Source organism: Bradyrhizobium sp. 61 (assembly GCF_023073075.1).
In the GTDB taxonomy this organism is placed as follows: Bacteria; Pseudomonadota; Alphaproteobacteria; order Rhizobiales; family Xanthobacteraceae; genus Bradyrhizobium; species Bradyrhizobium barranii.
The window spans coordinates 170,289-227,339 of the sequence record NZ_JADPIU010000011.1; the positions used below are offsets into that span (position 1 = coordinate 170,289).

The 57,051-nt window shown below is 62.5% G+C and carries 53 protein-coding genes and 5 pseudogenes (2 of these 58 running past the window's edge); 37 read left to right on the plus strand and 21 right to left on the minus strand.

Features of this window, described 5'->3' with window-relative positions; genetic code table 11:
- From IVB46_RS05705 to IVB46_RS05715, 3 genes and pseudogenes are all read left to right on the plus strand, one after another.
- Positions 1-4, plus strand: partial view of a substrate-binding domain-containing protein gene (locus IVB46_RS05705; protein ID WP_247302998.1) — the 3' end only. 1,031 nt of this gene lie to the left of the window's left edge; only the last 4 of its 1,035 coding nucleotides appear in the window; its start codon lies beyond the left edge, outside the window; its stop codon occupies positions 2-4.
- A 29-nt stretch (positions 5-33) separates the two neighbouring features.
- Entirely contained in the window at positions 34-1,071 is a 1,038-nt protein-coding gene (locus IVB46_RS05710; RefSeq protein WP_247303000.1) for a substrate-binding domain-containing protein, read from the plus strand.
- Between the two features lie 355 nt (positions 1,072-1,426).
- Positions 1,427-2,942, plus strand: a pseudogene (locus IVB46_RS05715) (ABC-F family ATP-binding cassette domain-containing protein).
- A 75-nt stretch (positions 2,943-3,017) separates the two neighbouring features.
- On the opposite strand, the gene IVB46_RS05720 reads toward IVB46_RS05715, so the two are convergent.
- Genes IVB46_RS05720 through IVB46_RS05735 form a run of 4 tightly spaced genes read right to left on the minus strand, consistent with a single transcriptional unit; the run spans position 3,018 to position 7,908 of the window.
- Entirely contained in the window at positions 3,018-5,390 is a 2,373-nt protein-coding gene (locus tag IVB46_RS05720) for a DUF3604 domain-containing protein (RefSeq protein ID WP_247303002.1), read from the minus strand.
- A gap of 30 nt (positions 5,391-5,420) precedes the next feature.
- Positions 5,421-6,170, minus strand: coding sequence for an ABC transporter permease (locus tag IVB46_RS05725; RefSeq protein WP_247303004.1), 750 nt, complete (start codon positions 6,168-6,170; stop codon positions 5,421-5,423).
- 8 nt (positions 6,171-6,178) lie between these two features.
- Positions 6,179-7,180 carry an ABC transporter substrate-binding protein gene (locus tag IVB46_RS05730; RefSeq protein ID WP_247303006.1) on the minus strand — a complete coding sequence of 334 codons (1,002 nt, stop codon included), beginning with the start codon at positions 7,178-7,180 and terminating at the stop codon, positions 6,179-6,181.
- Positions 7,177-7,908, minus strand: coding sequence for an ABC transporter ATP-binding protein (locus IVB46_RS05735; RefSeq protein ID WP_247342264.1), 732 nt, complete (start codon positions 7,906-7,908; stop codon positions 7,177-7,179). Before IVB46_RS05735 ends, IVB46_RS05730 begins: the two co-directional genes overlap by 4 nt.
- 242 nt (positions 7,909-8,150) lie before the next feature.
- On the opposite strand from IVB46_RS05735, the gene IVB46_RS05740 reads away from it, so the two are divergent.
- From IVB46_RS05740 to IVB46_RS05750, 3 genes and pseudogenes are all read left to right on the plus strand, one after another.
- Positions 8,151-8,885: a GntR family transcriptional regulator gene (locus IVB46_RS05740; RefSeq protein ID WP_247303010.1), complete on the plus strand. Its 735-nt coding sequence runs from the start codon at positions 8,151-8,153 to the stop codon at positions 8,883-8,885.
- Positions 8,886-9,099: 214 nt separating this feature from the next.
- Entirely contained in the window at positions 9,100-9,777 is a 678-nt protein-coding gene (locus IVB46_RS05745) for a rhodanese-like domain-containing protein (RefSeq protein WP_247303012.1), read from the plus strand.
- Positions 9,778-9,804: 27 nt separating this feature from the next.
- Positions 9,805-9,993 (plus strand): annotated as a pseudogene (locus IVB46_RS05750) (amidohydrolase); the annotation flags it as partial.
- A 168-nt stretch (positions 9,994-10,161) separates the two neighbouring features.
- Here IVB46_RS05750 and IVB46_RS05755 read toward each other — a convergent pair.
- The 8 genes from IVB46_RS05755 to IVB46_RS05790 form a co-directional block, all read right to left on the minus strand.
- Positions 10,162-11,325 (minus strand): SfnB family sulfur acquisition oxidoreductase, encoded by a 1,164-nt coding sequence (locus IVB46_RS05755; RefSeq protein WP_247342266.1) that lies wholly within the window; start codon positions 11,323-11,325, stop codon positions 10,162-10,164.
- A complete protein-coding gene (locus IVB46_RS05760; RefSeq protein ID WP_247303016.1) occupies positions 11,322-12,269 on the minus strand; it encodes an arginase family protein in 948 nt (315 codons plus the stop codon). The genes IVB46_RS05755 and IVB46_RS05760 overlap by 4 nt, the downstream gene beginning before the upstream one ends.
- Positions 12,266-13,393, minus strand: a complete 1,128-nt coding sequence (locus IVB46_RS05765) for an ABC transporter substrate-binding protein (RefSeq protein ID WP_247303018.1) — start codon at positions 13,391-13,393, stop codon at positions 12,266-12,268. Before IVB46_RS05765 ends, IVB46_RS05760 begins: the two co-directional genes overlap by 4 nt.
- An 11-nt stretch (positions 13,394-13,404) precedes the next feature.
- A complete protein-coding gene (locus IVB46_RS05770) occupies positions 13,405-14,148 on the minus strand; it encodes an ABC transporter permease (RefSeq protein WP_247303020.1) in 744 nt (247 codons plus the stop codon).
- Between the two features lie 83 nt (positions 14,149-14,231).
- Positions 14,232-15,122: an ABC transporter permease gene (locus tag IVB46_RS05775; RefSeq protein WP_247303022.1), complete on the minus strand. Its 891-nt coding sequence runs from the start codon at positions 15,120-15,122 to the stop codon at positions 14,232-14,234.
- Positions 15,119-16,246, minus strand: a complete 1,128-nt coding sequence (locus tag IVB46_RS05780; RefSeq protein ID WP_247303023.1) for an ABC transporter ATP-binding protein — start codon at positions 16,244-16,246, stop codon at positions 15,119-15,121. The genes IVB46_RS05775 and IVB46_RS05780 overlap by 4 nt, the downstream gene beginning before the upstream one ends.
- Positions 16,247-16,497: 251 nt before the next feature.
- On the minus strand, positions 16,498-17,292 hold the full coding sequence (locus IVB46_RS05785) for a YqcI/YcgG family protein (protein WP_247303025.1): 795 nt from the start codon (positions 17,290-17,292) through the stop codon (positions 16,498-16,500).
- A 176-nt stretch (positions 17,293-17,468) separates the two neighbouring features.
- Positions 17,469-18,284 (minus strand): MOSC N-terminal beta barrel domain-containing protein, encoded by an 816-nt coding sequence (locus IVB46_RS05790; RefSeq protein ID WP_346016119.1) that lies wholly within the window; start codon positions 18,282-18,284, stop codon positions 17,469-17,471.
- A gap of 362 nt (positions 18,285-18,646) precedes the next feature.
- Here IVB46_RS05790 and IVB46_RS05795 point away from each other — a divergent pair, with 362 nt between their 5' ends.
- The 3 genes from IVB46_RS05795 to IVB46_RS05805 are packed head-to-tail and all read left to right on the plus strand — an operon-like array spanning position 18,647 to position 22,189.
- On the plus strand, positions 18,647-19,372 hold the full coding sequence (locus IVB46_RS05795; protein WP_247303027.1) for a hypothetical protein: 726 nt from the start codon (positions 18,647-18,649) through the stop codon (positions 19,370-19,372).
- 11 nt (positions 19,373-19,383) lie between these two features.
- Complete coding sequence (locus IVB46_RS05800; protein WP_247303029.1) at positions 19,384-20,643, plus strand: MFS transporter; 1,260 nt, start codon at positions 19,384-19,386, stop codon at positions 20,641-20,643.
- 58 nt (positions 20,644-20,701) lie between these two features.
- Complete coding sequence (locus IVB46_RS05805; RefSeq protein ID WP_247303031.1) at positions 20,702-22,189, plus strand: PLP-dependent aminotransferase family protein; 1,488 nt, start codon at positions 20,702-20,704, stop codon at positions 22,187-22,189.
- A gap of 208 nt (positions 22,190-22,397) precedes the next feature.
- On the opposite strand, the gene IVB46_RS05810 is transcribed toward IVB46_RS05805, so the two are convergent.
- Entirely contained in the window at positions 22,398-23,330 is a 933-nt protein-coding gene (locus tag IVB46_RS05810; protein WP_247303104.1) for a hypothetical protein, read from the minus strand.
- 24 nt (positions 23,331-23,354) lie between these two features.
- Entirely contained in the window at positions 23,355-23,651 is a 297-nt protein-coding gene (locus IVB46_RS05815) for a hypothetical protein (protein WP_247303034.1), read from the minus strand.
- Positions 23,652-23,990: 339 nt separating this feature from the next.
- Between IVB46_RS05815 and IVB46_RS05820 the strand changes: the two genes are divergently transcribed.
- The 15 genes and pseudogenes from IVB46_RS05820 to IVB46_RS05890 all read left to right on the plus strand — a co-directional run bounded on the left by IVB46_RS05820 (position 23,991) and on the right by IVB46_RS05890 (position 39,138).
- Positions 23,991-25,091: an inositol-3-phosphate synthase gene (locus tag IVB46_RS05820; RefSeq protein WP_247342269.1), complete on the plus strand. Its 1,101-nt coding sequence runs from the start codon at positions 23,991-23,993 to the stop codon at positions 25,089-25,091.
- Positions 25,091-25,687 (plus strand): histidine phosphatase family protein, encoded by a 597-nt coding sequence (locus tag IVB46_RS05825; protein ID WP_247303039.1) that lies wholly within the window; start codon positions 25,091-25,093, stop codon positions 25,685-25,687. The genes IVB46_RS05820 and IVB46_RS05825 overlap by 1 nt, the downstream gene beginning before the upstream one ends.
- A complete protein-coding gene (locus tag IVB46_RS05830) occupies positions 25,684-26,787 on the plus strand; it encodes a glycosyltransferase (protein ID WP_247303041.1) in 1,104 nt (367 codons plus the stop codon). Before IVB46_RS05825 ends, IVB46_RS05830 begins: the two co-directional genes overlap by 4 nt.
- Before the next feature lie 3 nt (positions 26,788-26,790).
- Positions 26,791-27,599 (plus strand): annotated as a pseudogene (locus IVB46_RS05835) (sugar phosphate nucleotidyltransferase).
- Positions 27,596-28,360, plus strand: coding sequence for a TIGR04290 family methyltransferase (locus IVB46_RS05840; RefSeq protein WP_247303042.1), 765 nt, complete (start codon positions 27,596-27,598; stop codon positions 28,358-28,360). The pseudogene IVB46_RS05835 and the gene IVB46_RS05840 overlap by 4 nt, the downstream one beginning before the upstream one ends.
- Positions 28,360-29,310: a beta-xylosidase gene (locus IVB46_RS05845; RefSeq protein ID WP_247303044.1), complete on the plus strand. Its 951-nt coding sequence runs from the start codon at positions 28,360-28,362 to the stop codon at positions 29,308-29,310. Before IVB46_RS05840 ends, IVB46_RS05845 begins: the two co-directional genes overlap by 1 nt.
- Positions 29,311-29,571: 261 nt before the next feature.
- A pseudogene (locus tag IVB46_RS45065) lies at positions 29,572-29,964 on the plus strand (hypothetical protein).
- Positions 29,965-30,168: 204 nt separating this feature from the next.
- On the plus strand, positions 30,169-31,281 hold the full coding sequence (locus IVB46_RS05855) for an NAD-dependent epimerase/dehydratase family protein (protein ID WP_247303048.1): 1,113 nt from the start codon (positions 30,169-30,171) through the stop codon (positions 31,279-31,281).
- Positions 31,281-32,339: an NAD-dependent epimerase/dehydratase family protein gene (locus IVB46_RS05860; protein WP_247303049.1), complete on the plus strand. Its 1,059-nt coding sequence runs from the start codon at positions 31,281-31,283 to the stop codon at positions 32,337-32,339. The genes IVB46_RS05855 and IVB46_RS05860 overlap by 1 nt, the downstream gene beginning before the upstream one ends.
- Positions 32,336-33,622: a TIGR04295 family B12-binding domain-containing radical SAM protein gene (locus IVB46_RS05865; protein WP_247342272.1), complete on the plus strand. Its 1,287-nt coding sequence runs from the start codon at positions 32,336-32,338 to the stop codon at positions 33,620-33,622. Before IVB46_RS05860 ends, IVB46_RS05865 begins: the two co-directional genes overlap by 4 nt.
- Positions 33,619-34,731: a glycosyltransferase family 4 protein gene (locus IVB46_RS05870; protein ID WP_247303053.1), complete on the plus strand. Its 1,113-nt coding sequence runs from the start codon at positions 33,619-33,621 to the stop codon at positions 34,729-34,731. Before IVB46_RS05865 ends, IVB46_RS05870 begins: the two co-directional genes overlap by 4 nt.
- On the plus strand, positions 34,728-35,855 hold the full coding sequence (locus IVB46_RS05875; protein WP_247303055.1) for a glycosyltransferase: 1,128 nt from the start codon (positions 34,728-34,730) through the stop codon (positions 35,853-35,855). The genes IVB46_RS05870 and IVB46_RS05875 overlap by 4 nt, the downstream gene beginning before the upstream one ends.
- The gene (locus IVB46_RS05880; protein WP_247303058.1) at positions 35,852-36,940 is read left to right on the plus strand and encodes a glycosyltransferase; all 1,089 of its coding nucleotides are present in this window, start codon (positions 35,852-35,854) and stop codon (positions 36,938-36,940) included. The genes IVB46_RS05875 and IVB46_RS05880 overlap by 4 nt, the downstream gene beginning before the upstream one ends.
- Entirely contained in the window at positions 36,937-38,061 is a 1,125-nt protein-coding gene (locus IVB46_RS05885; protein ID WP_247303060.1) for a glycosyltransferase, read from the plus strand. The genes IVB46_RS05880 and IVB46_RS05885 overlap by 4 nt, the downstream gene beginning before the upstream one ends.
- Positions 38,062-38,073: 12 nt before the next feature.
- A complete protein-coding gene (locus tag IVB46_RS05890) occupies positions 38,074-39,138 on the plus strand; it encodes a UDP-glucuronic acid decarboxylase family protein (RefSeq protein WP_247303061.1) in 1,065 nt (354 codons plus the stop codon).
- 191 nt (positions 39,139-39,329) lie between these two features.
- Here IVB46_RS05890 and IVB46_RS05895 read toward each other — a convergent pair whose 3' ends face one another.
- Together IVB46_RS05895 and IVB46_RS05900 are read right to left on the minus strand one after the other, a co-directional pair.
- A complete protein-coding gene (locus IVB46_RS05895; protein ID WP_247303063.1) occupies positions 39,330-39,794 on the minus strand; it encodes a metallophosphoesterase family protein in 465 nt (154 codons plus the stop codon).
- A gap of 35 nt (positions 39,795-39,829) precedes the next feature.
- Positions 39,830-40,024 (minus strand): hypothetical protein, encoded by a 195-nt coding sequence (locus IVB46_RS05900; protein WP_247303065.1) that lies wholly within the window; start codon positions 40,022-40,024, stop codon positions 39,830-39,832.
- A 188-nt stretch (positions 40,025-40,212) separates the two neighbouring features.
- On the opposite strand from IVB46_RS05900, the gene IVB46_RS44835 reads away from it, so the two are divergent.
- From IVB46_RS44835 to IVB46_RS05955, 12 genes are all read left to right on the plus strand, one after another.
- Positions 40,213-40,335: a hypothetical protein gene (locus IVB46_RS44835; protein ID WP_256468544.1), complete on the plus strand. Its 123-nt coding sequence runs from the start codon at positions 40,213-40,215 to the stop codon at positions 40,333-40,335.
- Positions 40,336-40,498: 163 nt separating this feature from the next.
- The gene (gene coxB, locus IVB46_RS05905; RefSeq protein WP_247303066.1) at positions 40,499-41,416 is read left to right on the plus strand and encodes a cytochrome c oxidase subunit II; all 918 of its coding nucleotides are present in this window, start codon (positions 40,499-40,501) and stop codon (positions 41,414-41,416) included.
- Positions 41,417-41,418: 2 nt separating this feature from the next.
- A complete protein-coding gene (ctaD, locus tag IVB46_RS05910; protein WP_247303106.1) occupies positions 41,419-43,326 on the plus strand; it encodes a cytochrome c oxidase subunit I in 1,908 nt (635 codons plus the stop codon).
- A complete protein-coding gene (locus IVB46_RS05915; RefSeq protein ID WP_247303068.1) occupies positions 43,323-43,922 on the plus strand; it encodes a cytochrome c oxidase subunit 3 in 600 nt (199 codons plus the stop codon). The genes ctaD and IVB46_RS05915 overlap by 4 nt, the downstream gene beginning before the upstream one ends.
- Positions 43,919-44,272, plus strand: coding sequence for a hypothetical protein (locus IVB46_RS05920; protein WP_247303070.1), 354 nt, complete (start codon positions 43,919-43,921; stop codon positions 44,270-44,272). Before IVB46_RS05915 ends, IVB46_RS05920 begins: the two co-directional genes overlap by 4 nt.
- Positions 44,260-45,183 carry a cytochrome c oxidase assembly protein gene (locus IVB46_RS05925; RefSeq protein ID WP_247303072.1) on the plus strand — a complete coding sequence of 308 codons (924 nt, stop codon included), beginning with the start codon at positions 44,260-44,262 and terminating at the stop codon, positions 45,181-45,183. The genes IVB46_RS05920 and IVB46_RS05925 overlap by 13 nt, the downstream gene beginning before the upstream one ends.
- A 75-nt stretch (positions 45,184-45,258) precedes the next feature.
- Entirely contained in the window at positions 45,259-46,050 is a 792-nt protein-coding gene (locus IVB46_RS05930; RefSeq protein ID WP_247303074.1) for a heme-binding protein, read from the plus strand.
- A gap of 103 nt (positions 46,051-46,153) precedes the next feature.
- Positions 46,154-48,001: a methanol/ethanol family PQQ-dependent dehydrogenase gene (locus tag IVB46_RS05935; protein ID WP_256468545.1), complete on the plus strand. Its 1,848-nt coding sequence runs from the start codon at positions 46,154-46,156 to the stop codon at positions 47,999-48,001.
- On the plus strand, positions 47,985-48,821 hold the full coding sequence (locus IVB46_RS05940; RefSeq protein WP_247303076.1) for a substrate-binding domain-containing protein: 837 nt from the start codon (positions 47,985-47,987) through the stop codon (positions 48,819-48,821). Before IVB46_RS05935 ends, IVB46_RS05940 begins: the two co-directional genes overlap by 17 nt.
- Positions 48,821-49,447, plus strand: coding sequence for a cytochrome c (locus tag IVB46_RS05945; RefSeq protein WP_247303078.1), 627 nt, complete (start codon positions 48,821-48,823; stop codon positions 49,445-49,447). Before IVB46_RS05940 ends, IVB46_RS05945 begins: the two co-directional genes overlap by 1 nt.
- Before the next feature lie 19 nt (positions 49,448-49,466).
- Positions 49,467-49,841 carry a c-type cytochrome gene (locus IVB46_RS05950; RefSeq protein ID WP_247303080.1) on the plus strand — a complete coding sequence of 125 codons (375 nt, stop codon included), beginning with the start codon at positions 49,467-49,469 and terminating at the stop codon, positions 49,839-49,841.
- Positions 49,842-49,846: 5 nt separating this feature from the next.
- A complete protein-coding gene (locus IVB46_RS05955; RefSeq protein ID WP_247342276.1) occupies positions 49,847-52,261 on the plus strand; it encodes a glucose/quinate/shikimate family membrane-bound PQQ-dependent dehydrogenase in 2,415 nt (804 codons plus the stop codon).
- A 120-nt stretch (positions 52,262-52,381) separates the two neighbouring features.
- On the opposite strand, the gene IVB46_RS05960 is transcribed toward IVB46_RS05955, so the two are convergent.
- The 3 genes from IVB46_RS05960 to IVB46_RS05970 form a co-directional block, all read right to left on the minus strand.
- Positions 52,382-52,621 carry a hypothetical protein gene (locus IVB46_RS05960; RefSeq protein WP_247303084.1) on the minus strand — a complete coding sequence of 80 codons (240 nt, stop codon included), beginning with the start codon at positions 52,619-52,621 and terminating at the stop codon, positions 52,382-52,384.
- A 158-nt stretch (positions 52,622-52,779) separates the two neighbouring features.
- Positions 52,780-54,558: an SDR family oxidoreductase gene (locus tag IVB46_RS05965; RefSeq protein ID WP_247342279.1), complete on the minus strand. Its 1,779-nt coding sequence runs from the start codon at positions 54,556-54,558 to the stop codon at positions 52,780-52,782.
- 116 nt (positions 54,559-54,674) lie between these two features.
- Positions 54,675-54,884, minus strand: a complete 210-nt coding sequence (locus IVB46_RS05970; protein ID WP_247303086.1) for a hypothetical protein — start codon at positions 54,882-54,884, stop codon at positions 54,675-54,677.
- 243 nt (positions 54,885-55,127) lie between these two features.
- Between IVB46_RS05970 and IVB46_RS05975 the strand changes: the two genes are divergently transcribed.
- Positions 55,128-55,943: a formate/nitrite transporter family protein gene (locus IVB46_RS05975; protein WP_346016117.1), complete on the plus strand. Its 816-nt coding sequence runs from the start codon at positions 55,128-55,130 to the stop codon at positions 55,941-55,943.
- Positions 55,944-56,156: 213 nt separating this feature from the next.
- On the opposite strand, the gene IVB46_RS05980 is transcribed toward IVB46_RS05975, so the two are convergent.
- Together IVB46_RS05980 and IVB46_RS05985 are read right to left on the minus strand one after the other, a co-directional pair.
- Positions 56,157-56,498 (minus strand): response regulator, encoded by a 342-nt coding sequence (locus IVB46_RS05980; RefSeq protein ID WP_247303088.1) that lies wholly within the window; start codon positions 56,496-56,498, stop codon positions 56,157-56,159.
- Positions 56,499-56,819: 321 nt separating this feature from the next.
- Positions 56,820-57,051 (minus strand): annotated as a pseudogene (locus tag IVB46_RS05985) (outer membrane beta-barrel protein) (it continues 516 nt past the right edge of the window).

Genomic DNA, 57,051 nt, shown 5'->3' on the forward strand with positions numbered 1-57,051 from the left:
ATAACTCCCGCAGTCTCTTGAAGGATGCAAACCATGAGCCGACTAAAATCCATTGCTATCACCGGAGCCACAGTGCTGGGCTTGGCGACGGCCGCCCATGCCGCCGGATTGTCGGGGGCACCTGCTCCCTTCGACAAGGGCGACGTGAAGATCGCCGTTGTCAACTTCATCGGCGGCGGCGACTGGCTTCAGGCATTCGAGGCCGGAACCAAGCGGCAGGCCGATGCGCTCAAGGTCGATCTGCGCATCTCGGAAGCGCGCCAGGATCCTGATGCCCAACGGCGGCTGATCGAAGATGCGATCAATCGGAAGGTCGACGGCATCATCATCAACAATGGCAAGCCCGAGGCTCTGAAGGACGTGGCGCAGAAGGCGATCGATGCCGGCATCAAGGTCGTCGCCTATGACGTGAACCTCGACAATCCGAAGATTCCGCAGGTGGAGCAGAGCGATGCCGAAATGGCGCGTCTTGTCCTCGATCAGGCGGTCAAGGAACAAGGTCACGGAATCAAGGGTGGTGTCGTCTATGTCGCCGGCTTCGCGCCGCTCGATCGTCGCTACGCGGTTTGGAAAGACTTCGGCAAGACACACGGCCTCGAGGAACGTGCCGTATGGGGCGTCGTCAACGACTCCGTGCCAGCCTCCGTCGCCGACCAGACCAAGGCGGTGTTGCGTGCGCATCCGGAGATCACCGCCATCTTCACGCCTTGGGACGAGTTCGCACGCGGCGTCAAGCTCGCGATTGACGAGTTAGGCGTCGCCGAGAAGGTGAAAGTCTACGGCGTCGATATCTCGACCTCGGATATCCAGGCGATCATCGAACCGAAAAGCCCGTGGGTGGCGACGGCGGCGACCAACGCCGCCGTGGTCGGCGAAGTCTCGGTGCGTGCGGTCGCGCTGCTGATCGCCGGTCAGGATCCCGGGCACTCCGTGCTGGTCAAGCCGCAACTCGTGACCCGCGCCGACCTCGTCGAGAAGGACGTCAAGACCATCGAAGAGCTGGCAGACAAGATTCCGGCTTTCCGGGCGAGCGAGGCAGCGACGGCGCCGTGGATTCCAGCCGTCAAATAATCGGAAAATGACGCGGGCGACTGAGCGTCCGCGTCATCACAAGCATCGGCACGAACCGAGCGCCACCGACTGCCCGCAGCAACCGCTCCTACGTCTTCCGAGCGCATGTGTTCGCTTCCGCCACAAGCGCTTAGCCCATAGTCTTGCTTGCGCGAGATGGAGTTGATAAGATTCCTTGTCCATAAGTTGAAAGAGAGAGCGAAGCTGGTGCTCCACCATAGCTTCCAGGATCGAACCCGTGGACCTGTGTCCGCCCCGCGCTTTATTCCGCGGGGCTGACGGGACCGCATCGCAGTCTCGTTGTCAGCCTTTTCTGGCGCGCCTAGTTGCGCCCTTCTGACACAATGAGACTGCAATGTCCGTTATCGCCATCCGGGACCTTTCGCTGACCCGTAGCGAGTCGCTTTTCACGGGACTCAGTTTCTCAATCGCCAAGGGAGATCGCCTTGGCCTTGTCGCCGCCAATGGACGCGGCAAGTCTTCCCTCCTGCGCATCATCGCAAATGAGGAAGATGCTACGACGGGAAGTGTGATCCGGGCGCGAGGACTGATCGTCGCGACCGCCCCGCAGGACCCGCCCGAACGGCTCCTCTCCTTGAGGCTTCCATGATGCCGTGCGCGACGCTCTCACTCCCGAGGTCGCCGAAACCGAGAGCTGGCGAGTCGACATCTTGCTTGATGACCTCGCAGTGGACGAGGCGATACGGGATCGTGCCGTTCATAGCTTGTCCGGCGGCTGGCAGCGGACAATGCTTCTCGCGAGGGCTACGGTGGTCGAACCCGATCTGCTGCTGCTCGATGAGCCGACCAATCATCTCGATATCGGTCGGATCGGCGTGCTGGAAAGGTTTCTGAGTGCCATCCCCCGCGACCGCGCCGTAGTCGTTGCAAGCCACGATCGCGCCTTTCTCGGTGACGTGACCAACCGCACCCTGTTCCTGCGCCCGAAGGAAAGTGCGGATTTCTCCTTGCCCTATTCCCGCGCCCTACAGGCGTTGGAAGAACGCGACGCGGCGCGAGACAGGCAGTTCGAGAACGACATGCGTAAGGTCAGAGCGCTGCGGCAGCAGGCCGCGAAGCTCAAAAACATCGGCATCAATTCCGGGTCCGACCTGCTGGTGGTGAAGACCAAGCAACTGTCCGAGCGTGCGGACAAGCTTGAGGAGCAGGCACGGCCCGGACATCGGGAGCGATCGGCGGGGACGATCCGCCTGACCAACAGCGGCACCCACGCCAAAGCGCTGGTAACCATCAAGGATACGGTGGTCACAAGTCCGGACGGACGGCTGTTGTTTCGTACCGGGCGGTGCTGGATCGAGAACGGGGATCGGGTGGCCCTGCTTGGCGCCAACGGCACGGGCAAGACACGGTTCGTCGAACGGCTGCGGGCGGCCTTTGCCGGGTCGGATCCGGATATAAGGGGGGCGACCAGCCTCAAGCTTGGCCATTCCGATCAAGCGCTGTCCCAACTCGATGCGTTTGCAACGCCTTGGGAAGCGGTTAAGCGCTCGAGCAATCTGCCCGATCATCAGGCGCGAGCCCGGATCGCAGGGGCGGGAATCACCATTGATGCCCAAGCCGCGCCCATCGCCCGCCTTTCGGGAGGGCAGCGAGCGCGGCTTGCGATGCTGATCCTGCGGTTGGCACAACCAAACTTCTATCTGCTGGACGAGCCGACCAATCATCTCGACATCCAGGGACAGGACATGTTGGAAAGCGAATTGATCGAGCATGGCGCGGCCTGCCTTCTGGTCAGTCATGACCGTGCCTTCATCCGGGCGGTGGCGACGCGGATTTGGGTGATCACGGGCAAGCTACTTGTTGAGGTTGATGACCCGGACCCGATCTTCGATAGGCTGATGTCCGATTGAAAACGTCATCCGGGCCTGCAAGTTTTTTTTCCGGCCCTGGTGGCTAAGCTGACCACTCACCGCACGGCCGCTCGATCAACCAACCGGCGTCAGAAAGACCGGCGAGGTCCAGATCCGCGACTGGTCGCGCTGTCGCGCGGTGATGAACAGGGGATGCTCAACGCCTTTCGCAAGACCGAGCGGCGACAGATCGATCTCGCCGCCAACGTCGCGCGGCAGCGCGCCCTCGGTGACACGTTCGATGGTCACCTCAAGCTCGATTCCGCTGAGCGCACGCGTGCAGCGCCTTTCGAGAAGATCGGCGCCAGTAGCCTTCAGGCTGAACTGCGGCGCGTGGACATGCGGCGGCGGTTGCAGCGCATCGCCGACTTTCACATAGCCCGTAATGGCCCCACGCACCTCGATCTCGACCCCTGCGAGGCTGGACAGCGTCAGCTCGATAGCATCCGTGTCGCCGTGGGTGGCCGTGGTGAATCCCACGGTCGTCGCGTCCTCGCGCCAGGCACGCTGTTCCGGATGGTCGAAACCGATGCCGCGGACATCCAGAATCGCGGCGCCGGTCACCGTGATCTCTCCAACCCAGTTGGCAGCACGATAGCGGTCCTTGATCCGCGCGCCGGCAAGACGCACCCTCAACTTCCGCTCGGAGAGGCCCACTTCCGCGTTCAAGTCGCGAGACCAGATCACGCGCTCCGCATCGAACAGCTGCACCTGTTCCCAACCCTGATCACCCAGCAGCCGGTAGGTCAGAGGCTCGCTCAATTTGGCCGAGACGACCTCGCCCATCCAGGATGCACCGAAGCTGAGACTGGCGAAACTGCGCTCGCCGGTGGTTGCGAAGGTGCGCCGCGCCCGGAGTGCGCGCCCGACGCTCGCGCGATCGAGGCTGTCGGCGAGAACACCGGTCAATCCGCCGCGCGAGCCGAACACGGCCGTGGCTGGCGCACCACCACCGCAGCGCCCCTGATGTTCGTCACCGGCAGCGGACGCGCCGACCCGATAACCGCGCGACAGGGCGTCGGTATAGAACCAGTGGAACTGCCCCCAGGACGAGCCGACCTCGACGAGACGTTCCAGTTCAGGGTGATGCCAATCGAGGATGCAGCGACGCCCGCCCACATGCGGAATCAGGAGATGGTTTTCCGGATCGTCCGCATAGGCGGCATAGAGCTCGTCGGCCGGCCAGACCCCGGGGCGGATGGCCCCGGCAGTCAACTCGTTCCATTCGAATGAGCGCACCGAACGGCCCTCCGCGTCGAATGGAAAGCGCGGCTTGCCTTCACCCAGAAACACGACGTTGCGATCGCCGCCGGCGCTGGAGTTGCCGCACCATTCCGTCCCGGGGTAGCAGACGAACCGGCCCGGCTCGTTCAGCCCGGCAATGATCTCGACCGCCCGCTCCCAATCCGCCTGCTTGATGTTGAAGTCATTGACGGTGTAGCCGAGGACATCGAGTGCTGCGACATCGCGGCCATAGGCCAGATTGTAGAACGTATCATTGGTGCCCACGGTGTCGTGGGAATGCACATGGAGATCGGCGTAGAGCGGACGCAGCGCCTGCGTGAGCGGCTCGACTTGCGCAAAACCAACCGCAGGTGTGGCGATCCCCTCGACCAGGACTTCGAACCGCCACTCACCTTCGCGCTCTAATCGCACATTCCGGACGCGCGCAACGCTCCATCCGTCGAGCGAGAACTCAAGCGGCTGCGATTGCACGCCGCCGGCCGGGTCGGTGAGGTGCAACTCGCCGCGCGGCGCCTGGTCGCGGCAGACATTGCCCCACACATCCTCCAGGCGGACCACGACATCGAACGGCAACAGCGGCGCCACCAGCCGCGGCATCACAAGCGCTGACACCAACGGCGCCCCGGGCACGATGTCGAGAATGCAATCGCCGGGCACCTCGGCAAATTTCGAACTTCCGAGGGGATCGATGAACATACGAAAGCGGAAGTTTTTCTCGACAAAGCTCTGCGCGCGAGTGCCACCGCCGCCCTGGCGGCGGTCGCCCAATCGGATCACGATGCGATCACCGGGATTGAGATAGCCGTCGACGACGTCGATGATGATGGCTTTCTGGAACGGGCGCTCATGCCCCTTCTGGTCGAAACGCACCTTCAGCCCCTGCACCGTCGACGGGCTTTGCCCCGGCCGCAGCGGTCCGGCGTGATACTCGGCGGAGACGTAGTTGGCCCCGGTCGGATCGGAGGTCTGGAACAGTGCCCAGTCGGAATAAAACTTGAAGGCGAGCTTCAGCCAAGCACCATCGGCAAGGCCGACCGCGCCGACCTCATAGACCAGTTCGAGTTCGGTCCATTCGCCGGCAACAAGCTGCTTGCGGCGACAGCTCACCCGTCCAAGGAACGGCAGCGCCTTGTTCTGCTCATACAGGCCCTGCGGAGCGATATAGGTCCCGGCGCGGGCGCGCGGATCAGTTTCTGCGGTCATGTAATACTCTCGATTGAACTTGTCCGGAGGTCACGTGGCGCGCCAGGTTTGGTAGTGACGCTCTAGTCGGCGAAACACGATCGTCTCGGCCAGCCACGCAATCAGGCCAATCAGTGCGATGCCGAGCAGCACCTGGCTGGCATTGCCGACCTGGCCACCCATGGCGACCATCCAGCCGATCCCCTGCGATGCACCAATCATCTCTGCGGCGACGAGCGCGCGCCAGGCTTGACTAAAGCCGATGCGGAGGGCCGCCGTCACGAATGGAAGGGACGCCGGCAGATAGACGTGACGCAGCAATTGCAAGCGGTTCGCTCCGAGCGTACGCGCCGCGCGAACCTGGCCGCCGACGATGCCGAGCACTCCCTCCTGGATGGTGACCGCCATCGGAAACACGGACGCGATGAAGATGACCACCGCGATGGCGAGATAACCGAGCCCGAAGAAGATCAGGCAGAGCGGCGCCCATGCGATCGGTGGAATGGCCATGAACAGACCGACCAAGGGCGAGGCGAAGGCTCGAAAACGCTCGGACAGTCCGCCCGCGGTCCCGATCGCCAACGCGACGACAACCGCGGCTCCGAAACCGCCGACCTCGCGCAGCAGACTTGCGCCGATCTGACGGCCGAGATCACCGCTTCGGATCCAGCGCAGCGCCTCGGTCGCGACCTCCCAAGGCTGCGGCAGCACGTAAGGCGGCAGGCGGCTCGCCGCGATGCACCAGACCAGCAGCAGCGCCGGCAGCGAGGCCCAACTCCACGATGGTTTCGGCAGGCTCATCGATCACGTCAGTTCTGTTCGACCGCGCGTTTCCACGGACCATCATCGACGATCTGCTCGACCTTCAACGGTCGCGCGAGAAAGCCGAGGTCGCGCGAATAGTCCATCAGGCGCTGGATAAAGGCGCGGTCCGATGCGGTCAGCTCATCGGACCACCCCAGACGCTTGCGCGCCTCGGCCACGACCGCCTCGGGCGGAATCGTCTTGCCGTCCTGCGTCGTCACCGCTTCCAGCTTGAATTCGCGTGCGATGATCTGGTCCGCCTCGGCGGGATGATCGCGCAGAAAGGCGATCGCCCGGCGGTGCGCGCGCAAGAGCTTCACCAGATCGTCGGGACGATCCTTGAGCGACTTGATCGGCGCCATCACGACGTACCACGGATAGCCTGGAATGGCCGCGTTGACGTCGAACACAAGGCGGCCACTACCACGAAGCAGCGCCTGGCTGACGAAAGGCTCCCAGGTAAACACCGCATCCACCGTGCCGGTGTCGAGCGCGGCATTCATGTTGCCGACCGGCAGCTGCGACAGCGACAGGTCGGCATCCGGATCAAGAGCCGCAGTATCCTTCAGCACGTAGCCACGCAGCAGCACGTCCATGCCGCTGCCGCGCGCGACGCCGGCGAGCCTCCGGCCGCGCAGGTCGTTGAGGCCTACGATCGGCCCGCTTGCCTTGGCCACGATCGCAGCCTGGCCATAGTTCACCTTCGCCAGGATGCGGCTGTCGAGGCCACGGGAGAACCACTGATAGACCGGCGGCGCGCCGATATAGCCGACGTCGAGCTCGCCGCTCGCCATCGCCTGCTGGATCACCGGGCCATCGCCGAACGGCTTCAGCTCGACCTTCAGGCCCTCCTGAGCGAAGAACCCCTTTTGGTCCGCAATCAGCGCCGGCGCGTTGGCCATCGCAGCAACCCATCCGATGCGCAGCGGGGTCGGCAGGCTCTGCGCCCATGACGGACTGCCCACCGCGAGCATCGCGGTCATCGTACACAACAGATATCTGATCATGGAACTGGCTCTGTTCGGGTCGCAAGGAGCCGTCTCGGCCGCGCCTCCATGACGCCGGCGATCCGCTGCAAGAGAACATCGCAGAGCTCCGCAAACCGAGGCAGCGTGCGGGTGCGACGTCGTTCGCGCGGCCGCGGCAGATCGACGACGACTTCACTGTCGATGCCATCGGGAGGAAAGCCGAGAACGACCACGCGGTCAGCCAGAAAGACCGCCTCCTCCACATCATGGGTGATGAAGAGGATGGTCTGGCCGAGTGTCGACCACAGCCGCAGCAGTTCCTCGTTCATGGCGCCACGCGTGATCGCATCGAGCGCGGCGAACGGCTCGTCCATCAGCAGCAGCCTCGGCTCGAGCACGAGGGCACGAGCCAGAGCGACGCGCTGCTGCATGCCGCCCGAGAGCCGGTTCGGCAGTTCGTCGGCCACGTCGGAGAGGCCGACCAGATCGAGATACTGGAGCGCCTTGCGTTTCTGTTCGTCGCGATCAAGCCGCCCCGCCATGCGAAGGCCGAACCGAACGTTCTCGTGCACGCTCATCCACGGAAAGAGGTTCGGCGCCTGAAACACATAACCAAGCTCATCGAGCTCGGGTCTCACCGCGCGGCCGTCGATTGTCACGACGCCCGCGCTAGGCGCAAGGAAACCCGAAAGCAGGTTCAGCAAGGTCGTCTTGCCGCAGCCCGACGGGCCAAGCAGGGCCACGAACTCGCCCGGCGCCGCCTTCAACGAGACGTTCCGGAAAATGTCCTGCCCCGGTCGATAAGCGAACTGCATCCCGTCGACGACAAAGGTTGCACCACGGCGAGCTGCTGGAGCGGCGGGGTGCAGGGTTGAAGCCTCATGGGATCTGGTCTGTAACGCGAGCATGTAATACATTATGATACAAGCTTGCAGCGCTGCAACCGGTCGTGCCCACAGAGCCCGAAAACAAAAGATCCGCCCCTCTTGTCATCTGAAATGAGAACAGAATGTCTCTCGTGAGAGAAAACGCGACAGCTCTTTACCAACAGATCGCCGACCGGTTGCGCCGTGAGATCGCCGATGGCGGGTTCGAGCCTTCCGGCCGCCTGCCCTCGGAAGCCGAGATGGGAGCGCGGTTCGACGTCAGCCGGGTCACTGTCCGTCTCGCTCTCGAGGAGCTCGACAAGGACGGCCTGATTGACCGGAAGAAGGGCAAAGGCACCTTCGTCGCAGGCAAGCAGGTGCGGCACGAACTGAATGTGCTGCGCAGCTTTCACGAAACGCTGCGCCGACAGGGATTGAACGCGACCATGCGCGTCACGGCTCTGCGCGTGGTCGCAACGCCCGCGGGCCTGCGGCCGCTGTTCGGGAACGCGCGCCGGGAATGCCTGCTGCTTCAGCGGCTGCACCTGATCGACGGCGAACCGATCGCACTCGGCCGCAGCCATCTACGCACAGGCAAATCCGATTTGAAACGCGCTGATATCGAGCCGACGCCGACTTACTCGGTGGTCGCGGCCATTGCCGGCACACCTGTCACTCAGGCCAGGATGGAGTTGGGTGCGCAGATCGCCGGCAAGGAGTTCGCAAGAGCGCTGAACACCGAAGCAGGCGCTGCGCTATTGACCATGGAGCGTACCTCGTATTTCAGGGACGGCACATGTGCCGAGCACTCGACCTTTTTCATCCGGCCGGAGCGCTACAAGTTCGTGTTGAACGGGATCTTCAGCGAGAAGGCATGAGACATCGCCGGGTCGGCGCAACGTTCGACGAAGCGCCGGCACCTTCCACGTCTGTGCCGTTTGCTGGCAGTTAAATCCCCGATTTCAGCATTTTATGGAATAGCCATGTATCGACGATTGTCGGCAAATGGAGCCGAGACGGCGCCGATCCGGCGGTTTTGTCGGGATCGTGCGACAGAGCATGTAACGTTGATGTATCGGCCGAAGGAGTACCATGCCGCACGATCCCATTATCGAAGCGAATGAACTATCGTCTCTTGAGGCATTCCGTCTTCTCGACGTGCGCGAGCCTACGACCTTCGCGGCCGGTCATCCCGCGAGAGCGGTCCGGGTGCCGATTGAGGTTTGGGAGGCCGCAGCGAAGTCGGGCGAGACCTCTTTCGAGAATGTCGATTATTGGGAGCGCGCGATTGCTGCGCTCGGTGTCAACACTCGCCAGCCTACCATTGTCTACGATGATGGACGCATGACGGAGGCCGCACGCGTCTGGTTCATCCTGCAATATTTTGGAGCCGACGCGCTGATCCTGAACGGCGGATGGCCCAGGATCCGGGGACGGGAAGAACTGCTGACGGCGGCGACCAAACCGTCGGCGCCGACAACCTTTCGGGCCCGTCCAGAGTCAGGATCGGTCGGGCTCGTCGATCGACGAGCTCTCAAGGCCCAGCTGGATGACGTCCGGATTTTGGACGCCCGAACCGCAGGTGAATTCACCGGCACGGATCTTCGCCGCAATACACGCGGCGGCCACCTGCCCGGTGCACGGCTCCTTCCGCATGCGAGCCTGCTCGACAACAGCGGCCTGAGGCCTGCGGACGAACTTCGCGGTCTTCTGATGAGAGCTGTCCCATCGCTCGAGATTAGACCGGATATCCGCGGTCTGGAGCCGTAGCGCAAACCCGGGAACCGCGGTGATGAAACCAAAGAGCTCGGGACGCTACAGGTCGGCGCGCCCGGAGACGTCTCGATTCTCGAACTCGTCGAAGGTCCCGTGTAGTTGCTCGACACCTCGAACAATCCACGCACCGGCAAAGCCTACCTGAAGGCGGTGCAGACCATCCGCGAGGGCGTTCCGAATGGACGCCCTATCAGCTGCCCTTTGCGGTGAACTGAGCCGCGCAGGCTTTACGGCCGAGGCCGAACGCAAAGCAGTCGCGCGCGAACTCGATCTCGCGCGGGCGGACGTCGAGTTCGCTCCTCGACTAAGGTCCGCTCCGCAAGTCTCAGGCCCAATTGTGCAGCGGCGGGTTCTTGTCGTTCAGCACATAGTTCCCGATCAGATGATACTTCCACCGGACGGGGTCGTGCAGTGTGTGCGTACGCGCGTTGCGCCAGTGACGATCAAGGTTGAGGCTCGTCGCGCACTGCTTGCGCCACCGAACTCGAACAGCTTGGATGAGGCAAACAGCGCCGCATCGTTCGCCAACACCTTTGCTTCGGCGACCGCGACAGAGGCACGCGCGACGTCGGCCTCGTCATGGCCGTCCCGCACAGCGTCCAGGATCCGGGCCGCCCGCTCGACCATGGCGTTGGCGGCGTTGACACGGATCTGGAGGTCGCCGAGCAGAGCGATCGTATGGGGATCGTCCTGCGCACGCTCGAGCCCGCTGTCGATCCATGGACGGGAGACCGCACGCGCAAGCCGCACCGCTTCCGCGAACGAGGCCCGCGCGATCCCCAGATCGATCGCGGCATGCAGGAGCTGCGCGAACGGACCGCTCAAGCTCGGTTTCGAGAACGATTTGTGGCGCTCAATGACGTAGGCAGGGTTGACCTCGACGTCGTCGGCGATGATCGAGCCGCTTGCCGACGTCCGCTGACCAAGCCCGTTCCAGTCATCAACCACCGACAGGCCCGCGGCGTCGCGCTCGACATAGACGTAGACGATATTGCCGTCATCGTCGACGCCCGAGATCGGAATCCAGTCCGCGAACAGCGCGTTGGTACAATAGGTCTTGCGCGCGTCGAGCCTGAGACCGTTCGCCGTCCGGCGGATGCGGCTACGAACGTCCAGCACATCCTTGCCGCCGGCTTCCGCAAAGCCATTGCCGATCACCTTGCCGCGCAACACTTCGCCGAAGAAAAACCGCTTCTGCTCCTCGGTGCCGATGCGGTACAGGTTCTCGAGCAGCAAATAGTTGTTTTGCGGAAGCTGGCCGATCGACGGGTCGGCCGCTGAAATCGTCGCCACGACCTCGATGACGGTTTCGATCGAAACGCCAGCGCCGCCGAATTCGGGCCGGATACCGATGCCCCACAACCCGCTTTGCACGAACGTCCTGACCTCATCGTGCGGAAGGCGACGTTGGCTGTCGCGCTCCGACGCGCCAATAGCCAACGCATCGGCAAGCTCTCGTGCTGTCGTAAGCGCCTCCTCCGAATTGCGGATAACGCGAGTGGCATTCGTGGAGGACTGCGCGTTCTGAGGCACAACATTCATGACGATCTTGACCCTTCAGACAGGCGCTGCGATGCTGCCAGGCCAGCGAGAAACTCGAAAATAATGCGGGCGCAGAGGAACGCGGCAAGACCCGCGGCGTCGTGGGGCGGGCTTACGCAATTGATGTCGATGGCCACGATGTTGAGGCGGCGGAGCAACCTTGCGACCTGCAAGCCCTCGCGCACTGTCACCCCCTCCCAACTGGGGGTAATGACCCCGGGCGCGACGGAGGGGTCGAAGAAGTCCATATCCCAGCAAATATAGACGGGACGGTCTGCGATGCGGTGGCCGACTTCGTCGAAGACCGAGACAAAGCCTCTCTCCAGCAGCTCTGCGATCGTCACCAGCTGATAGCCGAGCCCGCGAGCATGCGCATAGAGTCCCGTCGAGGCCACCGGGCCACGCAATCCGATGTGAAACGATACTGTCGGATCCAGCAGACGCTGCTCGGCGGCCCGGTGGAAGGCAGCCGGGCCGACATTCCCGGCCAGCGGATAGGCATCGGTGTGCGCATCCAGATGGACCACCGCGAGATTCGGATAGCGGCGCGACACCGCCTGGAGCAGCGGCAGCGTGACGCTGCCGTCGCCGCCGATCATCACCGGGACTGCGTTCGTTTCGACCAGGGCCCCCGCGAAACGGGCCACGTTGCGCTGAGAGGTGTCCAGATCGCCGTGCTGCACGCGTGCGTCCCCGACGTCGACGAGCCCAAGCGCCGCCAGGACGTCGCGATCGGTGTCGGGATCCACCGCTCGCAACTGGATCGATTGTTCACGCACGCTGCGAGGGCCGAGACGTGAGCCAAAACGCGTGGCGTGCTGGCCGCCATCGAACGGAAGTCCGCCGATGGCAGCCCGGGACTGCGGGGGCAAGCGCGTGACCAGAGGTACCCCCATGAAGGTGAGTGGCGCCGCTGCGTCGATCGGAGCGTTCTCGGTCGTCATGTCGCGAGCGCGTCGAGGTATCTGTTCTGGACCTCGAAGTAATTGCGCGCATACCATTCGGCATCGACCGCGGTCTGGCGTGCGATATTCTCGGGTGATCCGGGGTTTTGTGGCTGCAACTCGGCAGGAACCAGCTTGTTCGCGGCTGGATTGATCGGGCCCCAGCCCAGCTTGGTGAGCAGCGCCACCTGCAACGCAGGATCTTGCGACAGCGCGACCCAGCGCCAAGCGTCCTTGCTGTTCTTGGCCCCTTTCAGGACGTTCCAGGCCGCAATCAGCAGGATGCCTTCATTGAAATGGTAGTCGATGCGTCCCTTCGTGTCTTCCTTGACGCCTTGCGCGCGCGTATTCCAGAGACTGCCGATCGACACCTCCCCGGACCGCAGCAACTGCTGGGCTTCCGATGCGTTGCTATAGAAGATCGTGTCCTTCTTGATCGCGCGCACCTTCTCCAGCCCGCGATTGACGTCCAGCGGATAGAGCTTGTCGCGTTCAACGCCGTCAGCCAGCAAAGCCGATTCGAGCACGCCCTCGACGTTGTTGCGCAGCGCCCGCCTCCCCTTGAAATTCTGCGTGTCCCAGAAATCCTTCCAGGTGCGCGGAGGCGTCGAGCCGAAGCGCGCGCTATCGTAAGTGATGACGAAGGAGAAGAAGTACGAGCCTACGCCCCACGGGGTGCGGAACTGGTTCGGTACCGCGTTGACGTCGACGATGGATTCATCGACCTTCTCGAGCAGGCCCTGCCGGCCGAGCTCCAGGGCGGATAGGAGATTCCGGTCGGCCACGTCCCACGCGACGCTGCCCGACTCGACCATTGCCTTGATCTTTCCGGGCGTCGGACCTGTGGTGTCAAATCCGACACGGCTGCCAGGGTAGCGTTTGACGAACTCCGCCGCGAGAATGTCGCGCTGCGCAGGCAGTGCGTCGCCGCCCCAATTGGCCACCACGAGCTCGGCTTGCTGTGCGCTCGCGGAGCGTACGAAGCTCAGCGAGCCCGTACCGACGCTCAGCGCCGACAGGAGCTGAAGGAAGTGGCGGCGGTGAACGGTCTTGCCCTGCGTCTCGCGCCGGAGCGATCGCTCGAGGTGCTGCATATAGTCGGAATCTTGCGAAAAGTCGGACATGATATCTCCTTTCAACTCAATCGATCTTCCTGGAAGCCGGTAAACGAGCGCGGGCGGGCACTGCCCAACAACAGCGCAAAAAGCACCAGCAAGGTTGCCAGCAGCACCAGAGTGCCAAGCGCTGCGACCATGGGGTCGAGATTCAGGAAAAGGCTCTGCCAGATCTGCTTTGGCAACGTGTTCACGTTGCGGCTGGTGATGAACAGCGTCACGACGATCTCGTCCCACGACGTCACCAGCGCCAGCACGAAGCCGGCCCCGATACCCCATCTGATCTGCGGCAGCAGCGTCTTCACGAGCGCCTGTGTCGGCGAGGCGCCCAGGCTGCGCGCCAGTTGCAATGTGGCCGGATGCACCGAGGCCAAGGAAGCCGAGATGGAGAGCACGGCAAAGGGCAGCCCCTTGATCGCGTGGACGAGGATCGTGCCCGTGAAGCTGTCGAACAGGCCCAGCCACGATAACGTGCGGTGGTAGGCAACGGCGTGAATGATACCCGGCACGATCAGCGGCCCCAGCATCAGAACCTGCAGGAGCAGGACAGCGCGGCCCTGTCGCTGCCATGCGCCGAGGCAGAACGAGAGGCCGAGCAGGACCGCAAGAGATGCGGCAGGCAACGCGACGCCGACACTGTGCAGCAAGCTGTCGCGCCAGGCCGGATCACCAAGCAGGCGATGATAGTGCAGCGCGGACAGTCCGTTCTGGGGCATCGACAGATATCGGGTGTCGCTGAACGACATCGGAACGATGGCGATCAACGGCAGCACCAGGAACGCAACGACCAAAAGCGCAACGGAGCCGGCGGGCCCGAACGGAAGTACGGCCAATGGCGATCGTGCGCTCATGTCTTCGGCTTGGCCGTAGCCAGCTCAAGTAGATGGCTGAACCGCCACACCAGCGCGCCTGTCACCAGAAGCAACGACGTGCTCAGGGTCGTGGCGATGTCCCATCGCAGCGTTTCCGTAACCTGCACGGATATGAATTCCGCCACCATCACGGTCTTGCCACCCCCCAGAATGACCGGCGTCAAATAGAAGCCGAGCGACATGATCGACGTCAGAAACGCCGCGGCAGCCAGTCCGGGACGGGATAGCGGCAGGAACACGCGAACGAACGCCTGAAGTCGATTGGCGCCCAGCGAACGCGCCACTTGAGGCAACGTTCCTTCGATGCGGACCATCTGGGCGTAGATTGGCAGGATGGCGTAGGGCAGCATGTAGTGCACCATGCCCAGCACGACGCCGAACGTATTGCGCACCAGCGACAGAGGGTGATCGATCCAGCCCCAATGCAGCAGGACGCCGTTCGCTATTCCGCCCGGCGAAAGCAATGCTATCCACGCGTAATTGCGGACCAATACGGATATCCATAATGGCAGCAGTACACAGGCCAGCATCCACCTCCGCGCCTCGGGACGGGCTTGCACCATTCCGTAAGCGGTCACGTATGCCAGGAGCAACGTAATTCCGACAGTCAACGAGCTGATCCAGAGGGTATTGACGACCACCACGCGAACCGTCGGATTCTGAAGCAGAGCCCAATAGTTTCCAAGGCCAGGTGTCGGCGCTAGGAAGCTCAGCCCCACCACCCCGGCAAGCGGAATGACGTAGCACACCAGGAGTACAAAAGCGGAGCCGGCAAGCAGGCGATCCTGCAAGGAAAAGCCGCGAAGCGTCGCCGACGAAAAGTAAGTGCGCCTAGGCCCCGCCTGCACCGTCAACGCCGGATTCATGCAGCGAACTCCGGCGAAACCGCGGATGGTTCAGGCACGGCCACATCGCTGTTCGGCAGGCACCAGAGCCGTTCGGCATCGAAGACGAGCCAAACATCTAATCCCGGCGCCACGGGCGATGCGGTGCCGGCCATAGTCACCGTCAAGGTCTCGTTGCCGACCGTGACCAGTATGTCGACCGAAGCGCCCAGAAACGTCTGGCTTACAACCTTGCCACGAATCCGACCGTCGGCGTTTGGCGCCCTACTTCCTGCCTCGGTCATGGTGATGCTTTCGGGCCGAACGGCAAGCACACAAGGGCCGGCGGCGAGCGGCACGGGCCCCGGCGCCGCCCCGATCCGGGTGCCGTTCCACTGAATTTGCGGCCGGCCATCGGGGCCGCCGAGCACCACAGCTTTCAGCAGGTTGTTCTTGCCGAGGAAGCCGGCGACGAAACGGCTGGCCGGCCGATCATAGATCGCGCGGGGCGAACCGATCTGTTCGGTTCGGCCCCGGTTCAGAACGACGACGCGGTCCGAAAGAGCCAGCGCCTCCTGCTGGTCATGCGTCACGTAGATGAATGTTGTCCCAACCTGCCGATGAAGACGGACAAGCTCGGCCTGCAAGTCACGCCGCAGGGCTGCATCCAGTGCGCTCATCGGCTCGTCGAGCAACAACAGGTCCGGCTCGAAAGAGAGCGCACGCGCCAGCGCGACGCGCTGCTGCTGCCCTCCTGACAGGTTTTTCGGAAGACGGCTGCCCAAGCCGCCGATCTGGAGAAGGTCCATGACCTCGTTGACGCGGCTCTCGAGTCGCCTTTTGTCAGTGCGGCGCACGCGCAACGGAAAGGCGATGTTTTCGTAGACCGTCAAATGAGGGAAAAGGCCGTAGCCCTGCGGTACAACTCCAAAACGCCGTGCCTCCGGCGGCAGATGAGTGATGTCGTTGCCATCAAGATAGACCCCGCCATGGTCCGGCTCGATGAAGCCCGCGAGAACCGAAAGCAGCGTCGACTTGCCCGACCCGGACGGTCCCAGCAAGGTCAGAAATTCGCCCCGGGCAACATCGAGCGAGATGGACTCCAGTGCGTGCAGCTCACCATAGCGCTTGCAGATGCCATCGACCTTCAGAAAGCCCGTCGACATCAGAATGCGCTCGCCTTCGCGAGCTTATCTGGCCAGAAGGATGACCGGGGCGTCATTCTAGTTGCCTCAAACTGAATTCATAGACCTATCGACATTTCGCGCGATGATGTTGCCGATCGCGCCTGATGTCGAGCACCGCCGGCAAAAAGCGATAAACGTACCTCGCAAGCGTGGTCGGCGCGCCGACCGTTTCCTATCTAGGGCAATTCTTGGAAATAGCATTGCGCAGCTCTCGCGCGGCGCGACACCATTTACGCGGCAGCCGACCTGACGAGAAACGGACACCGATCCGCCCTCTCTCGATTTTCGTCGATCACGCCGTACTGCCACCATTCGATCTCGCCGGCATTGTAGCTTCCCAGTTGCGGGCTATGACCGAGACCGTCATACCGTTCGACGCGGTCGCGGATCCTCTGTCGAACGCGACGCCCCTCCGGGGTTTCGCCGGCCACGATGTCAAATCGTTCTCGTGGATTGACGATGAACAGCAGATTGTCGCCGAGGTTTCGGCTACGGCGGCGTACATGAGCGGGGTTGCTCATGTTCACGAACAGCTGCATGCCGTTGTAGCACATGGCCCAGTATGGCGAATGCGGATCGGTCGCGACGTCCTTTGGCCAAGGCTCGTTGTCGAGCTCGTGCCAGCTCTGCAATGTCCGCCATCCGATGTCGTGGTAGCCGGCAACATCATTCGCCGAAGCGGCTTTTTGCGAGAACGCAACGACCAAGGGACGAGCCGTGCTGACCTTTCCGTCCCAGTGGCGCGACAATTCCACGTACGCAGAAAGATCTTCCGCAGCTTGCTGGAGGCTTCCCTGCGAGCCGTCCTCGACGAACGAGAACAGCAGCAGTCCGCGGCCGAACGCATTCTGCGAGAAGATGCATGGAAACTCGGCCGGCGGCGTCAGGCGCTCCGCCAACTGCCTGAAGCAGCTCCGCTGCCAACTCCCGCCTTCAAATCGGTCATGGACTTGGCTCTGCTCGATCAGACTCATGAGTTTAACCTCTCGCGTTAAACGATATCCCGCCGTTCGGGGGCGATACATTTACGAAAGAAGCCAAATGTTCAGAAGGTGCATGTGTCGTCGATCATACGAGGTCATAGCAGGCCATAAGACCCGAGAAAGATAGGGCCGCCACATTCGGTGCGAATGATCGCATCGTAGAACCACACGGCGCGACAACAACGTTCTTCATCACGTCGCAGGCGATGTGGCGGCAGCTATTGCGCGAGTCTCACGGGATCGCCGACTTTGATGCGGCCACGATCATCTGGAATGAGGTATTGACCGAAGATCGTTTCTCCACGCGTGTTTCGCCTGAACCTGGAGAGGGTTCGTAGCGGCTCGTGGTCGCCCGTTTTCAGCCCGCGCTCCTGATCGATCGTTATGACGGCGCATCTGGAGCACGCTTTGGCGACCCGAAATCTGACGCCTCCCAGTTCCAATTGTTGCCAATGGTCCTCCGCCCATGCGCGCGCATGCTCGACAACGACGTTGGCTCTGAACCTCGTGAGGTCAACCGGATGCTCCAAGCGCGTGTTCAGATCATCCAACGAAGATTTGTTGATCAGCAACAAGGGAAAGTCGTCAGCAAAGGAGACCCGGTCGGCCGCAGCTCCAAATCCCGGATCGACCTGCCGCGCGGTGCAGGGACTATCCATGTAGGCGAACCGGTAATCTCCACCGAGAATGTTACTCAGCCAGGCATTCTCTTCCCGGCCGGCAATGAGCGCCGGTGCGCGGTCATTCCATATGACGACATCGGCACGCCCCGCTGGCGGTTCAGGCGTTGACAATACTAGCGAGGAGCCGTCGAGCGCGGACAATATAAGCCCACCGAATGACACGGACGCACTTATGGTCGCCATCCGAGGGAGCGTTCGTTGCGTAACGAAGCTCCCTTTCGCATCAACAATCATCCATCGCCGGTCGTCGGCTAGGCCCCATGGCTCGACATTGGCCTCAAGGACCGATTGTCCTCGAAGCCCCTTTACGGGGTAGAGCCAAATGTCACGAATTTGCATCTGCGCAGTCATGCGATTGCCGATCAGCCATCTCGTCAGCCAGCCCACGGTTCGATCGGCACCCTAGGAACGAGATCGCGAATTCAAAGGGTCATCTACGACCGATTGAATAGGGCCATGACACGACGCGATTCTCAAAACCATGAAGGTTACACGTTACGGACATCAGCATGTCCTGACGTCTCGCAATGGAACTAGCAGGGCTTGCACGAAAACAATCTGAGGCAGTCGTGCGTCCAGGCAGCAAACAACCGCTATCCGCCTCGCACGCGACAAACGAAAATGTCTTCTTTAAGTTGCGCACCCATTTTTGCTCGCCATCGCATCATCGATGCGGTACTCAACCCGCCCGCGAGCTTCAAAGGAAGTGACCCATGCAGCAGTTAAGCAAAGACGACAGAATCGCGACGCGCGCGCACCAGCATGGATCTTATCAACTGGATGTCTTTCGCTCGGCCATCGAAGTCCCCGAGCATTGCAGGGCGGGCATCATCGATCTGCTTAACGAGATCATTTCCACCAACTGGCGGCTCGACAGTCCCTGGTGGTCGGCGTCCGATACCCCCTTTCAGGATGGATACGGCATCGGGCTGGTTCGCCTCGCCGATCAGATCGTCGGATTTTCCATCTGGCGCCGTCTCTCGATCGATGGCCGGCCGGCCATTTGCCGCTCCGGAATTGAGCTCAGGCCGGAGCACCAGCGCAAGGGACTGTTCGGGCTGCTGCTGAAGGGAATCCTGGACGCCGAACTCGCCACCGTGCCCGCCGGGGCGGAAATCTACTACACGTGGCGAACGAGAAATCCGGTGGCCTGGAGCGCGCATGCAAGGACATGCAAGCGGCTACTGCCCTCGCTGTCAGACGGCAATGGGGACGACTCCTTGAAGGACGCCGCCGTACAAATCGCCAAGATTCTCTATCCGGACCGGGATCTCGAGTTTCCCAACCTGATCGTCCGTAACTCCTATCCGAACATCACCTACTACAATCAGCCAACTTACGAGTCGGATAGCGCGCTGACAGAAACGTTCCGCCGTATCGTCCCCGACACAAGGGATGCGATCTTCACGGTAGGGACCGTCGTGCGGCCGTCGATCTAGTACCGACAACCATGCTGATGAAGCCCGCCGATTCCGCGTCCCCGCTTTCGTGGCGGGATCTCATTGGATGGGGATGCGTTTCCGGTGCTTACGCGGTCGCTTTCCTGCAGCGCGTGTGCCCGCAAACAATCGTCGGCGAGTTGGCCCGCGACTTCGGTGTTGGAGCGGACGGCCTAGGAATCATTGCGTCTTCGTACTTCATTGGCTACATGCTGATGCAGTTTCCCGCCGGCGTACTCGTCGATGTCTTCGGCGTGAAGGCTCTGGTGATCTGGAGTCTCGTAGCCTCTTCCGTTGGCACGGTACTGTTCGCCGCCTCGACGAGCGTTTCATCCGCATTTCTGGCTCGTCTCATCGTAGCATGCGGCGACGCCCTGATCTTCACAGCGCTCATCAAGCTGGTGGCGCAGCAATTCCGCGAACGCCAGTTTGGAATCATGTCGGGGCTCTCACAGCTGTCCGGCTATGCGGGCGGCGCCTTGGCAGCTACACCGCTCGCTTTTCTTGTATCATGGGTAGGCTGGCGCGCGAGCTTTGCAAGCATCGGTATTTTCTGCCTCTTCAACCTTGTCCTCGCATCCTATTTTCTGCGCCCGCGCAGCCCCACCGCTCAGCGGTTCACCCTCAAAACCGTCCTGTCTTCTGCCATCGCCGAACTGAAACATCGGGAGAGCTGGGGCTGCTTGCTGACGTTTGCATCCCACTTTGTAAGCGTGACAACAATCTCAGGCGTCTGGGGCATACCGTTGTTGACAGACGCCTTTGCTATGGAGCGCCATAACGCGACCGCGACGCTATTTCTGTTCATGGCGAGTTGCATGGCGGGCTCCGTGATCTTCGGCTATGTCGCAGATCGAGTGCGATCGGTGGGACGGGCGCATGTCGTGATGTGTCTGCTCCGGACAGGCAGTCTCGCCTTACTAGCCCCCGAGGTAGGACAACTGACAGGCCTGGGTGCCGTTGTCGCGGGCTTCATCGTCCTGGGTTTGATTGCCGGCGGCATGACGCCGATGATCCTCAAGGCGGTCAGGAGCATCTACTCTGTCGCACGCCTTGGCACAGGCGCCGCAATCAATACGACCTCCGCGGGGCTTCTCACCGGCGCGTTACAGCCCGTGCTCGGATACCTGCTCCACGAAACCTGGGAGGGCGCGACGCGCGATGGCGTCAACGTCTATTCTGACGCGGGTTATAACGCGCTCATTCTGATCCTGGTGGGCATGTCCCTACTGGGACTCGTCGGCGTGCTGCTGATGCGGCGAAGGCTTTGATGCGCGTCGCCGCAGAGCCCTGGGCCGCGCTACGAGCGAAAGTCGAAAAGGAGTTTCTGTGCAACATTCCTCTCGGCTCCAGTTTACGGGCTATCAGCTGCGCTATCGTGAAGTGTATCAACGCCTGAGAGAGTCAATCCTGCAAGGAGCGTATCCTCATGGCGCCCGGGTTCCCTCAATCCGAACGCTCGCTTCCGAGCTCGGTCTTTCACGCGCCACTATCGAGAAGGCCTACGACCTGCTCATTGGAGAAGGACTTCTCGTCAGTCACGGGCAATCCGGAACAAGAGTTTCTTATGTTCGGCCTCGCATGCTGGTCGCACGGATTCCATACGCGCCGGATCAATCGATCCCGGATTCCAAGCCAACTGGAGATGATTCAACGGATGTAAGCGAGAACGAGCGCTCTGGAACACTAGCCGGCAGTACGGGTGTCAGCCCCTTCCAGATTTCCGTGCCCGCAATCGACGTTTTTCCGCGGGCAGCCTGGCTCAAGATCAGCCAGCGCATCTTGAGAGATCGCGCGGAGATAAGCCAACTCGTTGACGACGTCCAAGGCTATCATGCCCTACGAACGGCCATCTGCGGGTATCTGAACGTGGCGCGGGGCATTCGGTGCGGGCCACATCAGATCTTCATTACGGGTGGGTACCGCCAATCATTGAGCTTGGTGGCCGGCGCACTCGTTGCTTCCGAGAGCGCGATCTGGATCGAAGATCCCGGGTATCCGCCGACATCTGTGGTGCTCGAACGGCTCGGGATGCGTCCCATACCCATTCCGGTAGATTCTGAGGGACTTGACGTCAACGAAGGCCGCCAACGCGCCGCTCGTGCCCGCATGGCAATCACGACACCAACCAAACAAAGTCCTCTTGGCGTGAGCATGTCGCTGCGGCGCAGAAGCGACCTCACGGATTGGGCTGCCGAGACCGGCGCTTGGATCGTGGAAGACGACTACGACAACGAGTTTTGCTTCGAAGGAAAGCACCTACCGACATTGCACAATCTGGATACTTACGGCCGCACGTTATATTTTGGCACGTTCAGCAAGAACCTCCACCCCAATCTGCGTATCGCCTACGTCGTGTCCCCCGATTCTATCGTCGCTCCCCTCCGAATAGCCGCTAACAATATGCTGGACGGAATTTCAATATTGCAACAAAAAGTGCTGGCTGCCTTCATCGCCGAAGGTCATTTCGCGCTTCACTTGAAGAAATCGCGCGGCATCTGTGCCGCAAGGCGAAAAGTGGTGATTGACGCTCTGGCTGCTCGGTTTGGCCCACGGTTATCCATCTGCCAAAAGAGCTGCGGCCTTCATCTCTTCGCGACCACAAGTGGATCTGCGAACGACGTCGCAATTTGCAAGCTTGCTAACCAGAAGGGACTTGGCCTCTCGAACCTCTCTTCGAGATACATCAAGGCCGAACCTAAACAGGGCCTGCTTCTGGGTTATGCGAACTTCTCAAGCGACGCTCTGCTGTCGCGCTCGATGGACCCGCTCGAGGAATGCCTTGACTATTTCGACCATGTCGGTGCCGAACTATAGCAGATTGGCTCGTCGCCATAGGCGACTGCACAAGGCCTTACACCGCGACGTCTCGATATCTTGTACGTGCGACGCTCTCTGAGAGAGGCGGCCGCCGTGTGGGCGAGATGCGGATCGGTGCCATCGGCAAGCATAGCAACATCATCCAAGGACAGGTTGACCTGCGTAGCCAGACGGAGAGCCGCCGCGCGGTTCGTCGTTTGCCGGCTCATGGAAAGATGCTGGCGGCCGAGCACGCTGGCAAGCGCGCGAGGGGGTACGGCGCCGCCAATAGTAGACGGCTGTGCAGCAGCTCCCGCGCCAGGCCGGTTTCGTGAGTGATTTCAGGCTGGGCGGGCGAGTTGGCTGGGACGGGAGGGTACTTCGGCAAATTTCGACACGTGGCGGCCAGCGCGCCCATGCTGTGCTCCTGGGAGGCTTCGGTCAGAAACGCAACCATGGTGTCAACGCAAATCACGAGGTCGAGCTGCCGGATCAGATGACCGAGGGCCACGATGTCGGGCGTGCTGATATCCCGCGCGACCGTCTCCGGGAGCCGCTCAGCCCCTCCTCCTCGCTGAAGCGAATACAAAGTTCTGCCGTCGCCGCCAAGGCGCCTCAACAGCGCCGGCGGAACGGAACGCCGCTTGTCCCAGGCACCAACCTCCCAGACCAGACCGACAGACAGGCCGCCGCGTTGCTCGAGCAGCTGCGACGATAAGCTGCTTGCCGGCAGCGTCAAATAGGGAGCGCGGATCTCGACCGTTGCCGGCCCTGCCCTGATCGCGTGCGGAACCTCCATGATCTCGATATCGACATCAAACTCGGTGCAAGGCGCACCATCATGAAGCGGAATTGCAAGACTGACGCCCTCGATCCGTTCGACCAGCGGCAATAGCTCAGCCTGGCACCAGACCGTCACGCTGCGCGCTATCATCCTGAGCGCAGGCATGAAGCGCAGGAACTGGATGGTGTCGCCGAGGCCGTGATAGCAGCGGACCAGCACGCGCTTGTTCGCCAGTTCCTCGCCGCGCCATATCCGTTGCAGATGGCGCGGACCAGTGTGCTTGGGGGCAGCCGCAAGCGCTGCCAGATCGCGATCGGCAATGGCCCAGGCGCGAGCGAAATCCCCCGCACGCATCGCCTCCGTCCAGCTGTTCATGCTGCCCACGTCGGGGCACCCCTCCTAGGCTCTCACGAATTTATGAAAGCGACTGAACTCGCCATCCTTGGTCCTGTCCTGATGAAGGAACGCGATGCCGGCATCGTCGAACTTCTCGAAGAACACGTCCCAGCCGATCCGGTCGAGACCTTCATCCGGGGGATCGAAGTCGATCCGCAGGATGCCGGCATGCCCCTTCCCTTCGGTCGCCTTCACGGTTGCCGGCTTGCCACCGCGTTCTTCCGCCCATTTTCGAATGACGTCGTGGTTGGTGGTGTGCTGCGCTTCGCTGCTGTGCGTCTTTGAGTGGCTCGAGTTCATGTGGATACCTTCCTGGTTGGCGCTGGAACTCGACGTGACGACGAGTTCGTCCGCTTTCGCTGAACGTCGGCCGGCAGAATTTGTTCTTGTCGACCACCGCTCCGGGTCGAATGGGCATTGCCACATCCACCATCTTCTTCTTGTTCTTCAACCAGGAAGAAGATCGTTCCTTGCAGGCGCCCGCAGATTCTAATCCAGGTTAAGCTTGTTTCTTTTTCTGGGGGTTTGAAGCGATCATCCTGCCGCACACCATGGTCGACACAGGAACGAACATACCTTCCGCACGTTCGCCGATCTACTTACGTTTGACCGTGTTGCTTTTCCGGAGGGCATCGATTCATGCATTCACGTCTTCAAGACAGGCAACGCGTACGCGTCGGCATTGTCGGCGTAGGCAACTGCGCGAGCTCGCTGATCCAGGGGCTTACCTACTACCGGAATGCAACGTCGAACGAGCCGGTACCCGGATTGATGAATGTGGATGTCGGCGGCTACCACATCAGCGACATTCAGATCGCTTCGGCATTCGACGTCAACGCTCATAAGGTCGGCCGCGACGTTGCCGAGGCGATCTGGGCCAAGCCGAACAACACGCACCGCTTTTCCGACGTCGCCGAGAGCGGCGTGATCGTGCAGCGCGGACCGGTCATGGACGGCGTCGGCCGCTATCTTCAGGACGACATTCCAGTTTCAGATGCGCCCGAAGCGGACGTTGCGGAGGTGCTGGCGATGTCGCGCACAGACGTTCTGGTGTCCTATCTTCCGGTCGGCTCGCAACGTGCAAGCGAATGGTACGCCGCCCGCGCGATCGAGGCCGGTTGCGGCTATGTCAACTGCATCCCGGTTTTCATCGCCTCCAATCCGGATTGGCGAGCCAGATTTGAGCAAGCCGGTCTACCCATCATCGGCGACGACATCAAAAGCCAGGTCGGCGCCACCATCCTTCACCGCGTGCTCGCCAATCTTTTCCGCGACCGCGGCGTCCGCCTCGACCGCACCTATCAACTCAACGTCGGCGGCAATACCGATTTCAAGAACATGCTGGAGCGGGAACGGCTGACATCCAAGAAGATATCGAAGACCCAGGCCGTCACCAGTCAGTTCGACGTTCCCATGGATGCCGATAACATCCATGTCGGGCCGAGCGATCACGTCCCCTGGCTCACCGACCGGAAGCTCGCTTACATCCGGCTGGAGGGCACCACCTTCGGCGGCGTTCCCCTCAGCGCCGAGGTGAAGCTCGAGGTCTGGGATTCTCCGAACTCGGCGGGAGTCGTCATCGACGCCGTGCGTTGCGCCAAGCTCGCCATGGACCGCGGCATGGCGGGCGCGCTGACCGGCCCTTCGAGCTACTTCATGAAGTCGCCGCCGCAACAGTTCACCGACGAGAAAGCCAGGCGTCGAACCCGGGCCTTCATCGGCAACAAGGCCTACGCGTGATGGCGAGAACCATACATCTCGTGCGTCACGGTCGTCACGCCCTGCTTGGCCGCACCCTGTGCGGCCGGATGAAAGGCGTCGCGCTCGACGAGCTGGGTTGCGAGGAGATCGCGCACTGCGCCGATGCGATAGATCCCCGCCCGAATCTGGTTCAATCGAGCCCGCAGCGCCGCTGCCTGCAATCCGCCTGCATCTTGGCCACGCACTACAGTCTCGCGGTCGAGATCGTTCCTGCTGTCGATGAACTGGACTACGGCGACTGGACGGGACAAAGGTTTGACGATCTCGACCGAGATCCGCGATGGTCGGCCTGGAACACGCAACGCGGCACGAGCCGGCCGCCCGGCGGCGAGAGCATGCGAACCCTCCAGCAACGCGTCATCGGCCATCTCGAGCAGCTGCGGAGCGACTCTAGTTGCGACACCGTAGTCGTCGTCAGTCATGCAGAGCCTATCCGTACAGCGCTATTGCATTATCAGGGACTTGAGCTCGACGACTTTCTCTCCGTCGAAATCGAACCGGGCAGTGTCAGCACGCTGATCGTCGATCAGAACAAATTCAAGATTACCGGAATGAATCAGCGGGCAAGAGCGTGAAGATCGTCATATTCGGCCTGACTATCTCCTCCTCCTGGGGCAACGGTCACGCCACCCTGTGGCGGGGCCTCTGCAAGCACCTGGTGCGACTGGGGCACACCATCGTGTTTTTCGAGCGCGACATGCCTTATTATGCCAACGCTCGGGATCTCCATGAATTGCCGGGCGGCCAGCTGAACTTGTTTCCGGATTGGGAGACTGTCCGCCCGATTGCGAAGCAGGATCTCCGCGACGCCGATGTTGCTATCGTCACGTCGTATTGTCCGGACGCAATCGCGGCGACCGACTTGATCCTCGCCGAGGGACGCCCTCTTCCGGTGTTCTACGACCTAGACACCCCGGTGACGCTGTCGAGGATCGTGGCCGGAAAAGCAGTGCCGTATATCGGTCCACGCCGCCTGGAGGACTTCGATCTGGTCCTGAGCTTTACGGGAGGTCCACGGATCTCGCACGAATTCCGCTCCAGGCTCGGCGCACGTCACGTCGAGCCCCTCTATAATCATGTCGATACAGACGTTCATCGGCCGGTCGAACCGCAACCGCATTACCGCGCCGATCTGTCTTATCTTGGGACCTACTCCGACGATCGTCAGTCGACGCTCGAGGCGTTATTCATGGCACCCGCGCGAGCACGGCACGACCTACGGTTTCTGATCGGCGGCGCCCAGTATCCCGACGATTTTCCGTGGTCCCCAAACGTCTATTTCGTCCAGCATCTACCGCCGTCCGAACATGCCGCTTTCTTCGCTTCGTCTCGCCTGACCCTCAATGTCACTCGTCGGGCGATGGCGGAGATGGGGTGGTGCCCCTCTGGCCGGCTGTTCGAAGCGGCAGCCTGCGGAGTTCCCCTTGTCAGCGACAGTTGGGAGGGAATTGATATGTTCTTTGCCCCTCGCGAGGAAATCCTCCTTGCGAAAGACGGCGGCGACACGCTCGCTGCCTTGGCGATGTCCGATGCCGAACTGCGACGCATCGCGCGACGGGGACGCGAGCGGGCCATGGACCAGCACACATCGGACAAGCGGGCCAATGAACTTGTTGCGCTGCTCGAACGCACAGTCTCCGATCGCACGGGCCAGCAGCAATCTAAGGAGGCTTAGATCATGTGGGGACTTGTCCCAGCTGCCCCCGCGGCGGCCGCATCCAGCCGCTCGCCTTTTCTAAAGAGCCGCCCCCCGTCGGCAGCCGCGGCGATGACGGCAACGCGCGTCCTTACGCGATCTCCGAGTATCTCGTGGAGCGCTTGATCCTGGGCGGGCCCGACAAGATCTGCTTCGTCATCTTGCCCGGCAAATCCGACTTTCTCAAATATTTCGGCGACCATTACGACAGCGCCCAGCTCGCCTACGTGGTGCAGCCGGAGCCCCTCGGCCTGTGCGATGCCCTGTTCAGGGCGAGTACGGTCGTCGGCAGAGACGATGACGTGATTGTTGGGCTGCCCGACACGGTGTGGCTTGCCGCCGCTGCCCTGCGCGCGCTGCCGGGCGCCGATCTGTCGTTCCTGCTGTTTCCCGTAGGGCATCCCGAATTCTTCGATGCCGTGGTGCTTGATGGCGATCGTGTGACCGAAATCCAGGTCAAAAAACCCAACGCAACCTCGACATGGATATGGGGAGCGTTCCGGATGTCCGCACGGGGCTTTCGTGAGCTGCAGGCGTTTTGGACCAAGCGTGACCGCTGCGACGAGTATTTTGGAACGTTGGTCAATGCCTACCTCGCTGCCGGCGGCCGCGGCACCGGCTTGAAGGCCGGCGAGTCCTATGTCGATGTCGGCACGATCGATGGCTATCGCACGGCGATGGCGCTGCTTGCCGACACCGGTGCCGAGGATGCGCGTTCGCGCCTTTGCGCCGGTGCATCGGCTGAGGCTATTCCGGCTGCGTCCATGACGAACGACGGAGTGATCGCATGAACCGACCGGCCCTTTCCCGTGACGAAATTCGCCGGCGCGTCGATGCGCTCGGCCCGTGGTTTCACAATCTCGATCTCGACGGCGTCCCGACCGCGCCGGCGCATTTTCTCGGCGACTATCCGAACGTCAAATGGCGGCGTTTCTCGGAAACTATCCCGGACCGGCTCGAAGGCAAGACCGTGCTGGATATCGGCTGCAACGCCGGCTTCTACGCGATGGAATTGAAGCGGCGTGGCGCCGAGCGCGTGCTTGGCCTGGACATCGACGAAGAATATTTGGCGCAGGCTCGTTTCGCCGCCGAAGTCAACGGACTCCGCATCGAATTCCGCGAGATGTCCGCGTACGACGTGGGGCAGCTCCGCGAAAAGTTCGATCTGGTGATCTTCATGGGCGTGCTCTATCACCTGCGCCATCCCCTGCTCGCCCTCGACCTGATCCACGAACATGTCGCCGGTGATCTCCTGCTGTTTCAGTCGATGCAGCGCGGCGACAGCCACATCGAGCCGATCGAGAAGAATTACGACTTCTGGACCAAGGATCAATTCGACGCTCCAGGTTATCCCAAGCTTCACTTCGTCGAGCACAAATATGCCGACGATCCCACGAACTGGTGGGTCCCAAATCGTGCGTGCGTGGAAGCCATGCTTCGCAGCTCCGGCTTTGCCATCACGGCGCATCCCGAAGACGAGGTTTATCTCTGCAAGCGAACGGAGCGGCCGCAGGCCGATGGCCCCGTCTACCCATCGAGGAAGGTTTGCTGATGATCGAAGCTGCCAAGATCTGGAACGAGCCGAACAACAAATCACATTGGGACCTCCTGATCGATCCGGACTGGGCGATGTTCGCCGACACCGCGATTGCCGCGGGCAAGGCCATTCGCACGGCACATCCGACCCTGCCGCGCGTGCTGGGTGGCATATCGCCGATCGATCCATCTTTCATCCGGAACATGCAGGTCCGCGGCGTTCTCGATCATGTCGATGCAGTGGCGGTGCACGGCTTTCCGCTCGACTGGAATCTCTGGCAGATCGGCGAATGGCCGAACAAGCTCGACGAGATCAAGGCAGTGACCTCGCTCCCAGTCTGGGTTACAGAAGTCGGCGTTTCATCGTTCGGTGCTGAAGAGGTCCAGGCTTGGGGCCTGTCGCGCGCCGCCGAGCTCCTGATTGGCCGCGCGCCGCGGATCCACTGGTACAGCCTCTACGACCTGCCCACCGCCTGGGAGGCGACGACCCGGCACAAGGAAGCCGAAGGCTCCTCCTACTACCGGCATTTCCACATGGGGCTGCTGCGGGAAGATGGCGCGCCAAAGGCCGCACTGGACAAGTTCGGGCAATACGCGCGTGACCTCGGACTCTGCCAGTGGTTTCATTACAAAGATCATCGTCTGCACGAGGCCGCGGTTTGGATGCGCCGCCTTGGCGTGACACATCTCCGTACGGGATTGTCCTGGGCCGACAGCTTCCGTCCCAACGCCCTTGATTGGTTCGATCGCCAGATGGACGCTCTGGCCGAATTCCAGGTCACCGTGACATTCTGCTTCACGCCGGAACATCGCGGGGTCGCGCCTCATCACACCAGCCCGCCAAAGGATGTGAACGAGTTCGCCGATTTTTGCGCCCAGATGGTCGAACGCTATTGCACCAGGACCGGGCTGGCACCCTCTGCTTCACCGCAACCGCCCAGGACGGAGCCGACATGCGTGCTCTAATCCTGGTGATGGATTCCGTCGGCGTCGGCGCTGTGCCTGACGCTGCGCGCTATGGCGGCACAGCAGACAACGCAAGTCGGGAGGCCGCTCCGCGTTCCTAACCGGGTCGCGCTCGGTCTCGGCCAAGCCTGCCAACTCGCCACCTGGCGCACACCGCCGGGCCTCGCGGTCCAGGCCGGGATCTCGCAATCTGGATGTGCGAGCGAGATATCGAAAGGCAAGGACACCCCTACCGCGGGACCGGACGGAATATGCGAGGCCATGGCAACGACGCCCTCTTTTGATGCTATCCTTGATGGACTGGATGGCCTGGCGGAGGGTGGACTGTTGTTTGCCAGCTTCGTCGACTTCGATACGACCTATGGTCATCGTAGGGACGTGGCCGGATATGCCGCGGCCTTCGAAGGATTCGATGCAGGACTGCCGCAACTGCCCGATCAGTTGCGAAGCGATGATCTATTGCTCATGACCGCGGATCACGGCTGCGATCCCACCTGAGCCGGCACTGATCACACGCGCGAACAGGTCCCTGTTCTCGTGGCGAATGCCAGACGCTCTCATCGCCTCGGTCGGCACACCAGCTTTGCAGATGTTGGCGCAACTGTCGCAAGACCTCTCGCGTTGCCAGTGCTGCTCCACGGCACGAGTTTTTAGAATCTGCGCTCGGCGATTCACCCAGATTATTGATCCAGGTTAGAGAAATGTTTGTTTGTACATTTTGCAGGAACCAACATTCCTTGCTCCGCTTCTACCTTCGAACGCGACCGGCGCGCAGGTCGTCCGACCGATAGCAGAGCGCGCTTCCACACTCATACAGACCGATCCCGCGGGATCGGTCTCATGCGCACGGAGCGGTGAATGACCCGAGTATTGATCACGGGCGGTGCGGGCTTCATCGGATCGCATGCGGCCGATGGTCTGTTGGCGGCCGGCTATGAGGTCAGACTGCTCGACAATCTCTCGCCACAGGTTCACGGCGGCAACCGTCAGCGGCCCTCTTATCTCGCCGCCGATGCGGAGCTCGTCGTTGGAGACGTGACTGACGCCAACGCCGTCGAACAGGCTCTGCGAGGGGCCGACATGGTCCTGCATCTCGCCTCAGCAGTGGGCGTCGGCCAGAGCATGTACGACATCGAGCCCTACGTCAGGACCAACGAGGTCGGCACTGCCGTACTGGTGCAGGCGTTGTCAAAGCGTCCAGTCGAACGGCTGGTTGTAGCCTCCTCGATGAGCATCTATGGCGAAGGCCTTTATCGCAGCGCCGATAATAGCGTGATCGCCTGTGATGAACGGCCGATCGAACAGCTTCGCCGCGGCGATTGGGAGTTGCATGACACGGCAGGCGATGCCCTCGAACCCGTTCCCACTCCCGAGACCAAGCAGCCTTCGCTGAGTTCGATCTATGCGCTGAACAAATATGCGCAGGAGCGGATGTGCCTGATCACGGGCAAAGCCTACGGCATTCCGACCTTGGCGCTGCGCTTCTTCAACGTGTTCGGTCCTCGCCAGGCCCTGTCCAATCCCTATACCGGAGTGCTCGCGATCTTTGCCGCCCGGCTGCTCAATGGACGACAGCCGCTCGTCTTCGAGGACGGCCTTCAGCGCCGCGATTTCGTTCATGTGCATGACGTCGCTCGTGCGTGCCGCATGGCGCTAGAGGTTAATCACGCCCAGGACGTCTTTAACATCGGATCGGGCCAGAGCCGCAATATCCTATCGGTCGCGCAGGATCTCGCTGACGTGATGGGACGGCCTGACATCGAACCCGAGATCACCCGGAAATATCGCGCAGGCGACATCCGGCACTGCTTCGCCGACATCGGAAAATCTCGCGATGTGCTCGGGTTCGTGCCGCAGGTCGAATTCAGGGACGGGCTCGACGAACTTGCAGAATACCTCGCCGACCAGATCGCAGACGATCAGGCCGAGCGGGCAACCAGCGAGCTGTTGCAACGAGGATTGGTTGCGTGATGACTGACAACAGACCCGTCCTGATCACTGGCGGCTGCGGTTTCATCGGCTGCAACCTAGCCGATCGACTCGCCGAACGAGGTCAAAACGTCCTGGTTTTGGACAATCTCGCCCGCGCCGGGGTGCGCGAAAATGCGCAATGGCTCAAGTCCAGGCACGGAGACCGGGTGGCGGTCACAATTGCCGATATACGCGATCCGATTCCCGTCATCGACGCCGTACGCGACGCCCGCGCAGTGCTGCACCTTGCGGCGCAGGTCGCCGTCACTGACAGCGTGAGCGATCCCGCTTCTGATTTTGAGATCAATGCGCGCGGTACGTTGAATGTACTCGAGGCCGTGCGCCTGCATAATCGGGCGGCGCCGGTGATCTTCGCCTCGACCAACAAGGTGTACGGTCGCCTGATCGAGGACAGCGCGATCACGCCGGCCGGCCGGCGCTATGCGCCGAAGAGTGATCTCTTGGCTGCCGGCGTTTCCGAAGGCACCCCACTCGACTTCTACAGTCCCTATGGTTGCTCAAAGGGCACGGCGGACCAGTACGTTCACGATTACGCCCGCGTATTCGGCCTTCGTACAGTTGTTATGCGCATGAGCTGCATCTACGGTCCGCGCCAGTTCGGCACCGAAGATCAAGGCTGGATTGCGCACTTCCTGCTGAGCGCGATTCGAGGTAATCCGCTCACGATCTATGGAGACGGCAAGCAGGTTCGCGACGCGCTCCATGTTTCGGATGCGGTCGGCGCCTGGCTCGCGGCGCTCGACCGCATCGATCTGGTACAGGGGCGTGTGTTCAATCTTGGCGGCGGTCCTGGCAACGCGATCAGCCTACTGGAGTTGATCGACCAGATCGGTAACCTGACCGGTAGAGGCGTTGCCTACAGCTTCGCTGACTGGCGTCCCGGCGATCAGCCCTGGTACATCACGGATACCAGCGCCCTTTCCGACGCGCTCGGTTGGGCGTCCAAGGTCGAGATTACGGAAGGCCTCCGCTCGCTCCACACTTGGCTGCATAGCCGCTTCGGATCGTCAGACGGCAGCCGCGAGGCCATGGCATGACCCGTGTCGCCCTCATCAATCCCAATTGGGAGTTCGGCGGCAGCATCTATTTCGGCTGCCGATCGCCTCACCTGCCGCTCGAGCTTGGCATTTCCGAGCATTACCTGAAGGCGGCTGGACACGAGACGCTGCTGGTCGATGCGCACATGTTCCATCTGTCGCTCGCGGACATTGAGGCAGAGCTCCGCGCGTTCGGTCCGGATCTGGTCGCCATGACCACAGCTCCAACCTACCTGTTCTGGCGTTGCGCTCCCCCTGAGCTTCGCGTGCCGCAGCAGCTCGCGCGTGCGGTTCGAGACCTCGCACCGGTCCTGGTTGCGGTCGGTCCTCACGGCTCGACCACGCCGAGGGCGGCGCTGAAGAAGCTCGGTGCCGACATTGTCCTGATGGGCGAGTGCGAGATTTCGTTGCTTCGCCTGGCCAACGGCGAACGCGACCTTGCCGGCCTTTGCTTTACAGACGGAACTTCCGTCCGAATCAATGGTGGGCCACAGGCTGCGCGCTTCACGGATCAGCCGCCGCTGCGCTGGCCTGACGAGATGATCCGCCGGCATCATCACCACCATCACCGCTTCGAAGCCGAGCCGCTTGCTCCCGGCGCCGAAATCGAGGCGTCACGCGGCTGTCCTTACAGCTGCACGTTTTGCGCCAAGGACAATTTCCGCAACGCCTATCGCAAGCGTCCGCCCGCCGTCGTACTCGACGAAATCGACGGCCTCCGCCGGCAGGGCGTCGAATACGTCTACTTCATCGACGAGATCTTTCTGCCGAACGCCGAGCTGCTGCAAGAGCTGACCACGCGGGGGCTGAAATTCGGCGTGCAGACGCGGATCGATCTTTGGAAGCCGGAGATGCTGGCCCTGCTCGGCCGCGCCGGTTGCGTTTCGATCGAAGCCGGGATCGAGAGCCTAACGGTTGAGGGGCGCGCCGCGCTTGCCAAGAATTGCAAGATGACGACCGATCAGCTCGCCGAGCGTCTGGCCGAAGCGCGTCGTCACGTTCCCTTCGTGCAAGCCAACCTGATTGAAATGCCCGAGGACGACGATCCAGTCGTGCAGCGCTGGCGCCGCCAGATGCAGGACGCCGGTGTCTGGGCCAACGACCCCGTGCCACTCTATCCGTATCCGGGATCTCCGGACTATCGCAAATTGTGGGGTGAGCCCGACGACTTCGCCTGGGAGCGCGCGCATCAACATTATCTTGCGATGTTCGACCGGTTCAGCGACGTCCAGAACGATCGCCCCGTCCCGCTCGATGCGCTCGAACTCCAGGTGGCGCCATGAGCCGCAACTCGAACATCAGGCTCATGATGACCACCGACACCGTGGGAGGCGTGTGGACCTATTCCCGCGGTCTCGCCTTCGATCTCGCCAAGGCGGGTGTCGAGGTCACCCTGGTGACGATGGGTCCTCGCGCGCGGACAGACGAGCGGGACCGGCTGCAGCGGTCCCGCGTGCGCCTGATCGAGACGGACCTCGCGCTCGAGTGGCAGGATCCGGAAGGCCGGAATGTGGCCGACGCGAGCCGCGTGCTGGCCGGCCTAGAGGCCAAGCTCAGGCCGGACGTCGTTCACCTCAACGGCTTCCGCGAAGCGTGTTTCGGCTGGGATGCGCCGACGGTGCTCGTCGCGCATTCCTGCGTCAATTCCTGGGCGCGGGCGTGCCGGGACACGGCGTGGCTCGAGGAGCCGCGATGGCGCCGTTATACCGAGCGCGTTGCTGCGGCTCTCGACGAGGCGCAGGCCTGGGTCTGCCCAAGTCAATTCTTCCACGACCTGATCAGCGAGCTCTACCATCCTCCCTCCAGAGGCACGGTGATCTGGAACGGGATCGCGCCAGGCGATTTCGTCGGGAGAAAACAGGACCTGATCCTCGCGGCCGGAAGGCTTTGGGACCGCGCCAAGAACATCGAAACTATCGCGGCCGCAGCGCATGGACTGACCTGGCCTGTCGAGGTCGCAGGCCCCGTCGATGCACGGCCGCCAGCTTCTGTAAGCTGGCTTGGACACTTGCCGCACGAGGCCATGCACGCCCGCCTGCGGCATACCGCAATTTTCGTCAGTCCAGCGCTCTACGAGCCGTTCGGCCTGTCTGTTCTGGAGGCCGCAACAGCGGGTTGCGCTCTCGTCCTGTCCGACATCCCGACATTTAGAGAATTGTGGGCTGGTGCCGCCATGTTCGTCGACCCGGCCGACGCCGACGCGCTGCATCGTGCGCTCGCCGGTCTCTGCGCCGACGGGCGCGAGCGCACGCGGCTGCAGCGCGCCGCCTATGAGCATTCCCTGACCTATTCGCAGGCACGAATGACCAGCGCTTATTTGACACTCTACGAAGGCCTGCTCACCTCGCACCGTGCCAACACCACAGAGAACAAAATCAAGGTGCTGGCATGAGATGCATCCTGTTCTACCATGCGTTCACCTCGTGCTGGAACAATGGCAACGCACACTTTCTCCGTGGCTACGCCCGCGAACTGGCCGCGCTGGGTCATAAGGTCGTCGTGTTCGAGCCGATCGACGGCTGGAGCCGATTGAATGCCATGCGAGAAGGCGGTCCGCACGCCCTGGACGAGATCCCGTCGCTGCTGCCCGGGATCGATATCCGCCGCTATGATGCCTTCCTCGATCTCGACAATGCCACTGACGGCGCTGATCTTGTGATCGTCCATGAGTGGAATTCGCCCGACCTTATCGCGCAGCTGGGGCGCAGGCGAGCGCAAGGTGCTCCCTGCACGCTGCTGTTTCACGATACCCACCACCGCGCGGTCAGTGCCCCGGACGAACTCGCGCAGATCAACCTTGATGAATTCGATGGCGTACTTGCCTTCGGCGAGGTGCTTCGGCAGATCTACCTGAAGCTCGGATGGGCGGATCGCGCCTTCACCTGGCACGAGGCGGCGGATACCGCCCTGTACCATCCGCTGCCGGATATCGCGCGCACCGACGATCTGATCTGGATCGGCAATTGGGGCGATGGCGAGCGCGGCGCCGAACTCAACGAGTTCCTGGTTGAACCGGTCGCAGACTTGAAGCTCCGGGCAAGCATCTACGGTGTCCGTTACTCCGAAGCGGCGCTCGATACTATTCGGGCGGCCGGTATCCGGTACGGCGGCTGGCTGCCGGCACATTGGGCTCCCGCAGCCTTTGCCAGCGCAGGCACCACGGTGCATGTGCCGCGGGCGCCCTATGTCCGTTCTCTTCCGGGGATACCTACCATCCGCGTGTTCGAAGCGATGGCGTGCGGCATCCCCCTGATCTCCGCGCCGTGGTCCGATACGGAAGGCCTGTTCCCCGCAGGCGCCTATCTCAGCGTTGCCGATGGCGGGCAGATGAGACGGGCATTGCGCACGCTCCTGGATGACCGCGAGATGTCATCCGCAATGGTGCAAACCGGGCTCCGTGTGATCAGCGAAAAGCACACCTGCCGTCATCGGGCGCAACAGCTGCTTGATATCGTCGAGCACATCCGGGCCCAGGGCCAGCCGCAGCGCAAGCCAGACATCGGAGCCGTTGCATGAAGATATGCTTCTTCGGATCGAGCCTCGTGTCGTCCTACTGGAACGGCGCCGCGACCTATTATCGTGGCATGCTGAAGGAACTCGCGGCGCTCGGCCACGACGTCACGTTCTTCGAGCCGGACGCGTTTGAACGCCAGGCGCATCGCGATATCGACGACCCCAACTGGGCACGGGTGGTCGTCTATCCGGCAACAGCGGAGGGCTGGCAACGCAGTCTTGATGCGGCCGCCAGATCTGCGGACATGCTGATCAAGGCCAGCGGGGTCGGCGTCTTCGACGAGGGGCTCGAGATCGCGGCCGCGACGATCCCGTCGAGAGCCATGCGCATCTATTGGGATGTCGACGCGCCCGCCACGCTCGAAGCGATGGAGGCGAACCCGCAGCATCATCTGCGTCGCGCCATTGCGTCCTACGACATGGTGCTGACTTATGGCGGCGGCGACCCGGTCGTGTCCGCGTATCGCGCCATGGGCGCCCGAGACTGCGTTTCGATCTACAATGCACTCGATCCGGCCACGCACTTTCCGGCGCCGCGAATTCCACGGTTCAGTTGCGATCTCAGCCTGCTTGCCAACCGGCTCCCCGACCGCGAGCAGCGCGTCGAGCGCTTCTTCATCGAGGTCGCGCGTCTCCTGCCGGAAAAATCCTTCGTGCTCGGCGGCTCCGGCTGGGAGACCAAGGACACGCCCGCCAATCTGCGCAAGGTCGGACACGTCGGCACCGCCGATCACAACGGCTTCTTCGGCTCGGCTCTTGCCACGCTCAACGTCAATCGCGACAGCATGGCCCGCTACGGCTTCTCGCCACCGACTCGCGTGTTCGAGGCCATCGGCGCCGGCGCCTGCCTCATCACCGACCAATGGGACGGCATCGACCATTTCCTCGAACCGGGCCGGGAGGTCTTGGTCGCGGCGACAGCAGCGGAGGTGGCGGAACACATCAACACTCTGACGCCCGATCGCGCTCGGGCAATCGCCGGCTGCGCCCGCGCGCGCATCCTCGATCACCACACCTACCGGCATCGCGCGCGCCAGTTCAACGAACTCTTTGTCGGAAGCAGCTCACGCATCGAGGCAGCAGAATGAACCTCAACATCGTCGTCATCGGTCTTTCGGTCACATCCTCATGGGGCAACGGTCATGCCACGACCTACCGCGCCTTGATCGAAGCCCTGGCACAGCGAGGCCACCGCGTCAGCTTCCTCGAGCGCGACGTTGCCTGGTATCGGGATCATCGCGATCTGGTCAGTCCGTCCGCGTGGAACGTCCACCTCTACCAATCGCTCAGCGACATCCCATCCCGCTTCGGATCGCTCATCCGCGCTGCCGATCTGGTGATGGTCGGCTCGTACGTGCCTGATGGCATGGCGATTTCCGACTGGGTGACGAGCCAAGCTCGGGGAATTACGGCCTTCTACGACATCGATACGCCGGTCACGCTGTCTCGCCTCGAGCAAGGGCTGGACTACCTATCTGCGGCAATGATCCCGCGCTTCGACCTGTATCTTTCCTTTAGCGGCGGCCCGGTCCCGCAGATGATCGAGGAGAATTACGGCAGCCCGCTGGCGCGCGTTCTCTACTGTAGCGCCGACACGAAGCTCTATGCGCCGAGGCAGGCGGAGCGGAAATGGTCGTTGGGTTACCTCGGAACCTACAGCGACGACAGGCAGCCTGTTCTCGAGGAATTGCTTCTGGCTCCTGCCCAAGCCCTCCCGACCGAGCAATTCGTGGTCGCTGGCGCGCAGTACCCGGAGCATATCGTCTGGCCCGACAATTTAACCCGCATCGAGCATCTCACGCCTCAGCACCATCCGACGTTCTATTCCGAACAGCGTTTCACCCTGAATGCGACCCGCAGCGATATGCGCGCCCTCGGCTTCTCGCCGAGCGTTCGTCTGTTCGAAGCGGCAGCCTGCGGAACACCGATCATCTCGGACCGATGGCCGGGCATTGATACGATATTCGAGCCGTCGTCTGAAATCCTCATCGCCTCGGCGCCAAACGAGGTGGTCGAGATCTTGCGGGACATGCCTGAAGAACGCCGGCGCGCGATTGCGGAGAACGCGAGAAAGCGCGTTCTTGCCGATCACACTTCAGAGCACCGGGCGCAGCAACTGGAAACATATTATTTGGAGGCTTCCGCGCAGCGCCATCTGAAATCAAAGAGGCTGCCTGAAATCCGGCCGGTGCAGGTCGCCGAGCTCTGAAGGGAGATGACCATGACGTTCCAGACTCGCATTCGTGCCCCGCGCCCGACCTCGACGGCGCTGATCGCAGGCGGCGCCGGCTTTATCGGCTCGCATCTGTGTGATGCGCTTCTACAGCGCGGGAACAGGGTCATTTGTCTCGACAATCTGTTCACCGGCACCATCGCGAACATCCGGCCACTGCTCAATCATCCGAACTTTCGATTCATTGAGCACGACGTACGCGAGCCGCTGAAGATCGACGAGACCGTCGATCGGATCTACAGTCTCGCTTGCCCGGCGTCGCCGCGCCATTATCAGAGGGATCCGATCGGCACGATGAACACCTGCGTGATCGGCACCATGAACATGCTCGAGCTTGCGCGCCGAAAATCGTCGTGCGTGCTTCAGGCCTCCACCAGCGAAGTGTACGGCGACCCTGAAATCCACCCTCAGCCGGAATCTTACCTCGGCAATGTCAATCCAATCGGTCCACGCGCCTGTTACGACGAGGGCAAGCGCGCAGCAGAGACGCTGATGTTCGACTACCACCGGCAGCACGGAGTCGAGATCAAGGTCGCGCGCATCTTCAATACCTATGGACCACGCATGCTCGAGAACGATGGGCGGGTCGTCTCGAACTTCATCGTACAGGCCCTGCGGGGCGAACCGATCACGATCTACGGCCGCGGGACCCAGACCAGGAGCTTCTGTTTCGTCGACGACCTCGTGCGCGGATTGCAGCTTCTGATGGAGAGCCCCGCCGCGGTCACGGGGCCGTGCAACCTGGGAAACCCGCATGAGGTCACGATCGAAGCGATCGCCCGCGAAGTTCTGTCGTACACCCGTTCGACCTCTCCACTCCGATTCGAGGCGCTGCCCAAGGACGACCCCAAGCGTCGTAAGCCCGTCATCGACATCGCCGAGCGGTCGCTGGGATGGCGTCCGCGCGTGCCGCTGAAGGACGGCCTACAGGCGACGATCGCCTATTTTGCCCTTCGCATTGCGACAGATGCGCCGGTGCTGACGCCGGCGATCGCCGCGGGCAGGACGGGCCGTACGGCACGCGGACGACTGACGCTTGCGAAGCGCACGTGATGACGTTCTAAAAACATTCGAAACAACCCCATGCACAGTAGCCGTGACAGGCAAAATCAATGACTTGATAGATATCTTGCGGATTTTGCGAAGTCTGCTTGTCGCGTCGGGCAAAACAGGAGCATGATGTCATTCTCGCTCGCTGCCGCTTGAACCGGCCAGCCTGATCATCGACAGGACCTGGCGCGCGGTCAGCCAAGGTCGTGGATGACGGGACTAAGGGGCGCGCCCTTGCCCAATTCGAGCGTTGCCAATGTGATCGGCAACTTGAAGCGCCGCCGCCCGGCGCTGCCGGGATTGAGGTAAAGCACGCCGTCCCGTGTGCTGATCTGCACACGATGGGAATGGCCCGACACCACGATGTCGATGCCGAGATCAGCCGGGACGACGTTCAGAGCGTTGAGGTCATGCAAAATGTAGAAGCAGTGGCCGCCGACGCGCAAGGTTTCAGTCTCAGGGTAGGATTTTGCCCACCCGGCGCGGTCGACATTTCCCCTGATCGCAGTGACCGGCGCAATTCGGCGAAGCGCCGTCACGACCTCGGAAGCGCCGATGTCGCCGGCATGAATGATATGGGAAACGCCTGCGAAGCAGTGCTCCACCTCCGGCCTCAGCAGTCCATGCGTGTCGGAGATCACACCGATGGTCAACGACATGCGAGAATCAAACCTTGTCGGAGAGCGTTTTCGGATCAAACCTCAGTGCAGGATATCCAGAGGCACCCGGGCACCCGGCCGATCGCCTCGCCATCCTGGTTCGTCACCAGGATGGCGAAGTGGCGCCCTCGAAGCTCGGGACGCTCCTTCGACAGACGCCGTGCAATCTCTTCAGCAACATCCAGCGCCTGAATGTCGTCCGGCAGCTCAGCGCCCCCCTCGTCGGTCACTGTCCTGGAATCCACCAAATTAAAATGATAGCGCGGCACGTTCAACCCGTCGAGTTTGCTGTCAGGAACGCCCGCTCTCCCGGCTTCGTTCCGGCCCGGGCGCGGCACTGACGGCCAGTCATCTCAGAACAGGAACCTCTCAGTCGCCGCAATATTGCAGAAGCGGAGATCGACCGAGGAGCCAAGACATGCTGGAAGAGCTGCGCGTGCTTGCCCAACCCGGCGCTATGATCGCCGTGGTTGCCATCCTGCTACTGATGGCCGCTGGCGATGCAGCGATTTTTATCGCCGCCCGAGGCTGGCCGTTCTAGCGGCCCCCGATTAGGAACCTTTGTAGGATTGGCCGGTTCCGCCTCCTGAAGCGGAGTACGGCGAGCGTCGATGCCAGTCTGGGTGCGAAGGATTCTCACACTAAGCACAACCTGGCCGCTCGCCGCATGCGCGGGCCAGCAGTCCGCCCTCGACCCACAGGGATTGCAATCCGAGCAGATCCGGTCGACGTTTTTCATCTTCCTCGCCGTTGCGGCAATCGTCTGGATCGCGGTCGTGCTCGTCCTCGGCGTGGGAATGGTGCGCCGGAAGCGCGTGTCCGACGCGCCGCTCGACCTCCACCAAGCCTTCGAGGACCGTGCAGGCCGCCTCATCCTGGGGCTCGGCATTGCCACCACCGCGATCGTGCTCGGCCTCTCCTTTGTCAGCTATGCCGGCCAGCGCACCGTTTTCGCCAAGGACGAGAATGCCCTCACGTTGAAGATCATCGGCCACCAATGGTGGTGGGAGGTCCGCTATGAGTCCGCCAGTCCGCATCAGAGTTTCGTCACTGCCAACGAGATCAGGATCCCGACTGGCAAGCCGGTGAAAGTCGAGCTGGAATCGGCCGACGTGATCCACAGCTTCTGGGTGCCGGCCCTGACTGGTAAGATGGACCTCATCACCGGGCAGAAGAACGAGCTGCAATTCACGGCAAAGAATGCAGGTGTTTATAGTGGACAATGCGCCGAGTTCTGCGGGCTCCAGCACGCCCATATGGCCTTTGCCGTCATCGCCTTGCCGCCGGACGAATTCGGCCGGTGGCGGGATCGTCAGAACCAGAGCGCGCAGAGCCCTGCGGATCAGCTCGGCAGGCAGGGCGAGGCGCTGTTCCGCGCGCGCGGCTGCGCACTGTGCCACAACATCAGCGGCACGCCAGCCGGCGGGCAGCTCGGCCCGGATCTCACCCATGTCGGCAGCCGCACGACCATCGCGGCAGGAACGCTGCCGAACACCCCGGCGACGCTCGGCGCCTGGATTTCCGATCCCCAGCACATCAAGCCGGGCAATCTCATGCCGAAGATGCCGCTGCAATCGGACGAGCTCATCGCGATCCTTCACTATCTGGAGCAGCTCAGGTGAGCATGGCCGCTGAACCCAACGAGTTGCGTGACGACGTCCTGAACGGATTCCAGCTCTCCACCCAGCTGGAGCGTATCTGGCGCACGCCGTCCGGGCTGCTCGGCGCGCTCATGTCGGTCGACCACAAGGTCATCGGGCGCCGCTACATCGTAACCGCGTTCGTGTTCCTGCTTCTCGGCGGCGTTCTCGCGATCCTGATGCGCATTCAGCTGGCCGGACCGGAGCAGACCTTCCTCTCCGCAGACAAGTATAACCAGATCTTCACGATGCACGGCTCCACGATGATGTTCCTGTTCGCCGTGCCGGTGATGGAGGCGTTCGCCGTCTACCTCGTGCCGCTGATGGTCGGCACGCGCAACATCGCCTTCCCGCGCCTGAATGCCTTCAGCTACTGGATGTTCCTGTTCGGAGGCTGCTTCCTCTGGATCTCCTTTGCACTCAACGTTGGTCCCGACGTCGGCTGGTTTGCCTATGTCCCGCTCTCCTCGCTGCAATACACGCCGACGAAGCGCCCGGACGTCTGGGCTCAGATGATCACCTTCACCGAAGTCGCGGCGCTGGCGGTTTCCGTCGAGATCGTGGTGACTGTGTTCAAGCTCCGCGCGCCCGGCATGACGCTCGATCGCATTCCGCTCTTCGTGTGGGCGATGCTGGTCACGAGCTTCCTGGTGATGTTTGCGATGCCATCGATCATGGTCGCGTCGACCTCGCTGATCCTGGATCGCCTGGTCAACACCCGCTTTTACGATTCCTCGTCCGGCGGGCACCCCCTGCTCTGGCAGCATCTGTTCTGGTTCTTCGGCCATCCGGAGGTCTACATCATCTTCATCCCGGGTACCGGCATGGTCTCGGCGATCCTCACGACCTTCGCGCGCCGGCCGGTGATCGGCTATCCCGTCGTCATTCTCTCCTTGATCGCGACCGGCTTCCTGTCGTTCGGTCTGTGGGTCCACCACATGTTCGTAACGGGCCTGCCCCAGCTTGGCGCCGGCCTGTTCACGGCGTCCAGCATGCTGATCGCGGTGCCGAGCGGGCTCCAGATCTTCTGCTGGCTGGCGACGCTCTGGGACGGGCGGCCGGTCTACCGGACGCCGCTGTTGTTCGTGATCGGCTTCATCGTGATCTTCGTGCTCGGAGGCCTGTCAGGCGTGATGGTCGCCTCGGTCCCGATCGACACCCAGGTGCACGACACCTACTTTGTCGTCGCTCATTTTCACTATGTGCTGATCGGCGGCGCCGTCTTCCCGTTGATTGGCGCGGTCTACTACTGGTTTCCCAAGATCACCGGACGCATGCTGAGCGAACGGCTTGGCCGCTGGAATTTCTGGCTCGCCTTCGTCGGCTTCAACGTCGCGTTCTTTCCGATGCATATCCTCGGGCTGATTGGGATGCCGCGTAGGGTCTACACCTACACCGCCGACATGGACTTGGCGCATCTGAACCTGTTGTCCAGCGGCGGCGCCTTCCTGTTCGCGCTCAGTTTCGCGCTGCTGCTCGTCAATGTCATCTACAGCCTCCGCAAGGGGGAGCTTGCAGGCGACAATCCCTGGGATGCGTCGACGCTGGAATGGGCGACCGCCTCGCCGCCGCCGCCGCAGAATTTCGACCGCATTCCCGTCGTCAATCACCGTGATCCGCTGTGGGCCAACAGCGAAAGCCTGCCCGTGGTCGCGGGCCTGAGCGCAGAGCGGCGTGAAGTGCTGCTGACCTCACTTGCGGAAGCCGAGCCACAAATTCGCGAGGCTTCACCCGAGCCGAGCATCTGGCCACTGCTCGCGGCGATCGCGACCACGATCTTCTTCATCGGATCTATCTTCACGCCCTGGGCCGTGCTGTGGGGCACGCCGCCGATGGCGATCGCCCTGATCGGCTGGTTCTGGCCAACCGGCAGCAAGGAGGACGAGGCGTGAGACAGACCATCGTGCGCGACGTCTCGGACCTGCCGACCTACGGCTTCGGACCGCGGAGCGGCCCCTGGTGGGGCGCGATGGGCTTCATGGCGCTGGAAGGCATGGGCTTCGCCATTGCCATCGGGGCCTATCTCTATCTCTATGCCGTCAATCCGAGCTGGCCGATCGGTGCGTCGCCGCCCGATCTCTGGCCAGGCACGGCCGAGACCGTGCTCTATCTGCTCAGCATCGTCCCGAATGAATATGCCAACCGCGCGGCGCATCGGCATGACCTCCCCAGGGTCCGTGTCGGCCTGATCGTGATGTCACTAATCGGCATTGCGCTGCTGGTGCTCCGCGGCTTCGAATTCGCGCATCTCAACACCCGCTGGGACAATTCCGCCTACGGGTCCATCGTCTGGCTCATCCTTGGACTGCACACCACGCATCTGGCGACCGATCTCGGCGACACCGTCGTTCTTGCGGTGCTGATGTTCACGCGACACGCAAAGCCCCGGCGGTTCAGCGACGTCACCGACAACGTGTTCTACTGGAATTTCGTCGTGCTCGCCTGGCTGCCGCTGTACGTCCTGCTCGATTGGGTGCCGCGCCTATGACCGACGCTGACGGACGCTCCCGACTGCTCTATTGGGCCGGCGTTGCAATGGGACCCCTTGCATGGGGGATCAATTTGCAAGGCGTCTACGCGTTGGCGCACTTCTCCTGCGAGAACACCAGAGTCAGCGGTGCGATGCTGAGCTGCGTGCTGGCGATCGTCGCCCTCGCGGGCACGGCCATATCGGCCCGCGCGGTTCGGCGAGGAGCCAGGGCTGAATGGGCCGATGCACAAGGCGGGGGGCCGCGAACGTTCATGGCCTGGCTCGGAGTCGGCAGCGGCGTGCTGTTCGCGGTCGTGATTGCGAACCAGCTCGCCGCCTCGCTGATGATCAGCCCATGCCTGCGCTGAGGGTTGCGACACTGTTGATCGCGCTGCTTGGGCAGCCGGCGTTTGCCCACGGCATCTCCGATGTCGATTCCGGATCGCTCTGGAGCTACGACCCCTGGCTCCTCGCGCCGCTCTACGCGGTCGGCATCGGCTTCTATGTGGGAACGCAGCGGCTGTGGCGACATGCGGGAGGCGGCCGGGGCGTCAGCTTCCGCAAGGTCGGCGCGTTCTGGACCGGCTGGCTGGTCACGGCGCTTGCCACGACGTCGCCGCTGCACTGGCTGGGCGAACGCCTCTTCACCGCCCACATGGTCGAGCACGAATTGCTGATGGTCGTCGCCGCGCCGCTGATGGCCTATGCGCGGATCAACGGGCCCCTGTTGTGGTGCGTGCCGTCGTCATTTCGACGGGCAACCGGCCGGTTTCTCAATCGGCCGATATTGGCCGTGCCATGGCGCTTCATCAGCCATCCCGTCACGGCGACGACGCTTCACGGCGCCGCGCTGTGGGCCTGGCATGTCCCGCCCCTGTATGCCCAGGCGTTGGAAAATCCTGCGGTGCATCGTCTCCAGCACATCAGCTTCTTTGCCACCGCGCTGTTGTTCTGGTGGGTGCTGCTCTACGGCCGCGGACAGGACCGCAGCAGCCGCGTCCGCGACGGCATCGCGATCGGCTGTCTCTTCATCACCATCCTGCATTCGGGCGTGCTCGGCGCCCTGCTGACCGTATCGCCGCGGCTCTGGATTCCAGCTCAGGGCGCATTTGCCGGAGAATTCGGCCTGTCGCCGCTTGAAGATCAGCAACTCGCGGGCATCCTGATGTGGGTGCCGATGGGCACACTGTACACGGGCGCGGCGCTGTTCTTCGCTTATCGCTGGCTGACGGCGAACGATACTCATACGCGCCTGTCGCTCGCGCGAAATGCCGGCTGAGAGGCTGCCTTTTCATAGGAACCGCAGGTTCGAGTCCGACGTTCGCCTGCCAAACGTCAGATCCCCGGAGGCGATATGGGAAAACTCTCCGTCATGGCGGCCGCTGCATTTGCAGCCGCGGCATCTTCGCTGCCGATAACCTCCTTGGCACAGGACCAGCCCCATCCGGAGCTGTCCTGTCCGATAGACCATGACCAGCTCGCCGACACGCTCAGGAAGAACGTGAAGCCGGGCGGCGGCCCGAGCAACGGCGGATTTGACAATAACGAGTGGGCCGCCGTCGTTAATCGGCAGGGCATCGTCTGCGCAGTCGCCTACAGCGGCGGCAAGGTCGACGACCAATGGCTGGGCAGCCGGGCCATCGCAGCCGAGAAGGCCAACACGGCGAATGCATTCAGCCTGAAGGACAAGGCGATGGCGACGGCCAATCTCTATGCCGGCGCGCAACCGGGCGGGTTCCTGTTCGGCGCGGCGCTCAGCAACCCGCCGTCCCCGGAGGTCCTGTACGCGGGACCACCGGAGGAATTCGGCACGGCCCGCGATCCGATGGTGGGCAAGCCGGTCGGCGGCGTGATCGTGTTCGGAGGCGGGCTGGCACTGTATGACGGCAACGGCATCACGGGCGCGTTGGGCGTCAGCGGCGACAGCTCCTGCGCAGATCATAACGTGGCCTGGCGCGTGCGCCACCAGCTCGGGCTCGACCGCGTGCCGGCCGGCGTCAGTCCCAACATGAAGGACGCGATCATCTATGACATCGGACCGGACGGCAAAAGCCTGTCGGGATTTGGTCACCCCAAATGTAACGGCAGGGAAGATCAGATCGCAGTCGATCTCGGTGCCGGGGTCTCGGGCAACGTGGTGAGATAGCCGCCTCTGCCTTTTGGAACCAAGCGGAGGCGCAAGGTTTGTACGTTCGCAAACCGGCCTGCAGCGCGGCACGGCCTCATCACTGCCGTGGAGATCTTTACATATGTTAATGCGTGGTCTCACGCGTTTGCTGAACCGGATTCCAGCCGTCCTTTGCACTTGCTGTGCGGTGCTGTCGTCGGCGTCGGCACAGAGCGATCTCGCCAGCCGGATGAAGGACCCGGGCCAGTGGCCGATGGCGGCGCGCGACTACGCCAACACGCGCTATAGCGAGCTCGACCAGATCAACGCGTCCAATGCCTCGCGCCTCCAGCTTGCCTGGACCTTCTCGGTCGGCGCCGACCGGGGCCAGGAGGCGGCGCCGCTCGTGGTCGACGGCACCATGTACGTGGTCGGCCCCTATGCAGGTCCCTATCCCAACCGCGTGTTCGCGCTCGATGCCACGACAGGCGAGTTGAAATGGTCCTACGCACCGAAGCCAGAGCCTGCGGCCGCGGGGGTTGCCTGCTGCGACGTGGTCAATCGCGGGCTCGCGTTCGACGACGGCAAGGTCTTCCTCAACACGCTCGATGACCACACCGTCGCGATCGACGCCAGGTCCGGCAAGGAGCTGTGGCACACCAAACTCGGAGAGATCAACAAGGGCGAGACCCTCACGATGGCTCCCGTGGTGGTCAAGGGCAAGATTCTCGTCGGCAACAGCGGCGGCGAGCTGGGCGTGCGCGGCTGGGTCACCGCACTCGATGAAAACACCGGCGCGATCGCTTGGCGCGCCTACGCGACCGGGCCGGACAAAGACGTGCTGATCGGCGACGACTTCAAGCCGTTCTACGACAATCTCAAAGGCAAGGATCTCGGCGTGAAGACCTGGCCCGCCGACCGCTGGCAGGTCGGCGGCGGCACGATGTGGGGATGGATCTCCTACGATGCCGAGCTCAACCTGATCTATTACGGCACCGCCAATCCGAGCCCATGGAACGCCAACCAGCGCAGCGGCGACAATCTCTGGAGCACCACGATCTTCGCCCGCGACCCGGACACCGGCCGCGCCAAATGGGCTTACCAGATCAATCCGCACGATCTGTTCGATCACGACGAGATCAACGAGAACGTACTTGTGGACCTCGAGCTCAATGGCCAAACGCGCAAGGTTCTCATTCACCCCGGCCGCAACGGCTATATGTACGTGATGGATCGCGCCACCGGCGAGGTGATCTCGGCGGACGCCTTCGAATTCGTCAACGCGTATAACGGCGTCGACCTCAAGACCGGCAAGATCATCCCAAACGAGGAGAAGACGCCGCTCGTTGGCAAGACGGTGGAGAACATTTGCCCGGCCGCGCCGGGCGCCAAGGATTGGCAGCCGAGCGCGTGGTCGCCGCGCACCAAGCTGCTCTACGTGCCGCACCAACACCTCTGCATGAGCTTCAAGGCGTCGCAGGTCGGCTACATCGCAGGCACGCCCTATGTTGGCGCCGATGTGGACATGTACGCAGGTCCCGGCGGGCATCGGGGCGAGTTCATGGCGTGGGATCCCGTTGCACGCAAGAAGGTCTGGGAGATCCACGAGAAGTTGCCGGTCTGGAGCGGCGCGCTGGTGACCGCCGGCGACGTCGCCTTCTACGGCACCATGGATCGCCTGTTCAGGGCGGTGGATGCCAGGGATGGGCATGTCCTCTGGCAATTTCGCGCCGGCTCCGGGTTCGTCGGCCAGCCGATTTCCTATCGTGGCTCCGACGGACAGCAATACATCGCGATCCTGTCGGGCGTCGGCGGCTGGCCGGGTGTCGTCGCAAATGCCGAGGTCGATCCGCGCGTGCGTAACGGCGCACTGGGCTTCACCGGCGCCATGCAGGACCTGCCGTTCTACACCGCGGGCGGGAGCGAACTGCTGGTGTTCAAGCTCGGCGGCGCCAATGGTGAGGACAACAGCCATGCGCCTGCGAAATAGCCGTGCCGCCATCGTTGCCGGCGTTTTGGCGCTCGTGACCACAGCAGCCGCAGCGTCGGACGGCCAGCTTCGCGTCTGTGCCGACCCGAACAATTTGCCGTTTTCGAATAGCGCCGAGGCGGGATTCGAAAACAAGCTTGCCGCCATGGTGGCCGCGCATTTCGGCGAGCAGGTCTCCTACAGCTGGTGGGCGCAGCGGCGCGGCTTCATCCGCAATACGCTGAAAGCCGGCCAATGCGACGTGGTGATCGGCGTGCCGGCCGGCTACGATCTCGTGGAGACGACCAGGCCTTATTATCGCTCGAGCTATGTCTTCGTCACGCGGCAAGACCGGCACCTCGATCTCTCCTCTTTGATTGATCCGCGCCTTCACGGTCTTACGATCGCCGTGCATCTGATCGGCGATGACGGCAACAATCCGCCTCCTGCACAGGCGCTCGGCGACCAGGGCATCGTCGAGAACGTGCGCGGCTACTCCATCTACGGCGATTATCGCGAGGCCAATCCGCCGGCGCGCCTGATCGAGGCGGTCGAGAACGGCGAGGTCGATGTCGCCGCCGCCTGGGGGCCGCTGGGCGGCTATTTCGCCCAGCGCTCCCCTGTGCCGCTGACGGTCACGCCGATCCGGGATACCGAGCGCTTCGCGCCTCAGCAATTCCAGTTCGCCATCGCGATGGGCGTGCGCAAAGGCGATCACGCCCTGCGCGCTCGGCTCAATGCCTTCATCGACGAGCACCGATCCGAGATCAACGCCTTGCTGCGATCATACGGCGTGCCTCTGGTCGATCTGCCCGTCACGGCGTCGGGAGGAAACCAGTGATGTCGTTGCGCGCAAGCATCCTGTCGCTGCTGCTATTGTCCGCACTGAGCGACGCGACATTCGCCCAGCAGACCCTGCCGCAATCCCAGGAGGCGCAAATGCCGACGCTGGCGCCGCGCCCCAATTTCGGCGGCAGCATCGGCAACGGCAGGCCCGGCGTCTTCATGCAGGTTCCGGTCAGCCATCTGTTTCCGGGCGCACAGCCGGACCCGCCGCAGATCAAGAACCCGGTGCAGGGCGACCCGAATGCAGCGCAGCGCGGGATGACCTATTACGTCAACTTCAACTGCGTCGGCTGCCACGCCGCCAATGGCGGGGGCGGCATGGGACCGGCGCTGAGCAACAACACCTTCACTTACGGCGAGCAGCCCGAGAACATCTATCTCTCGATCTACCAGGGACGCCCGAACGGAATGCCGGCCTGGGGCGGCGTGCTGCCCGACAGCGTGATCTGGGATCTCGTCACCTATATTGGCAAGATCAGCAACGAGCCGAGCCGCCAATGGGGCCGGACCTTCTCGGCAAACCCGCTGTCGCCCGAGGTCGAACAGGTCCCGACGGAGCAGGTCTCGACGACCGATCCGTGGTCCGCCACCAAAGCTTTCAATTTCGGCCAGAAGCCGTGATTGAACGGAGATGCCGATAATGAGCCCGGTCGCACGATCGCTCATCGCCGCAATGCTGGCGCTGGCGGCCGCTGCTTGCGAGCAAGGCAAGGCTGCGGGCCCGGACAATTTCATGGGGGATGCGCGTCGGGGCGCCGACCTGGTCAAGCAGTACCAGTGCGGCGGCTGCCACGATATTCCCGGCATCGCCGGCGCCGAAGGCAATGTCGGGCCGCCCCTGCATCGCATCGGGACGCGGACCTACATCGCCGGCTACATTCAGAATTCGCCGGACAACATGGCTAACTGGATCGAGGATCCGCAAAGGGCGCTGCCCGGCAACGCCATGCCGAGGATAGGCATCCCGCAGAAGGACGCGCGCGACATCGCGGCGTTTCTCTATACGCTGAAGTAGCCAACATGACTCCAACATCTGGTTCAACAAACTGGTTCCGGGGTGCGCCGTGGCTGGCCATCACCATTGTGGTCGTCGCCATCATGGGCCTTGCTCTTGCCGGCGGCGGAGCCTGGCTCGCAGCGCTTGGCGGCTCGGTCTACTATCTGATCGCCGGCGCCATGCTGCTGCTCACAGGCTGGCTGCTCGCGATCCGCCGCGCCGAGGCGCTCTGGGTCTATGCCGTGCTGCTGCTCGGCACGATGGTGTGGGCTATCTGGGAAGTCGGCCTCGATTTCTGGACGCTGGCGCCGCGCGGCGATGTACTGGCCCCGGTGGGGGCATGGCTGATGCTGCCGTTCATCGCATCTCATCTTGGGCCGCGCTGGCGGATCGCCCGGCGGGCCCTCGGGGTCGTTCTGATCGCCGCGGCCATCGTGCTCGGTGTCTCCCTGACGAGCGATCGCCACGATCTCACGGGCACATTGGCGGAGAACGAGACCGCCGGCGCCACTACCGCGCCCGAACCGGCCGAGGCCCCGGCCGCCGGGAACTGGACCGCCTATGGCGGCAGCGGCTTCGGCACGCGTTATTCCTCGCTCAGCGAAATCACCCGGGACAACGTGAAGAACCTGAGGCTTGCCTGGGAATTCCGCACCGGCGACCACAAGAGGCCGGACGATCCGGACGAGATTACCAATCAGGCGACGCCGCTCAAGGTGGGCGATCTGCTGTACACCTGCTCGCCGCATCAGATCGTGTTCGCGCTGGAGGCCGCTAGCGGAAAACTGCGCTGGAAGTTCGATCCGCAGGTCCAGCACAACAAGGCCTTCCAGCACATGACCTGCCGCGGCGTGGCCTATCACGCCACCAAGCCCGGCGCAGCGTCCGCGGACGGCGCGCCGGCGCCGAGCGATTGTGCCGAGCGCATCTTCGTGCCGACCAACGATGGACGGATGTTCGCGCTGGATGCGCAGAGCGGCAAGCCTTGCGAGAGTTTCGGCCAGCATGGGCAAATCGACCTCAAGGAAGGGAGCGAGGTCCAGACGCTCGGCTTCTACGAAGGCACCTCGCCGCCGGTCGTCACCGACAAGGTGCTGATCGTCGGAGGCGCGGTGACCGACAATTATTCCGACCGGGTGCCGTCCGGCGTGATCCGCGGCTTCGACATCTATTCCGGGCGTCTGATCTGGGCCTTCGATGCCGGCAATCCCGACCCGAACGAGATGCCCTCGGCCTCGCATCATTTCACCGCCGGCTCGCCCAATTCCTGGAGCATCTCGGCTGTCGACGAAAATCTGGGTCTCGTCTACGTCCCGCTCGGCTCGAGCTCGCCGGACATCTGGGGCGGCGGTCGTTCGCCCGAAAAGGAGCGTTACGATTCGGCGCTGGTGGCGCTCGATATCATGACCGGAAAGCTGCGCTGGTCGTTCCAGAACGTGCACCACGATCTCTGGGATATGGACATGCCCTCACAGCCGAGCCTGGTCGATCTGCGATCGAATAGCGGCGTCACGCCGGCGATCTACATCCCGGCCAAGACAGGTGACATCTTCGTGCTCGACCGGCGCGACGGACATCAACTGGTGCCGGCGCCGGAGAAGCAGGTGCCCCAGGGCGCCGCGCCCGGCGACCGCCTCTCCCCGACCCAGCCCTTCTCCGATCTGAGTTTCCGTCCCCGCGCCATGCTCACGGATGCGCAGATGTGGGGCAGCACGATGTTCGACCAGCTGGTCTGCCGCATCAAGTTCAAACGCCTGCGCTACGAGGGCCCGTTCACACCGCCGTCGGAGCAGGGCACGCTGGTGTTCCCTGGTGATTTCGGCATGTTCGAGTGGGGCGGCATTGCGGTCGATCCGAAGCGCCAGATCGCAATCGCCAATCCCCAGTCCATTCCCTTCGTCTCGCGCCTCGTGCCGCGCGGGAAAGACAACCCGGCGGCCCCAAACGCGACACATCCGCCCGGCACGGAGCTTGGCGTTCAGCCGATGTACGGCGCGCCCTACGGCGTCGATCTCGGCACTTTCCTTTCGCCGCTCGGCATTCCCTGCCTCGCACCGCCCTGGGGCAATATCGCCGCAATCGATCTCAGGACGCATAAGGTGGTGTGGCAGCACCGCATCGGCACGATCCGCGATCAGGCTCCGCTGCCGCTGCCGTTCAAGCTCGGCGTTCCCATGCTGGGAGGGCCGATCGTGACCGCAGGCGGACTCATCTTCATCACGGGAACGATGGACGACTACATCCGCGCCTTCGACGTTCGCAACGGCAGGCAGCTCTGGCAGGACCGCCTTCCCGCCGGCGGCCAGTCGACGCCGATGACCTATGAAGCCGGCGGCAAGCAATACGTCGTCACGGTGGACGGCGGCCATGGATCGTTCGGCACCAGGCTCGGCGATTATGTCCGCGCCTATGCGCTGGAGAAACCGTCACAACGTTGAGCGATGATCCGACCGTCAGCCTTCCGGCACTCGCAAGCTGACCAGCTATACAACCCCAGGAACGCGATCGAGGTATACAAGTTTTTCGCAGCCGCGATTGAACGAGTCTTCGTTAGCGACCTACTCATCGACCGATAAGGTCAGCGAGAAAAAGATACGACCGTGTTCGGGAGAGGCGCTGTCACTGACAACGATCTGCCAAGGGTGCCCCTGCCAAAATGTCTCCCCAAGCCCGTCGGCGAGTAGACCGCTGGCCAGTTTGACGGCTTCGGCCTTGGCCGCTTTAATGTCGGGAAATTCCTCGCCGGTTTCATCCGTGATGGCGGTGCCGTCCAGAACGTGAAAATAATACCGCGTCATACGCGCTCTCCCACCGACCTGATTTTGCTTTGGAAGATACGTTTGAGGGAGCAAGCTAGATCACGCCAAGGCTGGAAGGCACTTTCCCGCGCGATGGCCGAGGGCGCGGCCCCCGGTGGTTTTTCGAGGAAAGCGCCGATCTATCATGTCCGCTTCGGCTAACGGGACGAGGCCCCGCGCCGCCTCACCCGCGCGGGCCTTCGGGGACCGCCAAACGCCTGCGAGGCGGCAACGGCGACGCAGGCCGCAATCCCGAGCACCGCGAGTCCCTTGCTGATCACGCCGGCCGGCGGAAGTCGCTTTCGCGCCAGCCAACCGCCATCGAGCGATCTGCCTTCGGGACCAGCGTCGATCATGGTGCCCTCGCTGCTCTTGGCGGGACGCGCCCGCGACAGCAGGAATTGGAAAGCTGCTCCCACGACATTCTCGGTGACCTTCGGAGCCATCGCATAGGCAATTTGACCTGCACGCGCGGGCCAGCCGACCGCGACCTCGTCGCGAGGCGCACGCACGAGGCGAACGAATGTTTCAGCGACGTCGTCGGACTGGTAGAGCAGCGGACCCGGATCGAGCATCCGCCCGGACACGTTGGCGCCGTGGACGAATCCCGGCGTATCGACCATGGCCGGAAAGACGCCGCAGATGTGGATGTTGGGATGCGCCCGCAGCTCCTGGCGCAGGCTTGCGGTAAAGCCGCGCAGACCAAACTTGCTCGCTGTGTAGGCCGCGGCGAACGGCGTCGGCGCCCAACCGCCTAGCGAGATGTTGTTGATCAGGATGCCGCGCTTCTGGCGCAGGAAGATCGGCACCGCGGCAAAGGCGCCATACATGGTGCCAAGGAGATTGACCTCGATGGTCCGGCGATGAAGCACGATATCCGCATCCTGGAAGGCCCCGAAAACGCCGGTGCCGGCGTTGTTGATCCAGACGTCGATGCCGCCGAAGACGTCTTCGCCTTGCCTCGCCAATCGTTGCACCGCCTCGGCATCGGTGACATCGGTCGGTACGGCCAAGGCTTGGCCACCGAGCGCCTCGCATTCCTCCGCAAGGCGCATCAGGATATCGCTACGGCGTGCCGCCAGAATCACGCTTGCACCTTTGCGAGCAAACGCCAGCGCCGTGGCACGGCCGATGCCGCTCGAGGCGCCGGTGATGACGACACGCGTGCCGGTCATCTGTCCTTGCTCACGTCTCGCGGCATCCGCAGAAACAACCCAGCGCAACGATTGCCGCAGGCGCTCGGTCCCGTCCGTTTGGAACCAGTCGCCATGCGCGAAAATCACCCGCTCTGGTGCCAGGCTCACGAGCCGCTCCGCTGCGGCTCCGACCGAACGGCCACCGAGACGCAACAGAAGACGAAGGTAGAGCGGCGCCTTGCCGTCCGGCCCGGAGATGCCGAGCAGGTTCGCTGCGGCCTCGTTCGTCGCGCTGAGATGATCGAGATCAAGGTTCTGCACGAGATCCGTCAGGATCAGCGTTCGGCTGCGCTTGTCGAACAGCTCGATCTCGCAGAACATCGGGGCATCCACCGCTACCGTCTCCAAGTCGGCGGTCCATTCCTCCGGCGTAACGCCTGCCAGTTCGCGGTCGATGCGGATGCCCGCCGCGCGCACCTGCCTGCGGGTCGAAAGGCCGCGGGCGGCGAATGCCTTTGCGTGCGGCAGTTCCCGTTGCCACTCGGGCAGGAACATCCAATGCGCGATGTTCGGCGCCAACAGATATCTTATCGCGCCCAATCGCTCCAGATGGTGACGGAGGTCGGAGGAATATCGCACCGGCGAATGCAGCACGAGATCACCGTTGGACAGCCGGACGACGACCATGCGGACGGGCAGCTCCTGACCGGCGGCACTGATTGGCTTGTCATCTACAATCCAGATCTCGTCTGTGACGCGAGTTAGGCCGGCGCTTGACAAAACGCCATCGGAACTTTGCATGAGCGGCTTCCATTATGAGACCTTGCTCAAACCCCCGCAGCACCGGTCGTTCCTAGGAGCACTTTATCAAGGCGCCCGCGGGACGCACGGGCCTACTGATGCGAGCCGCAGCGGCGCTAATCGGGCGAGCGCAGGCCGGGCGAACGTATCCATTCCTCCAGGACTGCCATGGTTTCAGCCAGGCGGGCCTCGCGGATCAGATTTTCGCGCTCCCTGCACGGCGCCATTTGCAGCGCCAAGGTCCGCGTCTGCTTGGCAGATTCCAGCAGTCGTTCCTTCAGTGTCTGGGTACGCTTAAAACTATTGCGCCGCTTGACTTCTGTCATTGTACGCCTCCTAGCTACGCTGGACGCCCTCTCGTTGTCGATGACAGTTGCATCAACCGAGCGAGCGCATTCGCATAAGTGAACCAGTGGTACAGAATTGCGAAAGAATCGCCGACTTATATACGCGTCGAAACGCCGGTCGGCGGCGCTGGTCTACGAACGGCCATGAACGGCCGCTTGCGAGGAACGGATCACCTTTGGGCGCTTTGAAGCTGTCGGACGAAATTTCCCTGAGCGCAGAACATGGACAAGCCGAGCGAACCGCAGTCATTCAGCCCAGCCTCGGAACTCGACGGAATCTCGCCTCGCCAGACCGCGGAGATCGAGTCCCAGAGCAGGCCGAGTGCGGCGCTTATCCACGAGACGATCCGCGCCGAGGGCGAGCAGGAGCTCGAACCGCGTTGGTGGGCCATCCTCATGTCGGGTCTTGCAGCCGGCCTGTCGATCGGTCTGTCGCTGGTTGTGCAGGGAGAATTTCACGCGGCGCTCTCCGATCAGACTGCGCAGCGGCTCGTCGCGCCGCTCGGCTACACCGTTGGCTTCCTCGTCGTGGTGCTGGGGCGACAGCAACTCTTCAGGGAGAACACGCTCACCCCAATTCTGCCTCTGCTGCATCACCGAAACCTCGGCACACTGATCAAGTTGCTCAAGCTGTGGGGGCTGGTGCTGGCCTCGGATATCGCGGGCACATGGGCGATCGGATACGGGCTCGCACGCGGGAATATCTTCAGGCTCGAGGTTACGGACGCATTTCTGGTGCTGGGCCGTCACACCGTCGATGGTACCTTTTCGGCGACTTTCGTCCGAGCCGTGTTCGCCGGTTGGCTCATTGCGCTGATGATGTGGCTTCTGCCGGCGACAAAGGGATCGCGGGTGCAGGTCATCGTGATCATGACCTACGTGGTCGCGCTCGGTGAGTTTTCGCATATCGTCGCAGGCTCGGTCGAATGCGCCTATCTGGTGCAACGTGGGCAAGCTTCGGTTGCCCAATACGGCTATGATTTTTTCCTCCCGACGTTGCTGGGCAACATCCTGGAACGACATTGGTTGCACTGTTGAACTACGGTCAGGTCGCGGCAGAACTCGACAAGGCCGGACAGAGAGAAACGCGTTCACAGCGAGCCACCGGAATGGACAAGCTGTCGGCCGGCGCGTACCGGATCGAAAGCGGCCAACTGTGCGGATTCGCCCTGGTCCCGAGTCGTAAAGGGGGAATCGTTCCTCGGCCAGAGCCGCGGTGATTTTTCGCCGCCACAGGTCACTGGTGACGTCTCAGCAAGCCCCGGTCAACTGCATGACGCGGGCCAAATCTTCCTCGGAGAAAGGCTTTCTGATCATCGGAAAACCATCGCGCCTTCGCTCGCGCCCCGACAACTGTAGAACCTTGAGCGCGGGCCGCAGGCGCGTCGCACGGTACGCCAGCTCATGCCCATCCATGGAAGGCATATTGATGTCCGTGATCAGAATTGAGATCTGGTCCTTGGACGCGAGCTGGTCGAGCGCATCGGCCCCGCTCTCCGCGCAGACCACCAAACAGCCGAGATCTTCCAACATGCCCGCGATCATCTCGCGCACGCTCGCGTCGTCGTCCACAAGAAGCACCGTGTGCTGCATATCAACACCTCAGGGTCCAAACGCTTCATTCCTGTCGATGTTCCGCGAGACGACTAGACTTCCGAGACTTGTCACCGCCTGCGAGAGCACGAAATTCGATTCCCTCCGTCGAAGTCAAGGGCGCTCACATCGAGAACGGCCTCCTCGTCAACGACCTCCAAGCTGCACCGGATCGCTATTAACCGGCTCCGCGCCACGCAACGTGACCCGGATCGAAGCGAGATGTCGACGCCAGAGCGCGAGCCGTGCCACGCGGGAAGGTCAAAAAAGCCCGGCCGCAATGCGGCCGGGCAAGTACACTGGAACCGGAAGCCAAACGGTTCAGTACCGTCCAGTGAAAGCGCCGCCGAACTTGTAGTTAAGACGGACCGTGACGAGATCGACGTTCTGACGGATGCGATCCGACCCAAATGCCACGCTCGCGGGGGTCGTGAAGTCGAGGGTCCGATCCTGCATGAACAAGTGATCGTATTCGACGCCAGCCGACCAGCCGGGCGCGAATCCATATTCCAGGCCGGCGCCGACCGTACCACCCCAACGGCTATCGTTGCCG

Coding starts and splice junctions, on each gene's coding strand:
- IVB46_RS05710 (WP_247303000.1), top strand. CDS start 34: ATGAGCCGACTAAAATCCATTGCTATCACCGGAGCCACAGTGCTGGGC.
- IVB46_RS05720 (WP_247303002.1), bottom strand. CDS start 5,390: ATGACCGCAGAAACTGATCCGCGCGCCCGCGCCGGGACCTATATCGCT.
- IVB46_RS05725 (WP_247303004.1), bottom strand. CDS start 6,170: ATGAGCCTGCCGAAACCATCGTGGAGTTGGGCCTCGCTGCCGGCGCTG.
- IVB46_RS05730 (WP_247303006.1), bottom strand. CDS start 7,180: ATGATCAGATATCTGTTGTGTACGATGACCGCGATGCTCGCGGTGGGC.
- IVB46_RS05740 (WP_247303010.1), top strand. CDS start 8,151: ATGTCTCTCGTGAGAGAAAACGCGACAGCTCTTTACCAACAGATCGCC.
- IVB46_RS05745 (WP_247303012.1), top strand. CDS start 9,100: ATGCCGCACGATCCCATTATCGAAGCGAATGAACTATCGTCTCTTGAG.
- IVB46_RS05755 (WP_247342266.1), bottom strand. CDS start 11,325: ATGAATGTTGTGCCTCAGAACGCGCAGTCCTCCACGAATGCCACTCGC.
- IVB46_RS05760 (WP_247303016.1), bottom strand. CDS start 12,269: ATGACGACCGAGAACGCTCCGATCGACGCAGCGGCGCCACTCACCTTC.
- IVB46_RS05765 (WP_247303018.1), bottom strand. CDS start 13,393: ATGTCCGACTTTTCGCAAGATTCCGACTATATGCAGCACCTCGAGCGA.
- IVB46_RS05775 (WP_247303022.1), bottom strand. CDS start 15,122: ATGAATCCGGCGTTGACGGTGCAGGCGGGGCCTAGGCGCACTTACTTT.
- IVB46_RS05780 (WP_247303023.1), bottom strand. CDS start 16,246: ATGTCGACGGGCTTTCTGAAGGTCGATGGCATCTGCAAGCGCTATGGT.
- IVB46_RS05785 (WP_247303025.1), bottom strand. CDS start 17,292: ATGTATCGCCCCCGAACGGCGGGATATCGTTTAACGCGAGAGGTTAAA.
- IVB46_RS05790 (WP_346016119.1), bottom strand. CDS start 18,284: ATGACTGCGCAGATGCAAATTCGTGACATTTGGCTCTACCCCGTAAAG.
- IVB46_RS05795 (WP_247303027.1), top strand. CDS start 18,647: ATGCAGCAGTTAAGCAAAGACGACAGAATCGCGACGCGCGCGCACCAG.
- IVB46_RS05800 (WP_247303029.1), top strand. CDS start 19,384: ATGCTGATGAAGCCCGCCGATTCCGCGTCCCCGCTTTCGTGGCGGGAT.
- IVB46_RS05810 (WP_247303104.1), bottom strand. CDS start 23,330: ATGAACAGCTGGACGGAGGCGATGCGTGCGGGGGATTTCGCTCGCGCC.
- IVB46_RS05815 (WP_247303034.1), bottom strand. CDS start 23,651: ATGAACTCGAGCCACTCAAAGACGCACAGCAGCGAAGCGCAGCACACC.
- IVB46_RS05820 (WP_247342269.1), top strand. CDS start 23,991: ATGCATTCACGTCTTCAAGACAGGCAACGCGTACGCGTCGGCATTGTC.
- IVB46_RS05825 (WP_247303039.1), top strand. CDS start 25,091: ATGGCGAGAACCATACATCTCGTGCGTCACGGTCGTCACGCCCTGCTT.
- IVB46_RS05840 (WP_247303042.1), top strand. CDS start 27,596: ATGAACCGACCGGCCCTTTCCCGTGACGAAATTCGCCGGCGCGTCGAT.
- IVB46_RS05845 (WP_247303044.1), top strand. CDS start 28,360: ATGATCGAAGCTGCCAAGATCTGGAACGAGCCGAACAACAAATCACAT.
- IVB46_RS05855 (WP_247303048.1), top strand. CDS start 30,169: ATGACCCGAGTATTGATCACGGGCGGTGCGGGCTTCATCGGATCGCAT.
- IVB46_RS05860 (WP_247303049.1), top strand. CDS start 31,281: ATGACTGACAACAGACCCGTCCTGATCACTGGCGGCTGCGGTTTCATC.
- IVB46_RS05865 (WP_247342272.1), top strand. CDS start 32,336: ATGACCCGTGTCGCCCTCATCAATCCCAATTGGGAGTTCGGCGGCAGC.
- IVB46_RS05870 (WP_247303053.1), top strand. CDS start 33,619: ATGAGCCGCAACTCGAACATCAGGCTCATGATGACCACCGACACCGTG.
- IVB46_RS05875 (WP_247303055.1), top strand. CDS start 34,728: ATGAGATGCATCCTGTTCTACCATGCGTTCACCTCGTGCTGGAACAAT.
- IVB46_RS05880 (WP_247303058.1), top strand. CDS start 35,852: ATGAAGATATGCTTCTTCGGATCGAGCCTCGTGTCGTCCTACTGGAAC.
- IVB46_RS05885 (WP_247303060.1), top strand. CDS start 36,937: ATGAACCTCAACATCGTCGTCATCGGTCTTTCGGTCACATCCTCATGG.
- IVB46_RS05890 (WP_247303061.1), top strand. CDS start 38,074: ATGACGTTCCAGACTCGCATTCGTGCCCCGCGCCCGACCTCGACGGCG.
- IVB46_RS05895 (WP_247303063.1), bottom strand. CDS start 39,794: ATGTCGTTGACCATCGGTGTGATCTCCGACACGCATGGACTGCTGAGG.
- IVB46_RS44835 (WP_256468544.1), top strand. CDS start 40,213: ATGCTGGAAGAGCTGCGCGTGCTTGCCCAACCCGGCGCTATGATCGCC.
- ctaD (WP_247303106.1), top strand. CDS start 41,419: ATGGCCGCTGAACCCAACGAGTTGCGTGACGACGTCCTGAACGGATTC.
- IVB46_RS05920 (WP_247303070.1), top strand. CDS start 43,919: ATGACCGACGCTGACGGACGCTCCCGACTGCTCTATTGGGCCGGCGTT.
- IVB46_RS05925 (WP_247303072.1), top strand. CDS start 44,260: ATGCCTGCGCTGAGGGTTGCGACACTGTTGATCGCGCTGCTTGGGCAG.
- IVB46_RS05930 (WP_247303074.1), top strand. CDS start 45,259: ATGGGAAAACTCTCCGTCATGGCGGCCGCTGCATTTGCAGCCGCGGCA.
- IVB46_RS05935 (WP_256468545.1), top strand. CDS start 46,154: ATGTTAATGCGTGGTCTCACGCGTTTGCTGAACCGGATTCCAGCCGTC.
- IVB46_RS05940 (WP_247303076.1), top strand. CDS start 47,985: ATGCGCCTGCGAAATAGCCGTGCCGCCATCGTTGCCGGCGTTTTGGCG.
- IVB46_RS05945 (WP_247303078.1), top strand. CDS start 48,821: ATGTCGTTGCGCGCAAGCATCCTGTCGCTGCTGCTATTGTCCGCACTG.
- IVB46_RS05950 (WP_247303080.1), top strand. CDS start 49,467: ATGAGCCCGGTCGCACGATCGCTCATCGCCGCAATGCTGGCGCTGGCG.
- IVB46_RS05955 (WP_247342276.1), top strand. CDS start 49,847: ATGACTCCAACATCTGGTTCAACAAACTGGTTCCGGGGTGCGCCGTGG.
- IVB46_RS05960 (WP_247303084.1), bottom strand. CDS start 52,621: ATGACGCGGTATTATTTTCACGTTCTGGACGGCACCGCCATCACGGAT.
- IVB46_RS05965 (WP_247342279.1), bottom strand. CDS start 54,558: ATGCAAAGTTCCGATGGCGTTTTGTCAAGCGCCGGCCTAACTCGCGTC.
- IVB46_RS05970 (WP_247303086.1), bottom strand. CDS start 54,884: ATGACAGAAGTCAAGCGGCGCAATAGTTTTAAGCGTACCCAGACACTG.
- IVB46_RS05975 (WP_346016117.1), top strand. CDS start 55,128: ATGGACAAGCCGAGCGAACCGCAGTCATTCAGCCCAGCCTCGGAACTC.
- IVB46_RS05980 (WP_247303088.1), bottom strand. CDS start 56,498: ATGCAGCACACGGTGCTTCTTGTGGACGACGACGCGAGCGTGCGCGAG.